Raw genomic sequence first — 57,671 nt, forward strand, 5'->3', positions numbered from 1 at the left:
GGGCGCGACCCGCGCCTGGCCGAGGCCGCCCGTGCGCAGGCCGCGCACCTTTTAGACGCTAACGAGGGCATTGTCACGCTCGGGGCCTCCCAACCCCTCGACTCCGCCACGGCCTCGGCAATTCAGCAAGCACGTGCCGCGGGCGCGCATGTCGTCGAGCTCGGCGCCGATCTTTCCGCGGTATCTCGCCGAGAAAACCTGGGCGCACCGCGGTCGGTGGGACTTGGCGCACCCCGCGCGGTCCTCACCCAGCTGATGACACAGGCACGCGAGGCGTATGCGGCCGTGGCCGACACAACAGTCGATACGAGTACCCGCACCCCGCAAGAAGTCGCGGATTTCGTCGCCCGCGCGTGTAAACTGACCCCTGATTACTGATTCCTTCTCAAGTGAGGTACCCCTGTGGCAACGACAAATGATCTGAAGAACGGCCTCGTCATGGTGATCGACGGCCAGCTCTGGCAGGTTGTCGAATTCCAGCACGTCAAGCCCGGCAAGGGTCCGGCCTTCGTGCGCACCAAGATCAAGAACGTGCTGTCCGGCAAGACCGTCGACAAGACCTTCAACGCTGGCCTGAAAATCGAGACCGCGACCGTCGACCGCCGCGACATGACGTACCTGTACCAGGACGGCACCGACTACGTCTTCATGGACCAGTCGACCTACGAGCAGATCAACGTTCCTGCCGAGACCGTGGGCGATGCCCGCAACTTCATGGTCGAGAACCAGGACGTCATCGTCTCCCAGCACGACGGCACCGTCCTGTTCGTTGAGCTGCCCGCCACCGTCGTCCTGACGATCACGCACACCGAGCCCGGCCTGCAGGGTGACCGTTCCTCCGCCGGTACCAAGCCCGCGACGCTCGAGACCGGCTACGAGATCCAGGTCCCCCTCTTCATGGAGGAAGGCACCCGCGTCAAGGTAGACACCCGCGACGGCTCGTACTCGGGTCGCGTGACCGAGTAATGTCGAAGCAGCATCGCTTCACCTCGCGCACGAAGGCCCGCAAGCGCGCTGCCGACGTGGTGTACGAGGCCGACCAGCGCGGAATGGGGTCAAACCCCGACGTGCTGCGCGACCTGCTGCGCGAGCGCCGTGTTATCACGGCTGCGCAGACTCCGCTCCCGGATTTTTCGATCCAGATCATCGCTGGTGTGGCCGACAATCTGCGCCGCATTGATTCCCTGATTTCGGCGCATGCCCGCGTGCCCGGCTTGGATCGTATTGCTGCTGTCGATCTGGCCGTCATGCGCGTAGCCGTGTGGGAGATGCTGGAGAACGACGAGGTGTCGCCGATCATTGCTATCGATGAGGCGATTTCGATTGTTCGCTCGATTTCGACTGATACGTCGCCCTCGTTCGTGAATGCGGTCCTGGATGCGATTCGCAAGGATCTAGCTTCTCCCGCCTGGTCGCGCAGGCGTGGTGACGACGATGAGGGACCTGTGGTTGTTTCCTCGGAGAGTGACGAGGCCGTGTCAGGACCCGTCGATCACGGTGAATCCGATGGGTCTTTGCCTGTGCAGGAGGCACCCGTCCGAGCGCTTCCTGAAGGTGCAACGCGTCTCGATGGCGGAAGCGTCGAGGACGAGCTTGACGAGCTGCTCGAGGAATACTGAGCCGACGCCTCGACGACACAAGTGCATGGGTGTGGCCGCCACGGTTGTTCGTGGCGGCCACACTTGTATGCGTCGGCGTTGTGATCCCTGGTCGGGCGCCCTCACAGGGAGACGCGCGTGGTGCGCACGTCCCAGTACTCCGGGCCATCGACGAGGACCTCGAAGGTCCATTCGCCGGGCAGCTGCATGATCTGCGCGAGCAGCGGGCGCGGCAGGTGGGGAGCGCGGATGATGAACGCCTCGCCGGCGTTCATCGACCCGGCTGCGCCCAGCACCGCCGCGTGACGGAGCCGGTGGGGGATAGCGGTCGCATCGATCGTGGGCTCGCCGCCGTCTTGTCCTCCGCACCCGCAGCCGCCGCCGTGGACACCGGGAGTGGGCAGTTCTTCAATGGTCATTGCGTGATCGTCCTGTCTGTCGACGTTGGATAGGTGCGCGTGATCGCACGGTATCAATTTTAACGGCTCTAACCCTTTCATTCCCTTCGTAGGTGACGGGCGTACTGTTCGCGCGAGGCGTCGATACCCGGTAGGGGTATGCTTCTATACCCCTACCGGGTATATCCCTCATAGCCTCACGCCCCGGCGTCCACCACGGGGACATGCCCCACACCGCGCACACCCCCGACGCGCCGCCTCATATGCCTTCCCACGTGGCCTTTCACACGTACGCCCCCTTCAACGCATTGTTTGTCCGACGCGTAGTATTGACGTGGAACACATCCTTTAATGACCGTCCTGTGAGGCGGGGAAGGAGCACGCAGTGGGATCACTGCACGCGGACCGCGCATCGCGCGGCAAAGAAGTACTCGGAGCGGGTGACGTTGCCCGCTCTCTCACCCGAATCGCCTACGAGATCGTCGAACGCAACGGCGGCAGCGATAACCTCATCATCGCCGGCATCCCCACACGCGGGGCGACCCTGGCCCGTCGTCTCATCAACAGGCTTCGTGACGTCTCCGCCGGCAATGCCGATCTCGCCATTATCGATACAACGATGTTCCGCGATGATCTGGCCAGTCAGCCTCTGCGCGCCCCCAAGGAAACACTGATTCCAGTCACCGGCATCGACGGAAAGACAGTTGTCCTGGTGGACGACGTTTTGTACACCGGACGGACAATCAAAGCCGCACTCGACGCACTCACCCGGATCGGTCGGCCCGCAGCCGTCCAACTCGCCGTCCTTATTGACCGCGGCCACCGCGAGCTACCGATCCGACCGGACTACGTCGGCAAGAACCTGCCGACCTCGCGGGATGAAAGTGTCACCATCCTGCTCGACGAAATCGATGGACGCGACGGCGTCCTGCTAGGGAAGGGCCTGTAAGCGATGAGCCTGAGCCATCTCATTTCAATCCGTGACTTGACACGCGAGGAGGCGATCCTGATCCTCGACACAGCGGAACGGATGGCCGCCACGCAGCGCCAGAGCGTCAAGAAACTTCCGACACTCCAAGGCAAGACGGTCGTTAACCTCTTCTTCGAAGATTCAACGCGCACGCGCATCTCCTTCGAAACCGCAGCGAAGCGCCTCAGTGCAGACGTCATCAACTTCCAGTCGCGTGGCTCCTCCGTCTCTAAAGGCGAATCCCTCAAAGACACTGCCCTGACACTGCAGGCCATGGGGGCCGACGCCGTCATCGTGCGTCACTCCTCCTCGGGCGCCGCACATCGGCTGGCCCACGCCGGTTGGATGAACCTTCCCGTCCTGAATGCCGGCGACGGCACCCACCAACACCCAACACAGGCTCTGCTCGACGCAATGACGTTGCGAAGGCACTTCGGTGCACCGGACTTGGCTGGCCGCGTCCCCGAACCTGGCACCGGCCTCGACGGCGCCCACGTCGTGATCGTCGGCGACATCCTGCACTCGCGCGTCGCCCGCTCCAACGTCGACCTGCTAACCCTGCTGGGCGCTCGCGTCACACTTGTGGCACCCCCGACGCTGCTGCCGCTCGGAATTGAAACCTGGAACTGCGATACCTGTTACGACTTCGACGAAGCCTTGACCACCGAACCCGACGCCGTCATGATGCTGCGCGTGCAAAGAGAACGCATGTCGAGCGCGGGCGGAGGTTTCTTCCCCTCACCAGGCTCCTACCACGCCGAATACGGCCTCACCCCCGAGCGATTCACCAAGCTGCGCGCCGACGCAGTCGTTATGCATCCTGGCCCGATGAACCGCGGCCTTGAAATCTGCGCCGCGGCAGCCGATTCTCCCCACTCTGTCATCGTCGAACAGGTCGGTAACGGCGTGTGCATTCGCATGGCTGCCCTCTACCTGCTCCTCGCATCGGAAGGACACAACAATGACTAAGCAGACCCGCGACATCCTCATCAAGGGCGCATCCCTGTTGGGCGGGGAGCCGACCGACATTGCGTTGTCCAACGGTGTCATCGTCGCAATTGGCGTCGGTACCGCAGACACGGTGCATGACCCGCGCGTTATCGATGCGGACGGTCTCATTGCTTTGCCCGGCCTCGTCGACATTCACACCCACCTGCGCCAGCCCGGCGGCGAGGACGCAGAGACCGTCTTTACCGGCACACGCGCGGCAGCCGTCGGCGGATATACTGCCGTCCACGCGATGGCGAACACGACCCCCACTCAGGACACGGCCGCCATCGTCGATCAGGTGGCGCGCCTGGGCGAGGAAGCTGACTGGGTGGAGGTGCGTCCCGTCGGCGCCGTCACGAAGGGCCTGGAAGGCAAACACCTCGCGGCCCTCGGATCGATGGCTCGCTCACGCTCGAAAGTGCGCGTCTTTTCCGATGACGGCAAATGCGTCTCAGACCCCGTCCTCATGCGTCGTGCCCTCGAATACGTCAAGGGATTCGGCGGCGTCATCGCCCAACACAGCCAGGATCCTGACCTTACTGAGGGATCCCAGATGAACGAGTCAGCACTATCCGGCGAGCTGGGACTGACTGGATGGCCGGCGGTCGCCGAAGAAGCGATTATCGCTCGCGACATCCTGCTGGCCAAGCATGTCGGCTCGCGTCTACACGTGTGCCACCTCTCCACAGCGGGGTCAGTCGACATCGTGCGCTGGGGCAAGGCTCAAGGCGTCGACATCACCGCCGAGGTGACCCCCCACCACCTGCTGCTCACGGAGCAGCTGGCAGCCACCTACGACCCGCTCTATAAAGTTAACCCGCCGCTGCGCCGCGCAGAGGACGTCGAGGCGGTACGTGAAGGCTTGGCCGACGGCACGATCGACGTCGTGGGGACGGATCATGCCCCACATCCTCTTGAGATGAAGGACTGCGAGTGGCAGGCCGGTGCTTGTGGCATGACGGGACTGGAGACGGCGCTGCCGATCGTCATCGAAACGATGGTGAATACCGGTCGTATGACCTGGGAGGATGTCGCGCGCGTCCTGTCAACGGCACCGGCGCGCATCGGTCGCGTCGAGACGCAAGGCCGGGGCCTGGTTGTAGGTGCCCCCGCCCACGTCACACTCGTTGATCCCGCTGCGCGCATCACTATTGACCCTGCCAAACAGTGGACCCGCTCGACGAACTGCCCGTTCCGCGGCATGGAGCTGCCCGGCCAGGTACGCTTCACGATCTATGGCGGCGTGCCGACGGTCGCCGATTCCACCCCGATCGCCAAGGAGGATCGATGACCACGACCGATATTGCTCTGCTCGTCCTGGAAGACGGCACAGTCTTCAAGGGGCGCGCGTGGGGGGCGCGTGGTCGCACGCTCGGTGAGATCGTCTTCTCGACCGGCATGACGGGTTATCAGGAGACGCTCACCGATCCCTCATATCACCGCCAGATCGTCGTTATGACGGCACCACACATCGGCAACACGGGTGTCAACGACGAGGACCCGGAATCCTCTCGCATCTGGGTAGCGGGCTTTATCGTGCGTGACGCGGCGCGTCGAGCGTCGAATTGGCGTGCCCGCCGCGAACTCGAGGACGAGCTAATCGCCCAGGGTATCGTCGGCCTCGCCGACGTGGACACCCGTGCGATCACGCGCCACATCCGTGAACGTGGTGCGATGCGCGCTGGTATTTTCTCGGGAGATGCGCTACCTGCGGGTGCCCAGTACATGGGGGACGAGGCCCTGGCTTCGCTCGTGCGGATCGTCTCGGAGTCGCCCGTAATGAGCGGGCAGGCCCTGGCCGCCGAAGTATCCACGGATGAGACCTACGTGGTTGAGCCTCTAGGTGACTACGAGGGTAAGGAACCCCTTGCACGCGTTGTGGCGGTCGATCTTGGCATCAAATCGCGTACGCCCTACCACTTGGCGGCGCGCGGAGCTCGGGTCTATGTCGTGCCTTCGACGGTGTCCTTCGCGGACATTGAGGCGTTGCATCCAGATGGCGTGTTCTTCTCGAATGGCCCGGGTGACCCGTCGACCGCTGACCGTGAGATTGGCGTGCTTCGCTGCGTCCTGGATGCTGGTATTCCCTACTTCGGTATCTGTTTTGGTCATCAGCTCTTCGGTCGTGCACTCGGCTACGGCACGTACAAGCTGAACTATGGGCACCGTGGCATCAACCAACCCGTGAAGGACCTGGAGACGGGACGCGTGGAGATCACCGCGCATAACCACGGTTTCGCCGTGGACGCCCCCGTGGGGGAACCGTCGGTGGCTCCCTTTGAGTCGGGTCGTTACGGTCGCGTTGAGGTGTCGCATGTGGGCCTCAACGACGGCGTCGTTGAGGGGCTTCGTGCGCTCGATATTCCCGCTTTCTCCGTCCAATACCACCCCGAGGCAGCCGCCGGCCCACACGATGCGGCGCTGCTGTTCGACCGTTTCATGTCGCTCATGACCGCCGCGAAGGAGACCCACTGATGCCCCGCAGGAATGATCTGTCATCCGTCCTCGTCATCGGGTCTGGTCCCATCGTCATCGGTCAGGCGTGCGAGTTTGATTACTCGGGTACCCAGGCGTGCCGCGTATTGAAGGAGGAGGGGCTGCGCGTCATCCTGGTCAACTCCAACCCGGCGACGATCATGACTGACCCCGGTATCGCGGATGCAACCTATGTCGAACCCATCACGCCCGAGGTCGTGGCTTCGATTATCGAGAAGGAACGCCCCGATGCGCTGCTGCCCACACTGGGCGGCCAGACTGCCCTGAACACAGCGGTCGCCCTGGCTGACATGGGTATCCTGGAACGTTTCAACGTTGAGCTGATCGGCGCCTCAATCGATGCGATCCGTGCTGGCGAGGACCGCGAGGAGTTTAAGGAGATCGTCGAGCGTTCCGGCGCCGAGGTCGCGCGTTCCTTCATCGCCCACACAATCGAGGAATGCCACGCGGCTGCCGCCGAGCTGGGTTATCCTCTCGTTGTGCGTCCCTCCTTCACGATGGGTGGTCTTGGCTCCGGCTTCGCCTACACGCCAGAGGACCTCGAGCGCATCGCCGGCCAGGGATTGGCGGCTTCTATTACGACCGAGGTACTCCTGGAGGAGTCGATCCTCGGTTGGAAGGAATACGAACTCGAACTCATGCGCGACAAAGCGGATAACGTCGTTGTCGTGTGTTCGATCGAGAACGTCGATCCGGTCGGCGTGCACACGGGCGACTCGATCACGGTTGCACCGGCATTGACCCTGACTGACCGCGAGATGCAGCGTCTGCGCGACATCGGCATCGCGGTCATTCGCGCGGTGGGCGTGGACACGGGCGGCTGCAATATTCAGTTTGCAATTCACCCGAAAACAGGCCGTATCATCGTGATCGAAATGAACCCGCGCGTGTCGCGTTCCTCAGCTCTGGCCTCGAAGGCGACGGGCTTCCCGATCGCGAAGATCGCCGCACGCCTGGCTACCGGCTACACGCTCGACGAGATCCCCAACGACATCACGGGTTCGACCCCGGCCTCGTTCGAGCCGACACTCGACTATGTGGTCGTCAAGGTCCCGCGTTTCACCTTCGAGAAGTTCCCGGCCGCTGATCCCACTCTCACAACGTCGATGAAGGCCGTCGGCGAGGCCATGGCGATCGGTCGTTGCTTCACGGAAGCACTGCAAAAGGCACTTCGTTCCATCGACAAGGGCGGTGTTCAGTTCCATTGGGATGGCCCCGCACCTACCCCCGAGGAGACACGTGCGCTTGTCGAGTCCGCTGGCGTTGGAACCGAAGGACGCCTGGTCCAGGTCCAGCAGGCGATTCGTGGCGGCGCCACCCTGGAGGAGCTTTTTGCTTCGACCAAGATCGACCCATGGTTCCTCGACCAGATGTTCCTCCTGGACGAGGTCGCGACGCGCATCCGCGATGCGGAAGCACTGACGGGCGATGTCCTCGCTGAGGCGAAGCGCCACGGTTTCTCTGACCGTCAGATCGCGGCCATGCGAGGCTTGTCCGAAGACACGGTGCGCGAGGTTCGCGGCGCATTTGGTATCCATCCTGTCTATAAAACGGTGGACACCTGCGCCGCAGAGTTCGCTGCCCGCACGCCCTACCACTATTCGACCTACGACCAGGAAAATGAGGTGCGCCCGCGCGAACGCGAGGCTGTCATCATCCTGGGGGCCGGCCCCAACCGTATCGGCCAAGGCATCGAGTTCGACTACTCGTGTGTGCACGCTGCCATGGCACTACGTGAGCACTACGAGACAATCATGGTTAACTGCAACCCTGAGACGGTCTCGACCGACTATGACATCTCCGATCGCCTCTACTTCGAGCCCCTCACGCTCGAGGACGTCCTCGAAATCTACCGCGCAGAGTGCGCGGCGGGTCCTGTGAAGGGCATGGTTGTCCAGCTCGGTGGGCAGACACCGCTGTCGCTGGCAGCAGACCTGGAGCGTGCGGGTGTACCGATCCTGGGTACCAGCCCTCGAGCGATTGACTTGGCTGAGGACCGCGAGGAGTTCGGCAAGGTGCTTGAGGCCGCGCAGTGCCCTGCTCCAGCGCACGACACCGCGAATACAGCCGAGCAGGTGGTCGCTGTGGCCGAGCACGTCGGCTATCCCGTGCTCGTGCGTCCATCCTTCGTGCTTGGCGGACGCGGTATGGCGATCATCAACGATGAGTCGGCTCTGCGCGAGTACCTCGCAAGTCACGACGCGGATCTGTTGTTCTCGCGTGGCCCCCTCCTCATCGACCGATTCTTGGATGCGGCTATCGAGATCGACGTGGATGCCCTATACGACGGCGATGAACTGTTCATGGGTGCGATTATGGAGCACATTGAGGAGGCCGGTATCCACTCAGGCGACTCGTCGTGCGTGCTTCCTCCCATGACGTTGTCCGCTCGTGAACTCGAACGCATCACTGCCTCGACCGCGGCCATTGCGAAGGGCGTCGGCGTGCGAGGCCTCATCAACATCCAGTTTGCGCTCCTGTCCGACACCCTCTATGTCATCGAAGCCAATCCGCGCGCCTCCCGCACCGTTCCCTTCGCCTCGAAGGCAACCGGCGTGCAGCTGGCCAAGGCCGCGGCTCTTATCCAGGTGGGTGCCTCCATTTCTTCGCTGCGAGAGCAGGGTGTTCTCCCCACAACGGACGCGCGCAAAATCCTTGAGGGTGGGTCCATTGCAGTGAAGGCAGCCGTCTTGCCCTTCAGCCGCTTCCGCACGGCCAAAGGTGAGATCGTTGATACGATGCTCGGCCCCGAAATGCGCTCGACAGGCGAGGTCATGGGCATTGACCGCGACTTTCCAACGGCGTTTGCTAAGTCACAGCTGGGCGCATCCACGGACATGCCGACGTCGGGAACGGTCTTCATTTCGATCGCGGACACCGACAAGCGTGCGATCGTGCTGCCCGCCGCCCGCATGGCGGAAATGGGCTTCACGATCCTGGCGACCTCGGGTACTGCCTCAGTGCTGCGCCGCAATGGCATCGAGGCCCAGTCCGTGCGCAAGTCGTCGGAGGGACGCGGCACAGACGGCGAACCCACGGTCGTCGATCTCATCAACGATGGCCTCATCGACATGGTCGTCAACACGCCGCAGCGCTCCGCGCCGCGTAACGACGGCTACCAGATCCGCGCGGCTGCTGCAGCGCAGGATCGCCCTGCTGTGACGACGCTACAGGCCTTCAACGCAATGGTCCAAGCCATCGAGGTCCGTATGCGCGGCTCCTACGCCGTGCGCTCCCTGCAGGAGTGGGACGCGATCCGATCGGAGGAGACACGATGAACACACCGTCCACAACTGCCCCCATTTCTCTAGGATTCGGTGACCGTCTCTACGCTGCCATGCGTGAGTATGGTCCCGTGTGTGTGGGGATTGACCCGCATGCATCTCTCCTGGCTCAGTGGGGTCTTGACGACGATGCGACTGGCGTGCGGGAGTTCTCTCTTCGCGTTGTCGAGGCCCTCGGTGGGCGGGTGGCTGCGTTCAAGCCGCAGGCTGCCTTCTTCGAACGCCACGGCTCCCGTGGCGTCGCTGTCCTAGAAGAAGTGATCGCCGCCTGCCGCGAGGTAGGGACCCTCTGTATCGTCGATGCTAAGCGCGGCGACATCGGCTCGACGATGGCCGGCTACGCCGATGCCTATTTGTCAGATGGCTCCCCGCTCGCCGCCGACGCAGTGACCCTGTCCCCGTACTTGGGTGTGGGTTCTCTGGCTCCTGCTCTTGAACTTGCCAAGGCTACTGGCAGGGGAGTGTTTGTCTTGGCACTCACCTCAAATCCTGAGGGCGCTTCCGTGCAGCACGCGCGGGGGCAGGACGGTCGCTCTGTCGCAGGTCAGATCGTGTCCCAACTGGCGGACTTTAACGCCTCATGTGACAAATTACACCTCGGTCCTGCAGGTGTCGTCATTGGGGCGACAGTGGGCGACGCTGTGCAGCGTCTGGGTATTGACCTGCCTGCCCTCAAGGGCGCATTTTTGGCTCCAGGAGTGGGCGCGCAGGGCGGTGGCCCAGCGCAGGTCAGGGAGGTTTTCGCAGGAGCGGAGGACGCCGTTGTGGCCTCGTCGTCCCGAGCAATCCTGCGCGGCGGACCCAGCGTGCTTGGTCTGCGCGACGCCTACCTTGCAACTGTTGATTCACTACAATAGGCTGTCGATCTAATCGGAAGTCGGCGTTTTGGGATGGCGCATGTGCTTTGAAAGGTGACATAGTTTAAGTACCGAAGATCCCAACGGAGGAGATGATCAGAATGGCACTACCTGATCTCACGCCGGAACAAAGGGCACAGGCCCTTGAGAAGGCAACCCAGGCACGGCGGCGTCGCGCCGAGGTTAAGAACGCACTCAAGGCGCGCTCAATGAACCTGTCTGAGGTTTTGGAACTCGCTGATTCAGACGAGGCCGTAGCGAAGATGAAAGTCGTTTCGCTCTTGGAGTCGTTGCCGCGTGTCGGTACGAACACGGCCGCCGTCCTCATGGACGAGTACAAGATCGCACAGAGTAGGCGAGTACGAGGCCTTGGCCCCGTCCAACGCAAGGCACTGGTTGAACGCTTCGGCTGATACTGGTACACATGGCACAATTGAGTCATGACTCAGGCTCAATTGACAGTCCTTGCTGGCCCAACCGCCGTTGGAAAGGGAACCGTCGTCGCTGCGCTGTGTAAGCGCTATCCGAACCTGAAAGTGTCGGTTTCGGCGACGACTCGCAATCCTCGGCCCGGTGAACTGAACGGCGTCCACTACTACTTCGTCTCACCTGAACAGTTCGACTCCATGATCGAACGGGGAGACATGTTGGAGTGGGCGCTTGTTCACGGGAAAAACAAGTATGGCACTCCTCGTGGCCCTGTCGACGAGGCGCTCGCAGCGGGCGAACCAGTCTTGCTGGAGATCGACCTTTCGGGCGCCCGCCAGGTACGCTCCAACAGGCCTGACGCGCAGTTTATTTTCTTGGCCCCACCCTCCTGGGATGAACTGGAGCGTCGCCTCATCGGGCGCGGCACTGAAGGGCCGGAGGAACAAGAACGTCGCCTCGCGACGGCTCGCATCGAGCTGGAGGCTGCATCCGAGTTCGACCACATTGTGATCAACGACGATGTCGAGCGCGCGGTGGGTGAGCTGGCCGCACTCATTGGCCTAGAGTAGTATCTATCTGAATCTGCCACTGAGAGGAATACACGCATGTCCGGAATTGTTGCCCAGCCCGTGGGTATCACATCCCCGCCCATTGACGATCTGCTGGAGCACGTCGATTCCAAGTACGCGTTGGTTATTTTCGCCGCAAAGCGTGCTCGCCAGATTAACTCCTATAATCTGCAGCTTCAGCAGAACATGATCCAGTTCGTGGGACCTGTCGTCGACGTCCAGCCCGACGAGAAGCCGCTGGCTGTGTCTCTGCGGGAGATCAACGAGGGCCTGCTCTCTCTCGAAGCTAACCCCGAGGCCTGACGTGGCAACGATCGTCGTCGGAGTCACCGGCGGCGTCGCAGCCTTCAAAGCACCGATCGTGGTCCGCGAGTGTCAACGCGCGGGCCACGACGTGTATGTCGCAGCGACGCGCGCCTCGTTAGATTTTGTGGGGCGATCGACCTGGGAGGGCATCACCTCTCGTCCTGTCGCCGTCGACATCGCGGGGGAGGGACGCGCGGAGCACGTCGAGCTTGCGCGCATCGCCGATCTCATTATCATCGTGCCCGCGACCGCGAACACGCTCGCGCGCTTGGCAGGGGGGTTCGCTGACGATATGGTGTCGCTGACCGTGCTTGCCTCAAACGCTCCGGTCGTTGTGGCACCTGCGATGCATTCGAACATGTGGCTGGCCCCTGCCACTCAGGCAAACGTGAAGACGCTGCGTGAGCGCGGCATTCACGTCATCGATCCCGACACCGGCGCCCTCGGATCAGGCGACACAGGAGTCGGGCGTCTGCGCGCGCCCGAGGAGATCGCTCGCCGTGCCCTCGAGGTCCTCAACGCATCGGCGCTCACTGATACGTCTTCGTTGCTCGCAGGCCGCACCATTGTGGTAACCGCCGGAGGCACACGCGAACCTATCGACCCGGTGCGTTTCCTCGGCAACAAATCTTCTGGCCGTCAGGGCCTGGCCATTGCCGTGGCCGGCGTCCGCGCAGGAGCAACCGTGCGCGTCATCGCTGCCAACATCGACGATTCCATCATGGCGCTTGTGCCGCCCTCGATTGGCGTTACGAGGGTGGGCAGCGCACTGGAGATGCGTGAAGCGACAATGTCGATGGTGACAGATGCCGACGCTCTCGTCATGACCGCCGCCGTCGCCGATTTTCGCCCCGAGACCATATCTGCCTCGAAAATTAAGAAAGATCCGACGACATCGGATGCGCCGATCCTGCGCCTCGTGCGTAACCCGGACATCCTCTCCGAGATCGGCCACAGCGATGAGCGACCACCCCTCGTCATCGGTTTTGCGGCTGAGACTGGAACAGACGAAGAGATCCTCGCCTATGGCGCTGACAAGGCTGCGCGCAAGGGGGCAAACTTCATTGCCTTGAACCGTGTAGGTGCCTGCGTCGGTTTTGGTGATGTTCCCAACGATGTTCGTCTTCTGGATGCCAGTGGGACCGTCGTGGGTCGTTACACCGGCTCAAAGGAGGAGGTTGGCGCAGGTCTGGTCGGCCAGATAGCGGCTTTCCTTGATAGCCTTGAACGGTGAGTCAACAGCTTTTCTCTTCTGAGTCCGTCACCGAAGGTCACCCTGACAAGGTTTGCGACCGTATCTCCGACGCGATCCTCGACGCGCTCCTCGAAGCGGATCCTCATTCACGCGTTGCCGTCGAGACGATGGCAGCGACCGGCCTCATCCACGTTGCCGGTGAGGTCACGACCGAGGCCTACGTCGAGATCCCCGAGATCGTGCGCCGTGAGATTCTTTCGATTGGTTACGACTCCTCGCGAGTGGGCTTCGATGGCGCCTCCTGCGGTGTCTCCGTCTCACTTGACGGGCAGAGTCCCGACATCGCCGGGGGTGTCGATGAGGCTCTCGAGGTGCGCGGTACTCAGGGCGGCGATCCTCGCGATCGTCTCGGTGCGGGCGACCAGGGCATTATGTTTGGTTATGCGGCAGTTGACACTCCGGACCTCATGCCTGCCCCGATCTGGCTGGCGCATCGTCTCGCCAAGCGTCTAACCGACGTGCGCAAGCAAGGCATCGTGGAGGGGCTTCGCCCCGACGGCAAAACACAAGTAACCCTCGCGTACGAGGGCGATCGACCCGTCGGAATCGATACGGTTGTCGTATCGACCCAGCATGATGAGAACCTCACCCAGGCTGCCATTGCGGATGCCGTGCGCACGCACGTCATTGACCCCGTTATCGAGGAGTCAGGCCTGAAGCTCGCCACCGGCACCATGGTGGCACTGATCAACCCGTCGGGGCGCTTCGTTTTGGGCGGCCCCGCTGCGGATGCGGGCCTGACGGGACGCAAAATCATCGTTGATACCTACGGCGGCATGGCGCGTCACGGTGGTGGCGCGTTCTCCGGCAAGGACCCGTCCAAGGTTGACCGTTCCGCGACCTATGCCGCCAGGTGGGTCGCTAAGAACGTCGTGGCAGCGGGCGTGGCTCGACGCTGTGAGATTCAGCTGGCCTATGCGATCGGGCGGGCTCACCCGATCGGCCTGTACGTCGATACTTTCGGGACATCGACTGTGCCCGAGGAACGCATCGCCGACGCGATCCGCGAGGTATTTGACCTACGTCCGCTGGGCATGATCGAGGATCTTGACCTGTTGCGTCCGATTTACCGCGACACTGCTGCCTACGGCCATTTCGGTCGCGAGCAGTTCCCCTGGGAGGTAACCAACCGCGTTGACCAGCTGAAAGCCGCACTCGCATGACAACCATTGCACAGCAGGACGATGATTACGTGCCATCTTGGGATACCGAGGAAGCGCGACGCTCGTGGAGGAGACGCACAAGCTTGGAGATGATTGTCTCCGGCTTTATCGGCCTCGTCACGTCGTTCGTGCTATCGATCGAGGCGTGGCAGTTGGCGGCCGATTCTTCTACACGCTTTGGCTGCGATGTCTCTTCTGTCCTGTCCTGTTCTTTCGTCGCTCAGACGTGGCAGGCACGCATCCTGGGTTTCCCGAATGCGTTCCTCGGTATCTTCTTTGAGGCCGTGGTACTGGCGATTTCGGTCGCCATTGCTGCCGGTGTGCGTTTTCCTCGCTGGTACATGGCGTGCACCAATCTGCTGTACACGGTTGCCTTGTTTTTTGCGTTCTGGCTTTTCGGGCAGTCCTATTTTGTTATCCAGGTGCTGTGTCCATGGTGCCTGCTCATAACGCTCACGACGACGCTGGTTTTTGGCGGTATTACGCGTATCAACATTCGTGATGGTGTGATCCCCTTTCCGCATTCTGTGCGCAGGTTTGTCTCCCAGGGACTCGATTGGGCGCTCTGGGGTTTGATCGTCTTCGGCGTGCTCGCGATGGTTGCCGCCAAGTACGGGCTGAAACTTTTGGGCTGAGTGTGGACCGCACATGAGTGTGGGTTATGTTTGACTAGGCTCATGATGTCGATGCAAGGTTTGCTTGACGGATTCGATCCGCCTGCGACGCACAGTGCTGAGATCGCCCGCGTACTCGTTGATGTCGATTTGGCGCACATGGATCGCCTGCTGGACTACGTCATTCCCGACTCACTCCTGGACCAGGCCGTGGTGGGTTGCCTGGTTCGCGTGCGTTTTTCAGGGGCACGTGTTGACGGGTGGATTATTGAGCGAACACGACGGGAGGTTAGCGAAAGCACTGGACGCGTTGAGTCGGTTGTTTCCGGCACGCCCGTTCTGACCGCGTCCCTGTATGAAGCCTCGCGTCGTGTCGCGCAGCGTTTTCTTGCGACGACCTCGCAGGTTCTGTCGGCGGCTGTGCCTTCCCGGCATGCGCGCGCCGAGAAGGAGGCGCTTGCGTGTCCTACGCCTGCGTGGCCAACTATCGTTCGAAAGGACGCTGGGTCGGGTTGGCGAGCATACTCCGCGGGGCATGCGCTGTTGGCGCGTCTTCGTGCGGGGGAATCTCCCCGAGCAGTGGTGACGTCCTTGCACCCGCACTTGCGCGCGTGCCTGGCGGATGCCGTCGGCGCCACCGTGTCGTCGGGCCGCAGCGCCGTCGTTATCAGCGCGACGAGCGAGCAAGCCTCACGTGTGGCGTGTGACCTCGAAGAGGACCTCGGGATTCCAGTGGCACTCAGCGGTGCAGAAGCGAGTCCGGAGCAACGCTACCGCGTTCATGTCGATGCAACTCTCGGTCGTGTTCCCATCGTAGTAGGGACGCGTTCGGCAGTGTGGGTACCGTGTGCGCGTCTGGGACTCATCGTGATTATTGATGACGGTGATGATCGTCAACGTGAACGCCGCTTTCCGCGCTGTGATGCGCTCGACGTTGCTGTGCAGCGCTGCGCGGTCGAGGGAAGTGGACTCCTTGTCCTTTCTGCCGCGCGTTCGGTCAAATCACAGGCGCTTGTGCGCTCAGGTTGGGCGGCGAGTCTCGACCCCAATGCCCAGGCATTGCGTGAGGCTACTCCCCGCGTGCACCTACACGGGGAGACGGAAGCGCATAGTGAGGGAGCCGGTGGGCGTATGCGTATCCCGCAGGCGGCACTGCGGATGATCCGTCAGGGGCTGCGTGAGGGGCCGGTCCTTATTCAGGTTGCAGCCGCAGGATACTGGCCGACGGTCGTGTGTCGCCGATGCGAGCAGCGTGCGCGTTGCCCACGTTGCTCGGGTCCGCTGGCCATGGGCGCTGACTCAGCCCTAGTTTGCGCGTGGTGTGGCCGTGCCCCTGACTCGTGGCGCTGTCCGCACTGCGCGGGTCGGGAGCTACGCGGCGGTCGAGTGGGATCCTCGCGCACTGCAGAGGAAATAGCGCGCAACCTTCCGGGCACCTCCGTCCTTGAGTCCTCCGCAGCGCACCGTATCAGCCGCACGTTGCCGTCGCGTCCGGCAGTAGTCGTCTCGACGGCAGGTGCCGAACCCGCTGTCGAGGGCGGCTATGCCTGTGCAGTGATCCTTGATGCCGCAGCGCTCGCCGGCAGACCGGAGCTGTGGGCTCCCGAGGAGGCTGCCCGTCGCTGGCTCAACGCGCTCTCGCTTGTCCGCCCGGGGCACCCGAGCCTCGTGGTGGGCCGGATTCCAGATGCTCTGGGTCAGATGCTGGTGCGTTGGTCACCGACCGACTATGCGCAACGACTCTTGGACGAACGCGAGGCCCTCGGTTTCTTTCCTGCTTGTACCATGGTTGCCCTTGATGGTCCGCCCGCCCAGGTGCGTCAGGTCGCTGATCAAGTCGTGCGTGAGGGCGGGGCACAGCTCGTTGGTACCGTCGCGGTGCCAGCCTCACACGAGGGGGAGGAACACCAGGTACGGACCCTCGTGCGTACGTCCCTGCCCGACACGGCAGCGATGCTTGCTACCCTGACCGACATTCGACGTTCGCGCAGTGCGCGAAAGGCACCACTGGTCAAAATGAGCGTGAACCCACCGGAACTCTTCTGACGGTCGGACCGACCGGTGCCGTAGACTGACGCTCGTGCGCATTATTTTTGCTGGAACACCCGACGCTGCAGTACCCACCCTTCAAGCACTGCTCGATTCTCCTCACGAGGTAGCCCTAGTCATTACCCGCCCACCTGCCCGGCGCGGGCGCGGCAAGACGGCGTACCCCTCGCCGGTGGCCTCTGTGGCTGCACAGGCAGGCGTCGAACTCATGGAGACAACGTCCCTGAAAGCACCTGAAATCGGTGAGCGTATCGCCGCGGTTCGCGGCGACCTCGGCGTCGTTGTTGCGTATGGCGCCTTGGTGCCACCGAACGTGTTAGAAACGCCTACACACGGATGGTTGAATTTGCATTTTTCTGACTTGCCTCGTTGGCGTGGAGCCGCGCCCGTGCAGTGGGCGATCCGCGAAGGAGATCAGAGCACGGCATCATGTGTCTTTACTCTCGAGGAGGGCCTGGACACGGGCGATGTCTACTCTCGCGTGGAGGTCCCGATCGGTCGCGAGAGCGCGGGGGAACTGCTAACGGCGATGGCCGAGTCCGGAGCATCTCAGGTACTCGACGTGATCGATGCGGTTGCTGATGGCAGCGCCATCGCGATCCCGCAATCCACTGAGGGGGTCACGTATGCCCGACGCCTCGAGCATGGTGACGGTTATGTGTCCTTCACTCATGATGCTCAGCACGAGGATCGCGTTATCCGCTCTGTCACCCCCAACCCGGGTGCCTACACGGTGCTGCCGGGTGGGGTACGTATGAAGCTGGGAAAGGCTATCCCCGTGGAGCGTGATGATCTCGAGCCGGGGCAACTTGACGTCACGAAGAAGCACGTGAGCGTCGGGTGCGAAGGCGGCGCGCTGATTCTCGGGCAGGTGGCTCCCGCCGGCAAATCCTGGATGGACGCCGCCGCATGGGCGAGGGGCGCCCGTCCAGATGCACGGATGCGCCTGGGTGGCGCGGGGGAAGAACAGTTATGAGTGAACGCAAATACGCCGACGGCTATCGCAAGTTGCGCCCGGCGGACGAGCCGCGCCGCATCGCCTACGAAGTGCTCTACGAGGTGTGCGCTCAGGGCGCATTTGCAAACATTATGTTGCCTAAAGCGTTGCGTCGGGTCCGCCGTGAGGGCAACTTTTCCGATCGTGACGCGGCCTTTACGTCCGAGCTTGTGCACGGAACGCTGCGCGCGATCGGTCGCCTCGACTGGGTGATCGCCCGCCACGTCAACCGACCGCTGGTTGACCTCGATCCGCGTGTCCTTGTGTTGGTACGCATGGGCGCTCACCAGCTGCTCGACATGCGCGTACCTGATCATGCTGCTGTGTCCGCGACTGTTGACGTCGCGCGCGAGCACCTGACTGATGGTCCTGTTCGTTTTGTCAACGCCGTCCTGCGCTCGATCACGCGCGAGAGTAGCGACGAGCGCGAGGCCGCCATGGCCGCCATCGCGGACGAGGACGAGGCGCTGGGCGTGCGCTATTCGCACCCCACGTGGATGGTTCGAGCTTTCCGCGAGGCGCTCGCCGCACACGGTTACTCGACTGATGAGCTTGAGGACGTGCTAGCTGCCGACAATGAGGTGCCCACGGTCACTTTGGTGGCCCGTCCGGGTCTCATGAGCATTGATGAGCTTGCCGACGAGGCCGAGGATATCCTCGACACCCGCGTGGCCCTCGGTGCCATCTCCCCGCGCGCCGTACTGCTCGAATCGGGCGATCCGGCGCGTCTTCCCTCCATTCGCGATGGGCGCTCGGGGGCGCAGGATGAAGGGTCCCAGCTTGCCGCTCTGATCGCCGCGCATGCGCCGCTGGATGGGGGAGCGGATGAGCGCTGGTTGGATCTGTGCGCGGGTCCGGGTGGAAAGGCGGCGATGCTTGCGGGGCTGGCGCAGGAGCGCGGGGCTCGCGTGACCGCCAACGAGGTCCATCCCCACCGTGCCCGTCTCATNGTCGATGCTCCGTGCTCGGGCATGGGGTCGCTGCGCAGGCGGCCCGAGTCGCGGTGGAATCGCACTCCCGCGGACGTGGAGGAGCTGACGAAGCTGCAGGCTGAGCTCCTGGACCGCGCCGTCGCACTCACGCGCCCCGGCGGCGTCCTGACCTACATCACGTGCTCGCCGCACGCAGCAGAAACCCGCGACCAGGTCGCGCGTCTGCTCGAGGGCGGCGACGTCGACTTGTGTGACACCGTCGCCCTCGCCGACGAGTGCGCTCCGTTCCCCCTCGGTGTGCCAGACGCAGCGGGCCGCCTATCCGGCGTTGCGGGGCGCACCCTGCAGCTGTGGGATCACCGGTTTGGCACGGATCTCATGTTTGTGGCGTGCCTGCGTAGGCGCTAGCATGTGCGTTATGAATGCCACAATTAGCCCGTCGATCCTGAACTGTGACATCGCCGATCTGCGCGGCGAGCTGTCCAAGATCGCCAGCGCCGATGTTGCGCACGTCGACGTCATGGACAACCATTTCGTGCCGAACCTGTCGTGGGGGCTCCCGGTCGCTGAGGCCGTTGTCAAGTCCGGTATCCTTCCGGTGGACGCGCATCTCATGATTGAGGATCCGGATCGTTGGGCACCGCAGTATGCGGAGGTGGGCTGTCATTCGGTGACTTTCCACGCCGAGGCCGTGGCTGCTCCACTGCGATTGGCTCGGGAGCTGCATCGCCTGGGAGCGCGCGCGGGTCTCGCGCTCAAACCTGCGACGGACATCGCGCCCTTCGTGGATATTCTCAACGAGTTCGACATGATCCTCATCATGACTGTTGAACCGGGTTTCGGAGGCCAGTCCTTCATTGAGCAGATGATCCCCAAGATTGAGCGCACCCGGGCGGCCATTAACGCCGCCGGCCTGGAGGTCTCGATTCAGGTGGACGGCGGGATCTCGCGCGCGACCATCGAGCGCGCGGCCATCGCTGGTGCCGATAATTTTGTTGCAGGCTCGGCGGTGTTTCGCGCGGAGGACGCCCACCGCGAGGTGGAGGCGCTGCGCGAGCTCGCGAACGCCCACACTCACTGAGCGCGACTGTGTGCACGAGCGGGATGGGGCGCTGCCTCGTCCCGTTCGTGCACCGTGAACTCCTCTCGCAGCACCACGCTACGCGTGGCACAATGGCAAGCGAGTACTCCGGGGTCGGTGAAAGTCCGAACCGGCGGTGATAGTCCGCGACCCGCCCTCATCGAACGAGGCGGTTGAGCCGGTGGAATTCCGGTGCCGACGGTGAAAGTCCGGATGGGAGGAGTGCATTGAGGCGCATCCGTGCGTCTGCTGTGCTGCGTGTACCCCCGGTGTCGGAAAGTAAGTCGTGGCATCTCGGAACAAGCCTCGTGGCACTCTCGCCGTGGCAGCACCGATTATCTTCCTGGTCCTCGTGTTGGCAGGGTGGTGGCTTTCGACGACGCTTACCGGTATCGAGGCATGGCGTTTGCCCACCCCTCAGTCTGTCGTCTCGAAGGGGTCGGTTGTTCTCTCGCTCCCGACAACGTGGGAGCGGATTCGGGTCACGGGCGCCGAGGCCATTGCGGGGTGTCTGCTCGGTTCAGTTGTCGCTCTGCCGTCAGCCTATGTGATCTACCGCTCACGTTTGTTGGCCGCAGCGGTCGAACCCTTCCTTGGTGCGACGCAGGCGTTGCCCGCTATCGCTATCGCTCCCATCCTGGTCCTATGGGTCGGATATGGTTTCGTCGCCATCGTCGTCCTGTGTGCCCTCATGGTTTTCTTCCCGATTCTCGTCTCCACAGTCGTTGGTCTGCGCCACATCGACCGCGAGCTGCTCGAAGCCGCAGCCCTAGACGGGGCTACAGGGTGGTCAATGGCATGGCACATGGAGTTACCTCTCGCGGCTCCCGCCATTTTGGGTGGCCTGCGCAACGGATTCGCGCTGTCGGTCACGGGCGCCGTCGTGGGAGAGATGGTGATGGGAGGAACAGGCCTCGGACAGGTACTCACTCAAATGAGAAACAACGTGGACACCGCTGGAATGTTTGTCGTCATCATCATTTTGTGCACGATGGCGACCCTTCTGTACACGCTCGTGTATCGGATCGAGCGGTCTAAGCGTTACGACATCACGCAGTGAAGGAGAACCCCTTGAACACGTCTCACGCTCTTCGCCTCGTTGCACTCGGCGCGTGCGCCTCGCTTGCCTTGGCGGCGTGCGCCCCCGGTGGGTCGGCCACTCAGTCGGGTTCCAAGGACGCCTCGACGGTCACGATCGGTCTGACCTACATTCCCAATATTCAGTTCTCACCCGTGTACGTGGCCGACGCGCAGGGGTTATACAACGATGCCGGTGTCAGTGCGACGATCCGTCACCACGGGTCGCACGAGGGCTTCTTTACCGCACTCTTGGCGGGCGAGGAGGATGTCGTGATCGCTTCCGGTGACGAGGCCGTTGCAGCCGCCGCGCAGGGCTTGGACATCGTTTCGATCGGTCAGTACTACGCGTCCTACCCGGGTACGGTCATCGTGCCCGCGAATTCCGCTATCACAACGCTAGCGGATCTCAAGGGGAAGACTGTCGGCATCCCCGGCGAGCATGGCGCGAACTATTACGCGACGCGCGCTGCAATGCAGGAGGCCGGGCTCGGCGAGTCGGACGTGACGATCTCACCGATCGGCTACACGCAGCAGGCTGCGATTGCGTCAGGTCAGGTTGACGCGGTCGTCGGCTTCACCAACAACGATGCCGTTCAGATGCGTCTGGCCGGTCTGGAGATTCGCGAGATTCCGCTCGATCCTTCCCACACACCGCTTGTGAGTGCTTCGATTATCACGACGCACAAGTGGGCGCGGGCCCACCCCGAGCAGGCGCGCGCCGTCGTCAAGGCGACAACCGACGCGATGAACGCGATTGCGGCCGACCCGCAGATCGCTATCGACGCCACGAAGCCTTGGGATGACTCGCTGGCGAGCGAGGACTCCCTGGCTGCCGCAAACGCGGTGCTCGCGGCGACCGTACCCCTGTGGCTGGGTGCGTCCGGTCATGCGACCGGCATGCAGGACCTGACCACGTGGGCGCAGATGGTTACCTTCCTGAGTTCCCTCGGTGAGCTCGAGGGGTCCGTGGATCCTACGGCGGTGGCGACGAACGAGTACGTCACGGCGAGCGAGACACAGTCCTGACACCTGGCGGTGAGCCGTCCCGAAGGACGCGCACGTTTGGACGTAGGGTAGGCGGGTGAGTACCGCCCCTAGCGCCAACGTGCGCGTCCTTGAGCTTTTTGTCGAGCTCCTCGGTGCCCGACCGGGACGCACGAAGGCTCAGCTGCGCGCACTTCCCGGCTATCGAGGCCTCGCCGATGACGCCTTCGAGACTCAGTTTCAGCGTGATAAGGATGCGCTGCGCGACGCCGGCGTGCTGCTGAGGATCGGGCGGGGGGAGCACTACAGCATCGATCGGGATTCTTTTGCCCCCGACATCGAGGTGGGGGCCACGGACCGCGCGCTGCTCTCGCTTGCGGCGCACGCGTGGGACCGCGGGGACGTTCTGGCCGATTCCGTTGACGCCAAGGCGGCGGCATCCTCGGAGGAGGAGGTGTCCGCGCCCGTGATCCGGCTCGGCTTGACGGGGCTGGAAGCCGCGACTGCTTTCGCGCGCGGGATCCGCGAGCGCCGCGTCGTCAGCTTTGAATATCCGGGGTCGGGGGATTTGACGCAGCGTGCGGTGGAGCCGTGGGCGCTGACCGTGCAGGGGCGGGCGCTGTACCTGTGGGGGTGGGACTTGGATCGGTGCGCACAGCGCACGTTCCGTGTCTCGAGGGTGCGCTCGGGTGTGGATTTTCTGGGGGAGAGCGGTGACGCGTCGGTCGCTCCGCCAGGTCCGCCTCCGCGTGTCTCGTCGTTGGTGTCTCCGCTCGTGTGTGTGCGCTCGGGCAGCGCGGCGCGTTCACTTCTCCTTGGGTACGAGGCCGTGGCTGAGGGGGTCGGTGAGTGTTCTCCACGGGAGGGTTGGGAGTCCATGGCGTTGGAGGATGGCGAGCTGGGCACGTGGATTGCCCGCCTGCTGCCGGTGGCCTCCGACGTCGTCGTGGAAGGTCCTGAGGTGCTTCGAGAGGCGATGTTGGAGCGTTTGCGCGCGGCGGCTTCCTGGGGAGGCGGCGATGCCTGAGAACGTGTCCCTCGCTTTCGTGCGGTTGTCCTCAATGGTCGCGTGGATTGCCGAGCATCCTGGCGTGCACGTGGACGATATCGGCGCGCATTTTGGTCGCACGCGCCGCCAGGTGCGCCGCGATATTGAGTACTTGGCATCGGTCGGTGATTCTCTGCCTGGTCAGTCGTTTGAGGTCGACTGGGGGCTTTTCGAGGAGGAGCAGCGCGTGTCGCTGCGCTCAACGTTGGGCGCGAGTGCGCCCTTGCGTCTGTCCGAGGTTGAGGCTCAGGCTCTTCTAATTGGACTCTCGGCAATCGCGCCGCTTCTGGCACCGGACGTGGTCGTGCACTTGCCTCACGCTGCTCTCGTCGTCTCCGCGCTGGGTGGGCTGGGGGAGACGGGCGGCTCGGGCACGATTGACGCGTCGCCCGCGTCGGCCTCGTCAAGGATCGTGGAGGCGCTGCGTGATGCCCTGGAGCGGCGTGAGCGCGTGTCCTTCGACTATGTGTCGACCCGCGGCCAGGTCTCGCATCGCGTCGTTGACCCGTGGTCGTTGGAGGCCTCGGCGACGGGCTGGCTGCTGCGCGGCTGGTGTGATACGGCCCGCGCTCCGCGCACCTTCGCGGTCGCGTCGATCTCGGATGTGAGGGTGAATGGCCCGCGCCTGCAGGCACCGCGCCGGGTGCGCGACGACGCACCCACCTGGACGCTCGACGTGGACCGCGCTGCCCGCTGGATCGCTGACGAGTACGGTGGCACCATTGTCGCTGAGCTAAGCGAGGGCGGAGCGCGCATCGACGTACCCGTGTGGAACGCCGAGTGGGGCTTGAGCCTCCTCACTGACATCGCAGCCCACGTGCGCGCGGTTTCTCCCGACCGTCGGGCCGAGGCCGGGGCACGTGCCCGCTCCATCATCGACGTGTGGACCCAGGAGGACCAATCGTGAGCCCGAAACGACGCCGACACCGCGCCACCGACAAACGGGTCGAACGCGCTGAGGAACGCACGAGCGTCGGCGAGGGCAGTGCGGCCCAGCGCTACGCTGCCTTTCAAGAGCACGCCCGCGCGGCCTCGTCCCTGCGCGGACGCTGGGTGGCGGGACTGAGCTTTACTCCCGATCCCTTCCAGCTTGACGCGCTCGACGCCGTCGAAGCAGGTTCCTCCGTCCTGGTGGCGGCACCCACGGGCGCAGGTAAGACCATCGTCGGCCAGTTCGGTGCCTACGTGGCCCTGCAGCGCGGCATGCGTGCCTTCTACACGACGCCCATCAAGGCCCTGTCCAACCAGAAGTACCTCGAGTTGTGCGACCTCTACGGGGCGGACAACGTCGGCCTGGCGACCGGCGACACGTCGATTAACTCCAAAGCGCCGGTCGTTGTCATGACGACCGAGGTGTGCCGCAACATGATCTACGCGGGGGCACCCCTGGATGACCTGGGCGTCGTCGTCCTCGACGAGGTGCACTACCTGGCCGACAAGATGCGCGGACCTGTGTGGGAAGAGGTGATCATTCACCTGCCCGCGCACGTGTCGATCATTGCTCTGTCGGCGACCGTGTCGAACGCGGAGGAATTCGGGGCGTGGATCCGCGAGGTGCGCTCGTCCTGCGAGATCATTGTTTCGGAGCAACGCCCGGTGCCCCTCTACCAGCATATGATCGTCGGGGAGGAGATCTTCGACCTGTACGCGCCTACCGGCAAGCGCACACTCAACCCCGAACTGGTGGCCGCTACGAACGATTCGGGAATGCGCGGCGGGCGGGGGTCACGCTCGTGGAATCGGCCCGTGCGTGTACGCCGAGAGTCACGGCCCTCCACGCTCATCTCGCTGGACCGAGCCCACCTGCTGCCCGCGATCACCTTCATCTTCTCGCGCGCGGGCTGCGAGGATGCCGTGCGCCAAGTGCTGCTCACGCGTATCACGCTGACGACGCGCTCGGAGGCTGCCGAGATCGAACGCTACGTCGACGAGGTCATCGCCCTGATCGCCCCCGAGGACGCCGTCGTGCTCGGTGTTGACGCTTGGAAGCGTGGCCTCATGCGCGGCATCGCCGCCCACCACGCCGGCATGTTGCCCCTCATGAAGGAGGCCGTCGAGCACTTGTTCTCTGAGGGCCTCATCAAGATGGTCTACGCGACCGAGACGCTCGCCCTAGGCATTAACATGCCCGCGCGTACCGTCGTCATCGAATCGCTGACGAAGTGGAACGGGTCGGCGCACGTCTCGCTCTCCGCCGGCGAGTTCACGCAGCTGTCAGGACGCGCGGGACGCCGAGGCATCGACACCGAGGGGCACGCGGTCGTCTCCCACCGCGGGGGAGTGGCACCCGAGGAGGTCGCGGCGCTCGCGTCCAAACGTACCTATCCGCTGATCTCTGCGTTCACGCCGACCTACAACATGGTCGTCAACCTGCTGGCCCGCTCAACGCGCACACAGACCCGAAAGGTCTTGGAGTCCTCGTTCGCACAGTTCCAGGCTGACTCGGCCGTTGTGCAGCTGGCCACGCGCCTGACTGAATTGGAAGCGCAGCGCCGCTCAACCGCCGAGAACCTGACCTGTTCGATGGGTGATGTTGGCGAGTACCTCATGTTACGCGATCGCATTACCCAGGCCCAAAAATCGGGTGCTCGAACCCGCAAGCGTGAGACGCGTGATCAGTCACGCAGGGTCCTGGCTGCCGCGCGCGCAGGCGATGTGTTGGCCCTGCGCCGTGGACGTAAGGTTCGCTTGTGCGTCGTCGGCGCGAAGGCCACCACGGCCTCGGGGCGAGTTGAGGTATCCGTCATCGGTGAGGATGCCGCTTGGCGTGCGCTTGCTCCAGAGGATGTGTCAGGTGGGATCGCCGTCGTCGGGCACATGTCGATCCCTGGCGGTTCGGCCCTGCGCCGCACGAAGGAACGTACCCGCATCGCCGGAGAGTTGCGCTCGGGTGCGGCCAAGGGATGCTACCCACTGCCCGCCCAGGCCTCGGTCGAGGCGGATACGATCGGAAAGCTGCGCGCGGCCATGCGCGCCCACCCCGTGCACCGCTGTCCTCACCGCGAGGAGCATGCACGCGCGGGAGCGCAATGGGCACGCATCGGACGCGAGATCGATCTTCTGCGCCGCTCCATCGACTCTCAGACGGGTTCGGTGGCGGCCCACTTTGACCGTGTGTGCGCGGTCCTTGAGCGCCTCGGTTTTCTGGACGGCGACCGGGTGACGGCGTCGGGGGAGAGGCTGCGCCGCATTTTCGGCGAGCGTGACCTGGTGATCGCGATGTCACTCAACGAGGGCGCGTGGAACGACTTGGACGAGGCCGAGCTGGCCTCGATGGTCTCTGCCCTGGTGTACGACTCTCGCAGTGACGACGACGCCAACGAGCTGGCTCCCACCGGTGTCGGCATCCGTCTGCGCACGGCGTGGGAAGAATCCTTGGGGACGCTTGCGCGCGTGCACCGCGTAGAGAAGCAGTGCGGGTGCGACCCGACGCCGTCCTTGGATGCGGGACTCATGTCTGCGACACTCGCGTGGGCGCACGGCTCGACGCTGGCCACCGCGATTGATGGTGCTGGTATTGCACCCGGCGACTTCGTACGGTGGACGCGTCAGGTGATGGATTGCCTGGGGCAGATCGCTTCCGCGGCTCCCACAAACGATCTTGCGCGCACAGCCGAGGCAGCCAAGGAACGGCTCGGTCGCGGTATCGTTGCGTGGTCCACCATCTAACGAACGGGGAAGTCTCGTGGACACTTCAGAGATTTTGCACCGCGTGTCCTTCGCACATGTGTGTGGGGATGCGATGATAGGTGCTGCCGCAGGCCTGGGCCTGTACTCGTCCTTCCCACCCCTGGGGTGGTGGTGGATGACGATCCCAGCCCTCGCTCTGTTTATTTCTCGTATCGACGAGGCTCGTGCACCTCGCGCGCTCGCGGTGACTTTGATCTTCGGGATGAGCATGTGGCTCCCCCTTATCGACTGGGTTCCCATGGCTGTCGGCATGAGGACTGCGTGGTTCGCACTCGCCTTCGTCCAGACACTTTTTTGGTGCGTCTGGGTGGTGTTCACGCGCTGGACGCAGTTGTGGTCATGGGCACGCGGTCCTGTTCTGCAGGCGCTCCTGTACGCGGTGTCGTGGGCGGGTGTAGATGCCGCGCGTTCGCGCTGGCCGTGGTCGGGCTTCCCGTGGGGTTCGGTGGCCCTGCCCCAGGTTGATTCCCCACTCGGACGCCTAGCGCCCTTCGGTGGGACCACGCTGATTACAGCAGCGGTCGTGTTTCTCGCGGTCCTCGTCCGGCGCATGTGTGCTCACCGAGACGCGGCTGTGCGGCGTGAGCACTGGTTCTCACGTCCGGCCCTTGCCCTCCTTGTGCTTGTCGGTATCGCGGCGCCGGGCGCGATACCCCTGTCTAATATGGCTGAGGAAGGCATGCTGCGCGTCGGCGTCGTCCAGGGAGATATAGCGTTGCCAGGTCCGCAGGCATACAGTCACCCGGGAGAAGTAACGATGAACAATGTGCGCGCATCGCGTCAGCTCGCTGCCGATCCTGCGGTTATCGCCGATCCCATCGACATCGCATTGTGGGGCGAGGGTTCGGTTGATCGGGATCCGATCGCCTTCGCGCGCATTGGGGAGCTCGTCGATGAGGCAGCAACAGCCTTGGACGCGCCGATTCTCATCGGTTATACGAATCTGAACGAGCGTGAGCGCGTGAAGAACTGGCTGGCTCTGTGGGAGCCGGGTGCGGGTATCGACGAGCAGGCACGCTATTCCAAGCACGTGCCTGTTCCCTTCGGGGAGTTCATCCCCTTGCGCGAATTCATCGCGTCCTTCGCTACTGAGGTTGCCAGGGCAAGCAAAGATATGGAGGCGGGGGAGGAGCCTCCCCTCATGGCGGTGTCTACTCGCGACGGGCGTGAGGTTCCGCTGGCCGTAGGAATCTGTTTTGAGGGGGCTTATCCCTCCGTCATCGGCCAAGGTGTGGCCCTGGGAGGCCAGATGATCGTCACCCCCTCGAACAACTATCACTTCCGTTCGTCGGGCGAATCCTCCCAACAGGGACAGCTGCTACGTATGCGCGCCATGGAGTATTCGCGCAGCGCTATTCAGTCCTCGACGACGGGTCATTCGTACATCATCCGTCCGGACGGCAGTGTCCTGGCTTCCACGGATACCGAGACTGCAGCGACGATGGTCGCCGATGTTCCTCTGCGTTCTTCTATGACGTTGACTGCGCGCGCAGGTGAGCGCATACCGAACGCTGCTATGGGATTTACGGCAGTCATTGCCGTGATGGGGCTTGTGACCCGCATTCGGAGGGGAGTGACTAAGCGCGCCGCACGTGCGGCCAGTCGTTAAAAAAGGCAGAATGTGACTCATGACTACCAATGCGCCTCTTTCCCCGTCGCCTCAGGGCGACAACACCCTGATCGTGATTCCGACGTATAACGAAATGGAGACGCTTCCACGTATTCTCGACGAAATTTGGGCCTACGTTCCGGCCGCACATATCCTGATTGTTGACGATTCGTCACCGGATGGGACGGGGGAGTGGGTTGATAACCGCCGCGAGGGCGACAAGCGCCTCTTCGTCTTGCATCGCCCGGCGAAGTCCGGGCTGGCAACCGCGTACGTGGACGGCATGGGGTGGGGAATCGCTCACGACTATCCGTTTATCCTCCAGATGGACGCGGACGGATCGCATCGTCCAGTCGATCTGCCCAAACTGCTGGCGCGCATGGGCGGTCCCGACCAGCCTGACCTCGTCATTGGTTCACGCTGGGTGCCTGGCGGTCGCATTAACGGATGGTCGGCCAAGCGCGTCGCCCTGTCGAAGGCGGGCAATTATTATGTCCGTTTGTGTCTAGGGACTCCCGTGCGCGACGCGACCGCGGGGCTGAGGGTTCACCGCTCTGCTTTTCTAGCCCAACACAACGTCTTAGGACGCGTGTCAACGACGGGTTTCGGATTCCAGGTGGAGATGACGGAACTCGAGCGGTCCCTCGGCGCCGTTATCGCCGAGGTGCCCATTACTTTCGACGAGCGGATGGCCGGTGAATCGAAACTTGACTCGTCGATCTTCGTCGAGGAACTCGCGATGGTTACGAAAGGCGGCCTGAGCCGTCTGGCTCAGGCCGCGCATATACCATTTCGCAGGGGTTAGCCCTTGCGGTAGGACCCCTCAGGACGCAGGCGCCCTTCGCGGTAAGCTGTGAGCTGTTCGTTCAGGACAACTTCAAGCTCTTCGATTGATCGACGCTCAAGGAGCATGTCCCAGTGGGTGCGCTGCGGCTTGACAGGCTTGTTATCCTCGTCATCCGCTGTCTCTCCGATCAGTTCTGCGTTCTGGCCACACTTACATTCCCAGGTTGCCGGTGCGGTCGCCTCGCTGGAGAGAGTCACCTCAAACTCGTGGCCATTTGGGCACAGGTATCGGACGACGAAACGGTCAGCGAAGACAACGCCGTCCTCGGATTCGAGGGACTTGGCGCCGATCTGCATGCCACGCAACGCGCGGTCTGCCATAACTGCCTCCTGGACGTAGTGAAGAAACGGATTCATTGTATCGGATGCGTCAAGTGGAAGGGCGCGGGTCCACTTCAACCCGCGATCCGATAATGTACATTATGTCCGATCGGCCAGACCGACGCACCCCTACTCACGCGCTAGAGTTGAAGCCATGCCTACGGACCATCCAACACACCACGCCACGAGGCACCCGATCCGCGAGATGATGGTACTTTCCTTCGCTTGCCTTGCATATTCGCTCCTGTCTTTTCTGGCGCGAGCCAGCGAGTCCGCCGCCTTCGAACATGCAGACCACGTCGTCACGCTGGAACGACGCCTCGGTTTCTTTATCGAACCGTCCATGAACGGCTGGCTCGCGGCTCACCCAACGCTCGCCACGCTTGCATCAATGCAATACGCGACGACATTCCTTCTCCTTACCGGGTTCGCACTGCTTGTCCTGTGGATCAAGGGTCCCACATACTACGCGCGAGCCAGATGGACCCTCGTCGTCATGACACTCGGCGCCCTGCTCACCTACTGGACATACCCCCTTGCTCCCCCACGCCTCGTCCCAGGCCTGGGCATCCAGGACGCGGTTGCACAACATACCTCCGCATACTCGCAACTCTTCGGAACACTCGCAAACCCCTACGGTGCCATGCCGTCAATGCATACGGGATGGTCGATCTGGGTGGCCGTCATGCTCGGCACCTACGTCTGGCGCTCATGGTGGGCGCGTCTCACACTCGCTCTTCACCCAACTTTGACCATCGTGACAATTATCGCAACGGGTAACCATTATGTGGTTGATGCCATCGCCGGGGGCACATATTTCCTACTTGCGTGGACCTTCGTCACAGTAACACACACAGTGTTACTGAGAAACATGCGAAGCACCGGCGAGATGTCCTAGGAGCACCCGCAAATGCGCGATAGGGTTGATGCCATGAGACTAGGAGTAGATTTTGGCACCACGACGACCGCGATCGCTATTGTTGATCGGGGGAACTATCCAATCGTCTCTTTTGTGAACAACCGCGACGATACGGTTGATTTCATCCCCTCCGTACTCGCCCTTGACGGCGACCGCCTCGTGTTCGGCTTCGACGCCGAGGACGCGGCCCGCGAGGGCGCCCCACACCTGCGCTCCTTCAAACGACTTCTCTCGGATCCCTCGGTCACCGATACGTCCACGCTGCGCCTGGGCAACCACAGCATTTCGATCCTTGATGCCCTCACCGGTTTCCTCACCTACGTCGCTCATCAGCTGCGCACGAATTCTTCCGTCGCCTCGGTGCCTTCGTCCGAGCCCCTCGAGGCCCTCGTCGGCATCCCTGCCCACGCGTGGTCCGCTCAGCGCTTCCTAACCCTGGAGGCCTTCCGCCGCGCCGGCTGGACCGTACTCGCTATGGTCAACGAGCCCTCCGCAGCTGGCTTTGAATACACGCACCGTCACGCGGGTACCCTAAACTCTAAGCGCACCGCGATCCTCGTCTACGACCTCGGGGGTGGCACCTTCGACGCCTCCGTCGTTTCGGCTACTGGCACCCTGCACGAGGTAATGGGTTCGCGCGGACTCAACCTCGTCGGCGGCGACGACTTCGACACGATCCTGGCTACCCGTCTCGCTGCCGCTGCGGGCACCGATTCCGGCAAGCTAGGCGACACGGCATGGGAACGCCTCATCGAGGATGCACGTTCCGCGAAGGAAGCCCTCTCCCCCTCCACAAAGTTCATCACGGTCCCCGTTGACGGCGAACCCACGACCATAACCGTCGCCGACTTCTATAAGGACGCCACCGCGCTCGTCGATGCGACGATCGCGGCCATGGAACCCCTGCTTGTCCCCGATGCCTCCAGTGTCGGCCAGCTCGGCGGCGACATTGCAGGACTCTACGTGGTCGGCGGCGGTTCTCAGCTGCCTCTCGTCGCGCGCATCCTTCGCGCGCGCTTCGGTCGCCGCGTCCACCGCTCGCCACACACAGCTGCTTCGACTGCGATCGGCCTGGCGATCGGCGCTGATCCCGAAGCCGCCTACACCGTACGCGAGCAGCTCTCGCGCGGCGTCGGAGTCTTCCGTGAACGCGAGGCTGGTTCCTTCATTTCCTTCGATACCCTCCTCGAGCCGAATACAGAGCTCGCGCCCGGCGAAACTCTTACGATCAAGCGTCGCTACCGCGCGGCCCACAACATCGGGTACTTCCGCTTCGTCGAATACTCTTCACTCGATGACTCTTGGGTGCCTCGTGGCGACCTCCAACCTTACGGCGAGGTCATCTTCCCCTTCGATCGCGCTTTGCGCCGTGACGACATCGACATCGCGTCCGTGCCGGTCGTGCGCACAGACGAGGGGCCGCTCATCGAAGAGTCCTACATTGTCGACGAGAACGGCATGGTGACCGTTGAGATCACGGATCTTGATTCCGCGTACACGGTGACCTGCCCCCTCGGTCGCAAGTAACGCGGTCGGGTTCTTTCCACCGATCAAGGGTAGTGGGTCAGGCAATCACCTGACCCACTACCCTTTTCATATCGGCGACTGGACGCAGCGTGGTCGCCTCGGGCATGTTGCGTGTCTTGCACGAGCATGAATTGTTGTGACATCGTATTCATATTCGCGGTCGCGGGTGATGAGAGGGACCGCAGAAAGAAAAAGGGACAATGCGTGGCACCAGGGCTATTGCACGCGCAGAAGGCAATCTTTTGGGGAACCCCATGGGAATGGTTGCACTGGTCTCGTTGGCTCGCACAGGCGCATCCAACGGCCTTCATGCAATGGCCAGCCAAAACCCATCCGTCGAGCAGGGCGCTAGCCATTCCACTCCTGGGAGCATATAGGGTTCTCCGGCCCTTAGGAGGCCGAGCGCTTGGCGCGGCGCCTCTGGGCGAGTTCGTCCACGAAGGAACGATCCGTTCGCTCGAGAGGCAGCTCCGCGAGGGACCCCTCGACCTCACGCCACACGCGACCCACGGCGATGCCGAAAACTCCCTGACCACCCTGCAGAAGATCGATCACCTCGTCCGTCGATGTGCACTCGTAGACGGAGGCACCATCACTCATAAGAGTAATCGACGCGAGATCGTCCACTCCCCTGTTTTGCAGGGAGCCGACGGCCACCCGAACCTGTTGGAGGGACACACCAGCATCAAGAAGCTTCTTAACAACTTTAAGAACCAGAATGTCGCGGAAGGAGTAGAGACGCTGGGAGCCAGAGCCACGCGCAGCGCGAATCGAAGGCTGCAGCAAACCGGTGCGAGCCCAGTAATCAAGCTGGCGGTAAGTGATCCCCGCGGCGGAGCAGGCGATCGGCCCGCGGTAACCGACCTCGTCCGTCTCGAGACCCTCGAGTGGGTCGCCGAACAGCATGCCCTGCCGTGCCGCGGCGTTGGCTTCTGCGCTCACTGTGGGGCTCCTTGTGGGTCGTATGTGATGAGAACAGGACTACGGTAGAGCACGAAACGGGGGTGGTCAACGACCCTCACGGCGAGTCTAACCTTCAGGTTAAACATGAGAGTTACAAGCCGTCGTCCGACAACGATGACACCGCCACCTCAAGCATGTCTCGATGCAGCTCAGCAAAGAGATCGCCCAGCTCGATTGAGCGTGCCCGCGCCCGTTCGCGATCCGCGCCACGGCCTCGTCCCCTCTGGGACGACACCGTCTGATCAATAATATCTGCGCTTCGCTCCGCGCCCTGGCGCACCGCGCGTAACACACGCACATCGACTCCAGCACACTCCAGGCGCGCAATCGTCGTCACCGCCTGAACACACCGTGCAGGAAAATAACCAGCAAGATCAGGAGTGATAAGCCCCAAGCGCGAATAGCGTTCCAACGTCTCCATATCCACACCGGTCAAATCCGCCAGATCCGATGCTGGAATCGCGCGCCGCCCCCCCACAGAGACCGTCTGTCCCTCGGAAGAAACCATCTGCGCTATGCGGCGACGGGTAGGCGTATGCCCAGCATCGAGCGCATCAAGCTGCGTGCGGATAACACTCAACGGCGTGAACGAGTCGCGCTGTTGCGTCAACACATAGCGCAAGCGTGCCACGTCAGCAGCGGAATACTTGCGGTAGCCCGAACCCGTACGGGCGGGATTCACGAGCCCCTCACTTTCCAAGTAGCGAACCTTGGACAGAGAAATCGCAGGAAACTCGCCCTTCAGCTCCTCGACGACACGCCCAATCGACAACTCTGGACAGTGATCGGCATCGTGCGGCCACGATGTCGCCTCCGCAGAGGGACGCGACACGCGGATACGAGCAACCGACGCCGACACGTCAGTCCTGCTTGGTCGACGGCTGGTAGGTCAGACGATACTTGCCGATCTGAACCTCATCTCCGGCATGAAGCTCAACAGAGTCAACGCGCTCACGGTTGACGTAGGTGCCGTTCAGAGATCCGGAATCACGCACGATATGCCCACCATTGGAAGCAATAAACTGGCAGTGCTTACGCGAGACTGTCACGTCATCCAAAAAGATGTCAGCCTTGGGCGAACGACCCGCGTTGGTCACCTCGGGGTCAAGAAGGAAACGAGCTCCTGTGTTGGGACCACGCTGAACGATCAGCAAAGCCGATCCAGCAGGAAGCGCCTCGACAGCCTCACGATCACGGGCAGACAGTGCAACCGGCGCCTCTTCGACATCATCCGTCAGAGGCGTGAAGCCGAAGATAGACGTTGCAGTAGGGTCAAACGGCTGGTTGTCAGACATAGTGTGCTCCAAAAGGTCACGTAACGGGACTTTCATAAGTGTAAACGTTCACCTTCCCCCAGGCACGGGAACGGTGATTTCTCTCCCCGTCATTTTAAACCGAGACGTCTAGTTGTAGCTCGCGTATTGGGGGGCCTGCGGGGTTGCGAGAGAATCAATCGTCACGAGGTCAGTCACAGTAATCGCCACCGTCGCACCCTTGGCCCGCATCTGCGAAGCAGAGCCAGCCTGAATGTCAAGTGCTGTCGCGATCGTCTGTGGCTCCCCGATGACCGTCCACAAGTAGGGCGAAGCAATAGGCGTCCCGTCCACCGCGATGGCTCCCGCCTGCCCCGTGAACGCCGAACGTGTCGTGAGTCGAACGCCGTTGAGGTCGATGGCCTCAGCCCCCGCGTTGCGCAGTTCACCGAGCGTCATCACAAACTGCGTAGGGCTGAGGTTATTGCCGGGATCGACGACGGAAACGGTGACCCCCGGCCCTTTAACCGCTATTGTTCCCGCTCCAATTTGCGCCTGTGTGGCCGCCTTCGCCGAGGCTTGCTCACGCGCTTCCGCTTCGCTAGCAGCACTTTGCAGATCCGCCAGTTCACCGCTCAGCTCCGTGCGCCGGTTACGCAGGTTCTGTTCTTGCGTGCTCAGCTCATCCAGAACGGTTACCAAATCCTGCTCGGAAAGACCTTCGAGTGGATCGGAACGTTGAGCGCGCACCTGCGTCGCCAGCGCAAAACCCAGGATCATGAAAACTATGAGCATCACGATGTGAAGACCACGCGGCAGCGCGAAGAATGCGCCTCTGGCTCGATCCCAGAGTCGAGACCCACCGTGCGGTTCGTGATGATTGCGCCTCTTGCTCGTGGATTCTTCGGCCTCGGCTGGTTGCACTGACTCCGTCGCGCACTGAGCGGTGGTAGTGGTTTCGTTCGCGGTTTCGTCAGTCATATCAGGCCTTGAGAAGGAGACGGCGGATGGATGCGGTATTAGAGAAGATGCGGATGCCCAGGACTACGACAACCGCGGTCGTCATAGCCGACCCAACTCCCAGCTGTGTTCCGAGGAAGACAAGCAGACACGCAACGACGACGTTCCAAAAGAAGGACGTGACGAAGACGCGGTCCGCGAAACGCCCTTCCAGCCAGGCGCGACCGGCGCCAAAGAGGGCATCGAGTCCAGCGACGACGGCGACCGGCAAGAAAGGGGTGAGCCAGACGGGAACAGTCGGGTCGAGCAAGATTCCCAGCACGATTCCGATGATCAATCCGATGACAGCAATCACGAGGTGCCTCCTTGGTTTGTGTCGACAGCAGGTGTGGCGTATTCGGGGGCGGAGAGTGTGAGCGCCTCCATCGACAACGAGGGTGAGACTTTCGTCGAGACTGTCATGCCGGTCATTGACTGAACTGCAGACAGATAGTCGCCCGTGTTACCGCGCACGAGAGCAATGGATAAGGCGTTGGAGTCTCCAATCGCTGTGACATCGTAGGGCGAGGATACGGGGGTGATATTGACCAGGATGACCGCGCCTGCAGTTCTCACGTAGGTGGACGGTCCGATTCGTTGATCGTTAATCGAGATAGCCTCGGCGCCGGCTGCCCACAGAGCGTTGACGACCATCGCCAGATCTTGGTCGCGCACGGCGCCGCTGCCCTTCCCTGGTCCACTTCGATCCGTCAGCGTCACAGTGATGCCCGGACCAGACACAGCAACAGTTGCGCTCTGTAGGGCGAGAGCGCTGTCCGTCTTTGTAACCGTGCTGGGATTGGCGTATTGCTCGATGGCGCGTCCCAGCGATTGCACGTCATTATTGAGGTCCTCGACCTGCGCCGAGCGTCGACTCGCTTGCTCTTTCAGGTCGGCTTTCACGTCGCCAGCGGGAGCCCTGAGGGACTGCGTAGCAACCACGGAACTGAAGCCGAGGGCGAGCGCAACCACGAACACGCCGACACGCCCGAGGAGGGTTGCGGGCCGCGGGCCGTGCGTGGCGCGGTAATGCACGTAGCCCGCATCGAGGGGGTTTGCCAGCAGCGATGTCAGCAGCGACATTGAGGCCGCGGGGTCTACACCCGAGGTCGATCCGGCATCGGGCATAGACCCCGTTCCATGGGGGTGTTCCGTTGGGGATCTCACTGATCGTGCTCCCAGCGACGCTGAACACGTTCGCGCCGCTGGAAGTCATCGAGGTGTTCGACGACGATGCGGCGCAGCTGGGTCGGCGCATCCTCGTTGGCATCAAGCCACGAATGAAGTGCACCGACGCTGGCCTCAACGCTGCCATCTCGGTCGATGTCGACGCTGAGGTTCAGCACGCCGCTCACATACCGTAAAGACATCCCGATCGTGTGCGACTCCCAGTAGGTACGCATGTGCGCGAGCGCATCATCGATGCCACTATTCCCCTCCCACGAAGAGGACTGCAGCCCCGCGAGGGTAGCGCTGAGGTAGTCGTTGGAAAGCGTGTCGGAGCGAACTGAAGCCCAGGCCTTAGCGCGTGCCGACTCCTCGGGCAGGGAAGCGAGTGCCTCGACACTCATGCGGGCTGCCTCCCCCGAGCCGTCAGCGTCGCGCCAGGAGATGATTGCCTCTTCGTTCGTGAGGCCTCTGGCAGCCAGGGCTCGGCGTGCGCGCCACGCGATGTCGGGGTTATCACTGCTCGCAAGGCCAGCGACGGTGGACGCGAATTCTTCTCCTCCACGGGCCGCAAACTCGGCGATACACGCGCGCATGTAAGAGCGCCACGCATCTTGGTCAGTAGTTTCCCTGGCCAAACGCGCGGTGGTTGCGAGCACCTGGTCGTGAACCTCGGTGCGGTGGCGTCCGGGCAGGAAGGCGGAAAGAGCTTCGGACACAAAGAGGAGGAGACGATCACGGACCGCGGGTTCCGTTTCGGCAGGAACGGCACCAAGGACCGCGACGATGAAGCGGCGAGGATCAAGAAGTCCGTCACGTACCGCGTTCCACAGCGATGCCCAGACGACGGCACGTGTGATGGGGATTTCGATCGTGCCCACATAGGTCAAGGCCACGTCGGTTGACCGCTCGTCGAGGCGGGAGATCGCGTAGGTCAGGTCGTCGTCGTTGACGACGACGAGGTCGACCGAGGCAGCACCCCCCGGGATCGCGAGGACACCCTGCGGATCAATGGGTGTGCTCTCGCCGTCGATGCGCACGTCAAAGGCGTGGGTGCGTTCAAGAGTTCCTCCCGCCGCGCGCCACGTCGACACGGTGACACGATGAGGGCGCAGAACAGCGTCGCATGCCTCGCCGCTCTGGTGGAGGGTGAACTCCGTGATCGCGCCAACAGGATCCGTTACCCACGAGGCCGACAGGGTTGAGGGTCCAGACGTTTCGAGCCACGCATGCTTCCACGAGTCCAGCTCCTGGCGCGAAGCCGCCTGAAGCGCTTCGAGAAGATCAGACAGGGTCGTGGCACCAAAGCGGTGTTTGTCAAAGTAGCGGCGTGCACCCTCATAGAAAGCATTCTCTCCAACCCAGGCGACCAACTGCTTCAATACGGCGGCTCCCTTAGCGTAGGTTATCCCGTCAAAATTGGTCTTAGCTGCGGCGACGTCGGGGATGTCAGCGGCAATGGGGTGCGTCGTTGGCATCTGATCCTGCGTGTATGCCCAGATCTTGCGATTCATAGCAAAGTTGGCCCACTCCCCCGTGTACTTCGTCGACGTCGCGATCGCGCTGGCGCCCTGGTTTTCGGCGAAGGATTCCTTGAGCCACAGGTCGTCCCACCACGCGGGGGTCGCCAGGTCACCGAACCACATGTGGCACATTTCGTGCAGCGTCGTGTTCGCGCGTCGCTGCCGCTCGGAGAACGTCGGGGTGGAACGGGAGATGTAGCTCTCGTTGAAGGTGATACACCCGGGGTTTTCCATCGCACCCAAGTTGTATTCGGGAACGTAGATCTGGTCGTAGGAACCCCACGGGAAGGTCACGCCATAACGCTCATGGAAAAAATCGAGGCCCGCACGCGTCACTTCAAAAACGTCGTCGGAGTCGAGGTAGCGGGCCAACGTGCGGCGGCATGCCAGGCGCAAGGGCAGTTCAACATGTCCACCGTCGCAGGCGCCACCACTCCAGGTGCCCCCGTCGATGACGGCCCAAGGACCCGCGACGAGCGCAGTGATGTAGCTGGACAACGGAGGTGTCGTGGAAAAGTCGTGACGTGCAGCGCCGGCACCGGCCTCCTCGCATGCCACCTCAACGCCATTGGAGAAAACCACCCACGAACTCGGGGCGATGACGTGGAACGTCCAGGCGGGCTTCACGTCGGGCTGGTCGATGCACGGCCACGCCCGATGTGCGTCGTTCGGCTCAAACTGTGTGTAGAGGTAGACCTCTGCGTCTTCAGGGTCAGTGTAGCGGTGGAGGCCCTCGCCGCTGCGCGAGTAGTACGCCAGTGCACGCACCTCGAGAGTGATGGTTTCCCCCACCGGTAGGCCTGCCACCCACACGCGATCCTCGTCGTGCTCGAAAGGGTGCTCCACGCCGTTGAGGAAGACGTCACTGACCTGACCGACAATGTCAATAAACGTGCGTTCTTCGCACGAGGTCAAAGTCAGGATCGAGGTTACGGGATAGGTTGCTTGAGATGAGTCCTGGGCACCGGAAAGATCGACGGTGACATCGATGGCTAAGACGTCAAGGATGCCAGCGCGATGTGCTGCTTCGTTGCGTGTCAAGATCTGCATGTCTCTTATCCTACTGTGTCACAGTCCATGCGCGTGCACCACGGGCGCGCGATGACGATCTACAGTAGTGCCATGACATCAGTGACTGATATTCGCCCGTCCATTGACCCTCTCCCGCTTCAGCGCGCCTTCGACGGCCTCGATGTCGAGGGCTTCTACGGTGCGGACGGGGCCTCCGCAGCGCTTAAGGGCTGTGACCTGGCGGTGACAGGCGTGACAGTGTCTTCCAACGATTGCGAACCCGGTTGGATTTTCGTTGCGATCCCCGGCCTGAAACAGCACGGCATCCGGTTCGCCCACGCCGCCATCGAGGCTGGCGCCAGCGTCATTCTCACCGACGAGGAGGGACGCGTGCAGGCACATGAACGAGGCCTGGGGACCCCCGTCGTTCAGGTCGCCGATCCTCGAGGCGTCGTTCCCGCTCTGTGTGCGAACGTTTACTCGTGCCCGTCCTCGCGTCTAACGACCATGGCCGTGACTGGAACAAACGGCAAGACGACGACCTCGTACCTGATGCGCGCCGCCATCGCCTCGCGTTTCCCCCAGGCCTCCCTGTGCGGCACCGTCGAGACGCACGTCGGACCGATCTCGTTTGAGGCGGTGCGCACGACCGCAGAGGCGCCCGTCATCGCCCGATTCTTGGCAGCCACCGAGCAATACGGCTGCGGCGCCGGGGTCATCGAGCTGTCCGCGCACGCCCTGTCCCTGCACCGGGTGGACGGCATCGTCTTCGACGTCGCTGCCTTCACGAATCTCCAGCACGATCACCTGGACTACTACGGCGACATGGAGCATTATTTCGCGGCTAAAGCGCTCCTCTTTACGCCGTCTCACTCACGCGCGGGCGTCGTGTGCGTGGACGACGAGTGGGGCCGCCGCCTGGCCACACAGGCGAGCGTGCCGGTGACCACCGTGTCCGCCCTGACGAACGAGAGCGCTGATTGGCAGGTCCGCGACATCCACCCCGACAAAGCGATCGGACGCACGGTCTTCACGCTCGTAGACCCCGACGGCGTCGGCCACCGCGTCGCGATGCCGATCCTGGGCGAGGTCAATGTTCAGAACACCGCCGTCGCCATCGTGTCCGCCGTCACGCTGGGAATCGACCTGGCTGACGTGATCGCCTCCATTGAAGGCGCACCGCAGATTCCCGGACGCATGGAGAAGGTGAACCCAGTACCCGGCCCTCAGCCTCTCGTCATCGTCGACTACGCGCACACCCCCGAAGCCCTCGAGTGGACCCTGCGTTCCACCCGCGAGCTAACACCCGGCAAGGTCGTCATCGTCTTCGGAACCGACGGTGACCGTGACGCGACCAAGCGCGAGCAACTCGCTGAGATCGCGGCGCGCGAGGCGGACGTTTTGTGGGTGACGGACGAAAACCCACGCACTGAAGACCCCCAGGCGATCCGCGACTACCTGCTACGCGGCATCGCATCCGTGCGCCCGAACATGGCCGACGTCACCGAGGTAACGACATGCCGACGCGACGCCGTGCGACGCGCCATCCTGGCGGCCGACCCCGGCGACACCGTCATCATCACGGGTAAGGGCGCAGAGTGGTACCAGGAAATCCAGGGAATCCACCACCGCTACAACGACGTGCCAGTCGCCACCGAAGTCCTGGCCTGCGACGTAAGATCGCATGAATAACGCGCATGAACCTGTGAGCTGGCGCGCCACGAGGGTCTCCATCCGGCCCACGCGGCGCGCCACACCGTAGACTGGGCAGGTGAATGACTTCGACACCCAGCACGGCGCACCCACGATCTTCGGGGACGACGCGACCGACGCCTCGACCCAGGACCTGGCCACGGCCTCGTCCGATTCGGCCGCTCTGACCGATGACGAGGCCGCAGCACGCGCCCGCGTCATGCGCGCCAACCTCGATCAGTTCGCACTGGATGAGGAGGATCTTGCGCTCCTGTCAGGCGAGGCCCAGCTCTCCGCCAGCGACGAAGTCACAGCGGGCCTGCCCGTCCTAGCAGTGGTGGGCCGTCCCAACGTCGGTAAGTCCACCCTGGTCAACCGCATTCTCGGACGCCGCGAGGCCGTCGTGCAAGATACGCCTGGCGTCACGCGCGACCGAGTCTCCTACCGCGCAGAATGGGCCGGGCGCGACTTCACGCTCGTGGACACTGGCGGATGGGAGATTGACGTCAAGGGCCTGGACCGCTCGGTCGCCGAGCAAGCAGAAATCGCGGTGGACCTGGCCGATGCCGTCGTCCTCGTCCTGGATGCGACCGTCGGAGTGACCGCATCAGACGAACGCATCGTTGACATGCTGCGCTCAAAAGAGAAACCCATCATCCTAGCCGCCAACAAGGTCGACTCACCCGTACAGGAGGCCGACGCAGCCTACCTGTGGAGTCTTGGACTCGGTGAACCCTACCCGATTTCCGCGCTGCACGGGCGCGGCACAGGCGATCTCCTCGACGTCGTCATGGATGTTTTACCAACCGAGTCTGCCGTGGCCTCCGCGCTCCCGTCGGGCGGCCCGCGGCGCGTGGCTCTCGTCGGGCGACCCAACGTCGGTAAATCATCGCTTCTGAACGCTCTGGCTGGCGCTACGCGCGTCGTCGTGAACGAACTAGCAGGCACAACCCGTGACCCCGTCGACGAGCTGATCGAATTGGACGGACGCTCCTGGTGGTTCGTCGACACGGCCGGCATCCGCCGCAAGATGCACCGCACGACCGGCGCCGACTACTACGCCTCCATCCGCACCCAGGCCGCCATCGAGAAAGCTGAGGTCGCGCTTGTCCTCATCGACGGCTCCACCGCGCTCACCGAGCAGGACGTGCGTGTCGTCCAGCAGGTCATCGACGCGGGCCGCGCTCTCGTCATCGTCACGAACAAGTGGGACCTGGTCGATGAGGAACGCCAGAAGGAGATCAAAAACGAGTTCGAGCACGAACTCGTCCAAGTCCAATGGGCACCGCGCATCAACCTGGCAGCCAAGACCGGCTGGCATACGAACCGCATCGTGCGTGCGCTCGATACCGCGCTCGCGGGCTGGCAGACGCGCATCCCAACGGGCCAACTCAACGCATTCCTCGGCCAACTCGTGGCCGCTCATCCGCACCCACTGCGCGGCGGGAAACAGCCCCGCATCCTGTTCGGCACGCAGGCATCGAGTAAGCCCCCTCGCTTCGTTCTCTTTACCACTGGCTTCCTGGATCCGGGCTACCGACGCTTCATTGAGCGTCGGCTGCGTGAGACCTTCGGTTTTTCGGGCACACCCATCCAGATTTCGGTGCGTGTCCGTGAGAAGCGACGCCGCTAAACAGTCTCGCTGACGCTCCCGCGTGCCTTGCTTCCGTCCACAGGAGTGGCTCGTGCATCATCGTTATCCACAGGTGTCACGGCGATGATTGACCCACATAAGCGTGAGCGCGCAGGATGGGAACATGAATACCTCCTGTGATTGCCCGTTCCCCCCTCCCCTTCCCGTTGGCCTAACGCTGTGCGACGACGGCCTTGTTCGTCCCACGTGGGCATCCCACGATGTCCTCCTGCGCGACTACTACGACACCGAGTGGGGTTACCCCATCCACGACGAAGCGGGCGTGTTCGAACGCCTGGTCCTTGAGGGATTCCAAGCGGGCCTGTCCTGGCGTACCGTGCTGGCGAAGCGCGACGCCTTCCGTGCCGCTTTCGCTGGTTTTTTACCGGATGTGGTTGCTGCTTTCACTGACGCGGACGTTGAGCGCCTTACCCGCACTGAGGGCATCATCCGTAACCGTCGTAAGATCGAGGCAGCGGTGGCGAACGCGCGGGCGACGCTCGCGCTGCGTACCTGCCGCGACGACCCCGACTCCCCCACCGTGCATCATCTCGGTGAACTCGTGTGGTCCTATCGACCAGAAGTAGATCCGCGCCCGACCTGTGCCCATGAGGTTCCTTCCTTCATCCCTGAGTCGCGCGCGCTGGCCGCAGATTTGAAAGCACGAGGCTTCCGATTCGTTGGCCCGACGACGATGCTCGCGCTCATGGCGGCCATCGGCATCGTTAATACGGACATCGTTGGAACACACAAGCGCCCCATTCCCAGCCCGTGACCGGTAATGCGTGTGCGACACGCGTCCTCTTCGTGGACTGTTATCTGGCATGATGGAGCCATGGCTATTTCCAAGAAGCTCCTCAGTCAGGACGAGATCGTCGTTCGGCACATGCACACGCACATCAAAACCTTGCTGCCAGCCATTGTCATCGAGGCCATCTTGTTTATCGCGGCGGTCGTCGGGTCCTTCTATGTGCCGGATAACGCCCGCTACTGGGCTCTGCCGACGATCTGGATCGCTACCTTGGTACTGTCGGTCCCTCTGTTCCTTATCCCTTGGATCAAGTGGGCGACTTCGACGTATACGGTAACGACGAAGCGCATCATTACCCGACGCGGCATTTTTACCCGCACGGGACACGATCTGCCGCTGTCGCGCATCTCCGACATTCAGATGGAGAAGAACTTCGACGACCGCATCTTCGGCTGTGGCACACTGTTCCTTCAAACGTCAGCAGATGATCCGCTCGCGCTTCACGATGTTCCAAAGGTTGAGGTTGTCCAGGTCGAGATCTCAAACCTGCTCTTTCACGACGTCCAGGGAGCGATCGACGCGGATCCGACGAACTGATTACATCGCTGGTCCCGCTCATTCATATGCCGGGTAGAGTGTCGCCTTGTTCGATGTTCACGGTTTCGAAATGACGATCCTCAAACTCCTGATCGGTGTCATCCTGATCGTTCTTCACTTGCGCTTCACCGGCAAGCAACAGACGACCCAGATGACGCCGATCGACTTTATCGGCAACTTTATCCTGGGTGGCATCATCGGTGGTGTCATCTACAATCACGCTATTACCTTCGCGGAATATGTCAGCGTTCTCCTCGTGACTTTCGCGATCGTCTCCGGCCTGAACTACCTGACGTCGAAGTTCATGCCCACGCGCGCCATCGTTATGGGCCGCGCCTACACGATCATCGAGAACGGACGTTTCACGCAGGATGCCTTGGACAGCCCTGATCATCAGTTTGACCCAGTGGAGTTCCTCGCTGAAATGCGAGAAAAGGACATTTTCTCGCTGAGCGAGGGACCGTGCCCAACGGGAGGCCAATGGTTCTCTCACCGTCCGCAAGGTTGGCGAGGGAGGACTTAATTTTCTTCTGGTGTCTAACAGTCAGATTGTGAGCGACGCTATGGAGCTGGCTCACTGTGACGAAGAATGGCTACGAGCGGAACTCACGCGGGCCGGTATCGACTCCCTTGATGATCTGTTCCTTGTCGAACTTGATGCTTTCAACCGTCTTAACATTGTCGCGTCAGATGGCCAGACAACATCGATTCCAGCATCAAATCAAGCGGTCACGGAAGGCACGACCGCGGCCCGGTTCCAGTGCGTACCGGAAGGCCAAGCGACGCCGGAAGATACCCGCGCTAACGATGCGCGCCCTGGTCATCATCAGACTGCGTCGGGAAGTGACGACTGACCACTCTTCGTTACTCGTCCTGCTTCCCCCGGCCTCGTCGCCTTTGACGAGGCCGGGGATGTTTTGTGTCGGTTCCGGCATCTCGACGGTACTTGATCGGGCAACGCCCAGTACCTACGAGGTAGGTCGAAATCATCCCCGTTGACGACCTCGACCTAGGGCATAGTTTACCCCACAGAGAAGCGATAATTGGTGCGCTTCACACCGCATCGAACAGGTGATGACCTGCGCAAATCCACGCATTCTTATGAAGAAACCACACTGCACCAGGCAAAATGCGGTAACAGCTCAGCGCGTCACATTTCGATTACAAAGATTGGCCAACAAATCGAGAAGGGACGGAGGTCCCCCACTGGAGTAACGTCGCGCGACGAGACATCTGTATGGCGAGAAAATCCCAAGTGCGGCGTTACAGTCGTTTCCGCCTATGCCCCATCTGAGCACACTCGTAGGAGGCGAGGAGTCTGGGCACTGCGTTCGCAAGGGCAGAATCTTTCTGGCCGTTCAGCAAACCTCCTCGTGGATGGGATATTCCGTCCGCCTGAACGCAATCATCTCACGTTCCAGACGGTCCGCAGAGAGTTCTAGGACAAAGCACGTCCCGGCTACACAGGTCCATGGCGCGACCAACGCGAAGTCGAACGCGAAACCTCAGCCTGGGTCCACTGGTACAACACAAGCCGCCCTCACCTCGCCCTGGGCGGAATCACACCGCAACAAGCAGAAAACAAATACACAACAACACGAAAGAAAGCGGCCTAAAAATCCCTACACAAAACCCGGGACTTGACACCCCTTGTCATTGCCGGCGACTCCCTACCGGCGTTTATTGGCGCCCGTCGGGCAGTCCTGCACCAGTGAGGGAGCATGACACCAGGGGTAATGGGGGGTTTTACACCATTAGAAGCCTCCCGTCGGCGTGTCGTCGGCGTGTCGCGCCTCTAATGGTGCAATTCCCCCCGTTTGGTGGCGCAGTCATCGGCAAGCAAGTCACGTACGGGTCCCCGTGTAGCGCAATTCCCACAGTTTGCTGTCGGTGAGGGTGCGCCTCGGGGCAGCGTGGCGCCCGCGTCGCAAACCACCTCGGTAACAAACGCCGACAACGGGGTGTCGTGTGCGAGATGGCCTGCGTTGTGAGCACAACGGCGCCTGACCTGGTGTATCCCTCGCACGCGAACCGCTGACAATGCGCGTTAACCCCATGACACGCACGCCAATCTCGGGGTATACACACCCCCACGATGAAACAAGCACCTTCAATGTTGATTTTCCCGCACCAGCAAGCCGAAACGTCACCACAAAACCAACACGTCTTATCCTTTAACCCAGGATCGTTGACTGTCAGGCATGGCTAATGACGGATAAAAACCAACATATAAAACTAAAACGCGAGGACAGCTCCTGTCCTCGCGAGGTATTTTGTCGGGCTGGCGGGATTTGAACCCACGACCCCTTGAGAAGGGTATTCAATTCGTAGGGGCCCCCAGGGTGTTGCGGTTTTTTGGCGGGATAGCAATGTTTTCCTCATCTTCATTCTTCCCGTCAACACCCGATGAAACCCCCTCAATCCCATGAGTCAACATGAGGTTCAACATGAGGTGAGGGCCTGTGAGGCTGCTGCCTTGAGGGCCTCGACCTCGCGTGCGTCGGTGTAGTGGGTTCGGTTGATCTCCCGCGTGTGCCCAAGCAGGCGGATGCGTTGATCCTCGGGCACCACATCAGCCAAGATCGAGTTGATCGTCGTCCTCCACGAGTGCCCGCGCTCCACCCTGAACATTTCAATGCCACACGCCTCGGCGAGTTCCTCATAAACTCCCGCGAGTTTGCGATCCCTATTCCTGGGCAGCCACTCTTTCATCGGATCGGTGGGCGATCCGAACAGGTACGCACCCTCGGGCAATTCCTCGATTCTCTCCACAACCAACCGTGCCACCCGGTCATCGAGAACGGGCACACGGCGAGCCTTGCGGGTTTTCGTAGCCTCGCTGGACAGGACGAACACGACGTTCCCATTGTCGTCCACTTCGACCTCGTTCACGGGCCGTTTGCCGATCTCTGAGGTTCTCATCCCTGTTGCTGCCTGGGTGAGGACAAATTCAAGCAGCGCCCGGCGCTCGACAATCCGATCCTCAAGAGTCCAGCGTCCCCGTTTCGGCTTCTCAACCTGGGTCGGGTCCTGGGTAAGTAGCCAGTCGATCGCCTTGTGATACTCCTCGCGCGTGAGAGCGTGGCCGCCGCGTTGGACGGGTGGCTTGCGCGCACCGGACAGGTCGAGGTCCAGATCGGCTAGCGGGTTGTACTGCAACAGGCCGTCCAGTTTCAGTGGTCGAGCAAGATACTTTGAGGCAACCAACTTCGCATGTTTGACGTTTTTCACCCCGTGCAGCCGACCGATCTCTTCGAGGCAATCCTTCAGTACACGGGGCCTCATCGCTGCTTCGATGGACAGACCCTTGAGTGCGTGTCGGTGTCTGTGGCCTTTCTCCTTGGAACCGCACTCACCAAGCAGCAGTCTGTATGAGAGCCAATAGCGTGCCCGTGTGGCCTCAGCGAGGCGCTCGGATTCGATCGCGGGGCGAGTGACCTTCTCCATGTACTCAGCCACGGGCGAGCGCAGGGACCACGAGGAGGTTCCGGAGGTCCGGAGCAGTTCGGCGGCCTTGGCGCGTGCCCTGGTTCGCACTTCTGCCCTCGTGGGGGCCTGTGTCGTCACGTACTTGGCCCGGCCGTCGTGTAAAACAATTCGCCATTGCAGGCGAAAGCCCCCGTCAATCGGGACGGGGGTCACGCGGTCGATAGAGTGCTCGCCAGGATTAAGCATCACCCGGGCCACTCGCTTCTTCGGTTCGCTCATGCCTCACATCATAACATTGACTATTCCCCTGGTTCAAGTGGGAGTGAGGTGGGGTTGCGGGGATTTGGTGGGGTATGCTAGGATCGGAGCAAGTCCTTCGGGCCGATCCCACTAAGGGTTCGGCACACCTCGATATCTCCGAGGTGAGGGGATGAGCCTGGGGCGGTATGAGATTGGCCGTCTGGGGGTTCTGAGGAGCTTCCCACATCGCTCTCGACGGGATGAGTGGTGCCGAAGTTTGAGCCGTGCCCACCGATGGGTAGCAGTGCCTCCCGTGCGGCACTGAACAGGGGTTTCCGACTCGATAGCGAGCGGTGCCAAATCCCTTTCCTTCGTCCGGAAAGGGATTTTTTATATGTCTACCGCACCTGTTACCACCTCTGCCGCGCTCGACGATGAGCGCGCTCTTGCCCCTGCCGAGGCCGCGGCCTTCCTCGGTATCTCCGCTAAGACCCTTACGAACTGGCGCAGCCTGGGTAAGGGTCCGTCCTATCTCAAGTATGATCTGGGCGGCGAGCTGGATGGCCAAGGCCGTCGCCGTGGCTCTGTTGCCTATCAGGTCAAGGACCTGATCGACTTCATGCAGGCTCATCGGACCGTGACCGGGGGCCAACGATGAACCCCAGCACCCCCTCTAGACCGGATGTAGCAGTTTTGCTCAAGAACTGCTACATCAGCGGCCAACACGATTGTCTCGTTTACCAGGAAAAACGCTTCCGTGTAGCAGATGTTGCAGATCCGCTCAAAAAATCTACTACACGGTTTTGCCTGGTATCTCAGGTGAAACTCGTCGATGTAGCAGATTTTCGTGTAGCAGATTGTTTTCTCCAGCTTAGGGGCGGTTGGTCTGAAAAAGTGTACTTTTCTTGTACGCACTGTACTTTTTGGCTCGTATGCACTCCGGAAACGTTTGGATCTCAACGAATTCCGCGCGCACGCGTACGTACAGATAAGGGGTTCTATCAAGGAAAAGCCGCTGTACTCGTCTGTACTTCTGTACTTTTTTGCCCCTCTGCCAGCGTGGGGAGGGTTATTTCATGACCACGATTGACCTCCTCAACTCCACCGCGCCCGTCCGAGCATTCCACCTCACCACGCATCTGAAGTCTGGCTACTCGGTCGCGCTCCTTGAGCAGGGCCTCGCCCACAAAACCATCAAGGGCTGGGCCTGGATTCTCCACGACCGCGACGAGACAACGGACAATCTGCACTGCGTCTTCTGGTGCGAGCGTGACCCTCGCCTGGAGACGCTTTCGCGCTGGTTCTCGCTACCTTCGACGCAGTTCGACCGCATCAAGCGGGGCAAGGCGGGTATCGCCGCGTGCGTGAAGTACCTCCTGCACGACGACGAGGACTCGCTGGCGGCGGGTAAGGCCCGCTACGCTCCCTCTGACCTCCACGCGGTCCCAGGGTGGGACTGGCAGAAGTTTTTGCGGGAGATGGCCCTTAAGGAGGCGCTGTCTGGCAACTCGCGCCAGAAGTCGCGCGGTCTCGCTCAGCAGGTTGCCTCGGGTGAGATGAGCGTTCGTAAAGCCCTGGGGCGGGGGGCGCGCTCTGAGTCCCAGTTGCGCCGTTTGCGGGCGATGTACCTGGCCCAACAGGACCCGATCTCCACTCGTATCGCTTACTACGTCTACGGCGAGGACTATTACGCGGTCCAGGCTCTGAGTAAGGGCCTTGCTGAGGCGCTGGCCGGAGGACGCAGCAACGTCTTCGAGTTCATCTCAACCTTCGACCTCTACGACGGTGAGTCCGTCGTTCATGTGAGCATCGACGATCCGCTCGACTTGCGTGAGCCCTTTGGGGACGACCGGGAACGTGCGCGAGCTTTTGTGGCACTGTCTCCCATCCGCACATTGATCGAGACCCGGTACGGCCCCTCGCAACTGCTTCACGAGCACGTGGTCATCGCCGGTTGCTACTCGCCGGACTACTTCCAGGACAGGCTTGCGACGCTGATCGCAGGTTGGGAGATCCATGGACAACGGGACGGGTCATTCGTTGAGGCATATTTGCCGATCATCCTCGCGGTGAACGCCGACGAGTTGGCCGTGCAGGTGAACCAGGGCGTGCTCGGCGAGGGGACGTTCACTCAGTACCGCTCACTGGGCACGTTCCGTATGAATCTGAGGAACGTCATTGAACAGTCTCGCGGTCTTTCCGAGGACGAGCGGTTTGCCATCGAGAGCGCAGCAATGAGACAAAACCTTGCGCCTGCACTTGAGGCGAGGCAGGCCATCATCGACGCGACCACCGTCGCCTCATCTGATGGCGAGAGTGCTCGCGCCGAGATCGAGCAACTGCTCGAAGAGGCGGGTCAGCGGATCGCCGACTGACCCCTGATTAGACCCGAGAGCCAAACGGCTCTGCCCTCAGCCGGGATGGGCACCGGCATCCGAGCGACGAACACATCGCACAAGTGAAAGGAGTTCATCATGACGACCAACCTCGAACAGCTCATCAAGGACGAGCAGGCCAAGCATGCTGCAAAGCTGCGGAAGCTGCGTGAGCAGGCTGCGCGCGAGGAGCAGGAGGTGCTTGTCCGTGTCGCTCGCCTTGTCGAGCAACGCGAGCCTGAGCGTTTCACTCAGTATCGCGAGCACGCTGCCTCGCTTATCGAGCAGGAGCGTGTGGCACGGGCGGAGCGGGTTCGAGCCGCTCGCGCTCGTAAGCAGCAGTCGGCTGCTGCTTACGCCGATGAGGGAGGTGAGTCGCAATGACGACGGTCATGCGACCAACTCGCCTCTTGACGGCGAGCACTGTGCAGCGCGTTGCTGTTCCTGCGACTCAGCAGGAGCAGCGGAGTGCGCGTCCCTCGGTTCCCACCGCTGCTGCACAGCAGCCGGTGGGAACCTCCCCCTCGCCCGCAACGAACGAAGTGAGTGAGGACGAGGGCCAGCGGCGCGTTGGAGGACAGAGGAGCTTGCTCCGATCGTCCGACAACGTGCCTGCTGGCACTACATCCTTCTACCCCTCCAAGGACGTGAGTTCCGGGGGTGGAAGGATGATTGAGCCTGCCCCACCGACGCAGGAGGAACCACAGGGGGCAGGCGAGCGCGTCNCGCGCACGCGGCGGTGCCACGACCTGCGCCCGAGCTCGCGAGGGCGGTCGAACAGGTTCGCCGCGTCGGGGTGAATCTGAATCAAGTCATGCGCTCGGGCACTGCAGTTGACGAGGACATTCTGCGTGATGTTCTCGCTGCTGTGCACGAAGTGCGCTCGCTGCTCGGGGACGAGGTGGCCCTATGAGTACCGTCAACGTCCAGCCGACCACCAGCGCGAGAGCAGCAGTCGCCTATGCGCTGCTCGGCACGGGCAAGCGACGCGCACAGCACGAGAAGGACGGCACAACTCGCGCCGCGCTGCTCTCGTGCACGCTCGACTCTCCCGAGGAAATCGTGCGACGTGCGGAGCAGGTGAGTGCTGCGTGCCATCGCCGAAACGAGATGTACACCTACACCCAGAACTTCTCCCCCGAGGAGTTCGACGTGAACAATCCCAAGCACGTGCAGCGTGTGCACGACCTCGGCGTGAAGCTCGCACGCCGGATAAACAGTGCCGATTACCTCGTCGTCACTCACACCGACAGCGCAGGCAGGCATCTGCACAACCACATCTACGTCGTTAATCATGACAACCTCACCGGCAAGGCACTGTCTCGGTGCCGCTCGTGGTCACGAGGGCTCCGCCAGGTCAACGACGAACTCATGCGGGACGAGGGGTGCCAGGTGCTGCCATCGCCGGAGCAGCCGAAGGCTGACTGGGATTTGCGTCGCGGCGCGTTCAAGGACGGCGGCTTTGAACAGATCCTCGGCGACAAGATCACCGAAGCGCTGCTCGATGCACGCAGCGTCAACCGTGAGGCGTTTGAGCAAGTGCTCGCCGAGCACGAGGTTCGGCTGCGCGTCACCGACCGCGACGGATGGACCTACTCCATGAGACGGCAAGACAACGGCAAATGGGGGCGACGAAAGGCATCGTCCCTGTGTGACGACTTCATGAGCAGCAAGGTCGAGGAGGTCTTTGACTTCCATCAACAGAACACAACTACGAAGGAGGAGCAGGATGAGCGCACTGGACAAGCTCAAGGAACAGCGGGCCTCGGAGACATCCGAAGCCTTGATGTCGAGGCTCGAAGACGTCGAGGAACAGACGAGACAGTTGACGAACGCCGTGAACAAGGTGAGTGGGTTCCTCAAGGCGATGGACGAAGCGCAGAGCGCCGAGATCAAGCGCCTGAGCAGGTCAATCTTGCAGCAGCACGAGCAGCCCTCGCAGACGCAGCTCGACGACGAGACAAAGAACAGGCTCAGCGAGATCGAGAAGACGCTGAGCGCAATCGCCGAGCAGCTGAGCGCAAGCGGCGCAGTGAAGCTGAGCGATGGAAGCACCGTGAAGCGGTCCGATCTGGACTCGTACTCGATGATGAAGCAGCTCAACAGCGATCTGACGAAGACGACTTCGGCCTTGGATGAACTCAAGCAGGTCGTCGGCAATGGCAGGACTGTCCGTGTAGACATCGACCGGCTTAGTGCCTACACGGTGGATGTGCTCGACCAGAGGCTCTCACAGGCTGTAGAAGCCCCTATAAAGCGCGTTGAGAGCACCCTCGAAGGGTTCGAGCATCGCGTAGCTTCTCTCGGGACTGAGAGGCTCTCAGAGGTCCACAGGGCGGTCGAGGAGTCGCTCAGCAGGCTCAACGAAGCCCGGCAGGAGATCGAGGCAGTCGAACGCCGAGTGACGTTCGTCGGTATCTCGCGGCTCGCCCTCGCGGTGCTGCCGCTGTTCGCCTCGCTCCTGCTCGTCGGCGGGCTCGTATGGGGCCTCGGCAGCATGGTCGGCATCGGCCCGCTTTTCGGCTGGGCCTGGGGCTCGTTCATGGCAGCCTCGCTGTGGTGGCAGAAGGCGCTGATCGCTGCTGCAACGCTCGGTGGGGCTGCGCTGTTCGTCTGGCTTGTCCTACGGGTGAGCCGATGGGTCTACGAGGAACTCAGGTGAGGAAGGAGGTGAGAACGATGATCCAACCGCAGATCGGAACGGGCATCAAGCTCGGCAAGCCTCGCGTCAAGGTCGATCACTCTCGGTCGATCAACAAGAGCGCTGAGCGGCTCGATGGAACGGTGCGCAACGGCGAGAGCGTCGCTGAGAGTATCAGCGCCGTGTTCTCGGTCTGATCAACAGTCTAAAGTAATTAGGCTAAATCATAGTCAGATCTGAACATTCTGAAAGTTGCCCCTACTAATCTTGCATCGTTGTATCATAGCAGTGCGGGTAACTTTCTGTTACCTGAATATGTTCAGATTCTGAGAGCTAGGAGAAGTCGTGGTCACCGTTGACCTTGACNACGAAGGCTATTTCCGGCTCTTCCGAGTTGAGTGTGGGTGACCGGGTATTGGTCGGGGGTTGTGGGTAGAGGTCGAGGTCCTTGATGATGAGCGGACTTCTACCACCGCGATCTTCAAAGGACCTCGACAATGTCGGGTTATAGGACATTTCGTGTTACTGGGGTTAGTCCCAGGTGTTGTGGTAGGGGGTGGTGTGGTGGAGTTCGTTCCAGCAAATTGCGTCGCCCCAGCCGGGGATGGTGCCGGCGGCTTGGCGGGTTTGACAGGCTTGGTACCAGGCGTTTTCGAGGGCTGCGTCGGTGGGCATGGTGGCCAGGATTGTCGCTGCTGGCTGGGGGGGCAGAGTGGGTGTAGCACCACCCCCTACCAGCAACACGTAGTGTCCTATAACCCAGAAAGAAAGCTCTCCCTGGAAGCCACTGAGGCTTCCAGGGAGAGCAGTCAGAGAGTGCGAAAGACGAATACACCGCCGTCAGGGGCATCCGCGACGGTGTAGTCGAACTTGAGGTCATGAATCCATGCTTCCCAGTTGAAGTAGCGCTGCGCCTCCTCAGGCCATCCGTCAATTAAGCCGATGTCCTCAGCCAGCTGGGTAGCGTAGTCAGCGAACGACTCCCAGCAACCGCAATACCTCTCCTCGAAGTCGGACGCGCTCGGCAAGTTATCGCCGCCTGCGATGTAGCAGCCGGTCTCGACCCAGGCGAGCAGTGCAGGCCACTGCACTGCTCCGACCTCATCGAACAGCTCACCCCACTGCACAGCAGTGGTGGGTGACATCTCGCCGGTTCCGACGGGGAACCCCTCGTGATCGAAGACCCATAGCTCTTCGTGATCTGTGGGGTTCTGGTGCAGGTCATCAGGCGTAACCTCATCGGCATCTTCTGCAGGGAACCACCGTCCATTAAGTACACCCGTGTTGTAGCAGGCAAGGCAGCCGATCCAGACCGACGGACGAACAGTAGTTTGAGCAATCATTCCAACCTCCCGAGTAGGTGGAGGTGAGGCCGGGCAGTCCAGCTCGGGTAAGGACGCTCACAAACGACCTCACCTCCAGCAAACAGCTCGGGGTCGCACTGCGAGCCCCGCTCCTCGGCGTGAGAGTTCTTAGACGCTCAACCACTTGGCGAGCTCGCTGCGCGAGCAACGCCCCTCAGCGCCCCTTCGGGGCGTTAATCGATAACGGACTCGGGATGGTTTTGTAAAGCAAAGAGAGTAGATAAAAGAGTAGAGACACGCCTCAACCTGAGCTGGACGACGGCTACGAGTTCCAATGAATCTCAACATGAGATTTAACATGAGATCGGGGAGGAAACGACGAAGCCCGGAACCTCAATCGTTGAGATTCCGGGCATTTTGTCGGGCTGGCGGGATTTGAACCCACGACCCCTTGACCCCCAGTCAAGTGCGCTACCAAGCTGCGCCACAGCCCGTATTTAGTTTGTCGCCGCAGCGACCTGTAGAACTATAGCGCAACCACAGCGAAGAACGCAACCCGATTGAAGTGTGCCACACCACATATTATTTGAAGAAGGCCGGGGACCCTGCACGCACGCACAGCCTCACGATAAGACAGTGCTACTGGCCATAGCAACATGCTTTGGATTACACTGAAACTCACCCATTCACACCATGCTCCCTTTGGAGGAACCCCAATGACAGTTCGCCGACTTCTTTCGTGCGCCGCTGCTCTCGCATGCGCAACCTTGCCTCTATTCATTCCCGGCATACCCACCGACGCTGCCCCCACACCAACGACCGTTAACACCAGCTACGCCCAGATGTCGTCCACGACCGCATCCGTCATCGAAGCGAGTGCAAACTCCTCATCCCAGTCAGTCCTCGCTCCCGCACGCCGCCGCTTCCGTATTCGGGTCGGAAGTGGCTCGAGCAACAGTAGTGTGCCGAAACCGGTGATCGCAATCATAGTGGTTGTCGGCGCCGCCTTTGCCGCCTACACCGTCTATAAGAAGATTCAAGCCATCAAGGCCGCCAATATGTTGGCATCCAACGGCGATGCCAGAGGCACACAATACGGAACCGGTCTGCCCACTCCAGGCACCAATCCCCAACAGCAATACGGCAACACAGTGCCGATGCCCAACAACGGGCAGGGCAATGGAACCCCGCAGGGATGGCAGGGCAACACCCCGCAGGGCGGCGCGCCCTACGGCCCCACCTCAACTGGGCACTGAGGGAACGACGGGCGCACGCGCCTGTTGAAAAAACGCGGCCATAACAGAGCGTCAAGGTAAGGACCCGCGCTGCTAACGCGAAGCAGAGGTGCCCCCAGCGTGATGTCACGCTGGGGGCACCTCTATGAGCCGGAGCCTACACCTCTCTCGATGCCAGGTCATCATCCACAAAGGCAAGAACCGCCTCACACACGCCAGCAATGTCCAGGCCGGTCGAATCCACCGTCTCCACTCCGGGAGCCGCCGTCATAAATTCGGACACAGTAGAGTCCGCCTTGTCGCGGCCTTCAACCTGAGCGCGCACGATCTCCATGTGTTCCTCGGTCGCGTCACCGTACAGCTCCAGCGTCCGTCGACGCAGGCGCGCCTCCTGGTCAGCCAACAGCAAGATACGAACATCCGCATCCGGGCAGACGACGGTGGTAATGTCACGTCCCTCGGCAATCATGCCAGAACCCTGCGCACGCGCCTCCATCATGCGACGACGCTGCTCAGCTGCCATCCACGCGCGCACGGCCAAATTCGTCGAAATATGCTTGATCGCGAGGGCAATACGAGGCTCACGAATCTGCTCGGTCACCTCTGTGTCACCCACCCACACGTGCGGGTCCGAGGGGTCGGACTCCAGGCGCAACACCATCTCGTGCGCCGCAGCCGCAATCGCGTCGTGGTCCTCCACGTCGATCCCCCGGTCCAACACGTACCATGTGAGGGCGCGATACATGGCACCCGTGTCGAGATAGCCGATGCCCAGACGCGATGCCAGCTCCTTGGAGACCGTGGACTTACCCGAACCGGCCGGCCCATCAATCGCAATGGTGATGCCAACGCGTGAGATCGCGTCCTGGCGCATTGAGTCGTTCATCCGTCGATTCTCCTCATCGAAGTCGTACTAATGGGAAATAAGCCGCCAACCCCGCTCGTGCAGGTCAGCGGCGCAGCGGTCAGCGACCGCCGGATCAATCATGATGCGAGCGACACCGGCTTGCGCGCCCGCAGAGTGCTCAAGCACGAGATCTTCGATATTAATCGAGTCCTCGCCCAGCTCAGTGAAGAGACGACCGAGCGCACCAGGCTCATCGGGGATAAGCACTTCAACTTCCTGGTAGCGCGACGGAGCCCCGCCGTGCTTACCGGGGATGCGAGCAACCCCCTGGTTACCGGCGGTCATCACACGGTTGATCGCCCCCACGCTGCCACCTCGCAACGGCCCCAGCTCGGCGGCCGCCTCCAAATGAAGCAGCAAATCATCCAGATCACCGCGAAGGTCGCGCAGGATCATCGCGACGGGACCAGCGTTGCCCGCCAAGATCGCCGTCCACAGACGCGGGTCGGACGCTGCGATACGAGCGGTGTCTCGCAGGCCCTGCCCCGCAAGACCCAGCGCCTGGGCGGGAGCATCAACGAGACGCGCTGCCAGCATCGACGACACCAACTGCGGGACGTGAGAAACAAGAGCCACCGCATGATCGTGCGTACCCGCGTTCATCTCCAAAGGCACCGCGCCAACATCCGTGGCGAGAGCACGAGCGACCAGCACCGCCCGCGGCCACGTGAATTCGTGGGCCACAATGACCCACGGCCTCCCATAAAACAGATCTGCATCCGCCGCGCCGGCACCGGAACGCTCCCGACCAGCCATCGGGTGCGAACCCACGTAGCGCTGAGCCTCATCCTCAATGCCTCGCTCTTCGAGAGTTGCCAGAACGTCCGCGACAACCGCATCCTTGACTGACGCAACATCCGTGACGATCGCATCCGGGAACCTCACCAACGAATCCACGATGACACGGTCGGCCACATCTGGGGGCGTAGCTACCACAACGAGACGCGGCGCCTCATAGCCGCACGCATCCGTCCCCGCATCCCCATAGGCCACCCCGGCCTCGTCGATGACATCACCGAAGGGAACCCCCGCGCCTACGTCGGATGCTAAGCGCAGGGAGGTAGGCGAGGAATCCTCCAAGTAAACAGTCACTCCCCCGGCGCGCAACGCCAAGCCAAGGGATGCGCCCAACAGGCCGGACCCGATCACCAAAACAGGTCCGACCGTGGAAACAACTCGCGGCACAGAACCTACGCCCGAACCGGTCACAGGCCGACAGCCCCATACAGTGCGATCAGCGCATTACCCTTCACGCGGCGCGTCGTGCCCTGCTTCAAATGATCAAGAGAAATCGGGCCAAAGCCTGTACGTACGAGTTCGCGCACCGGATAGCCGACAGCCTCCATCATGCGCCGCACCAGCCGGTTACGGCCCTCATGCACGACGATCTCAACGGTTGTGATGTCGCCGTAAGTATCGACGACGCGGAAAGAATCGACCTTAATCGGACCATCCTCCAAGTCAATACCATTCATCAGTGCGCGCTTCACACCAGGCTTGACGTCGCCATGTAGGCGCGCGACGTAAGTCTTGTGAATCTCGTAAGACGGGTGCGTCAGTCGGTTCGCTAGCTCACCATCGTTGGTTAGCAGCAGCAAGCCCGACGTGTCGATGTCGAGACGACCCACGTGATAAAGGCGCTCAGGGTAGTCGGCGACCAGGTCCGCGATAGTCGGACGCCCCTCCGGGTCGCTCATAGTAGACACCGTACCAATCGGCTTATTGACAGCAAGCACGACGTGCTTTGCTTCGTCCAGAATCAGCCGCTCACCGTCGACGTGAATCACCTGGGTCGCAGGATCAACGCGAACACCCTGGGTGCGCACAACCTGTCCGTCAACGCTCACACGGCCATCCGCGATCATCTGCTCGGACGCACGCCGAGACGCAACACCAGCCCGGGCGAGCACCTTCTGCAGGCGCACACCACCGGCCGTGT

The 57,671-nt window shown here is 62.1% G+C and carries 55 protein-coding genes, 1 tRNA gene, 2 pseudogenes and 1 riboswitch (1 of these 59 running past the window's edge); of the genes and pseudogenes, 42 read left to right on the top strand and 16 right to left on the bottom strand.

Annotated features, from left to right (window positions below; genetic code table 11):
• From BQ7477_RS06650 to nusB, 3 genes are all read left to right on the top strand, one after another.
• A partial coding sequence (locus tag BQ7477_RS06650; protein ID WP_073983277.1) for a nucleoside/nucleotide kinase family protein occupies positions 1-378 on the top strand: 378 nt, incomplete at its 5' end.
• Between the two features lie 24 nt (positions 379-402).
• Positions 403-966, top strand: a complete 564-nt coding sequence (efp, locus tag BQ7477_RS06655) for an elongation factor P (RefSeq protein WP_009055954.1) — start codon at positions 403-405, stop codon at positions 964-966.
• Positions 966-1,619 (top strand): transcription antitermination factor NusB, encoded by a 654-nt coding sequence (nusB, locus tag BQ7477_RS06660; RefSeq protein ID WP_073983278.1) that lies wholly within the window; start codon positions 966-968, stop codon positions 1,617-1,619. The genes efp and nusB overlap by 1 nt, the downstream gene beginning before the upstream one ends.
• A 101-nt stretch (positions 1,620-1,720) precedes the next feature.
• On the opposite strand, the gene BQ7477_RS06665 is transcribed toward nusB, so the two are convergent.
• Positions 1,721-2,017, bottom strand: coding sequence for a DUF2249 domain-containing protein (locus tag BQ7477_RS06665; protein WP_073983279.1), 297 nt, complete (start codon positions 2,015-2,017; stop codon positions 1,721-1,723).
• Positions 2,018-2,381: 364 nt separating this feature from the next.
• Here BQ7477_RS06665 and pyrR point away from each other — a divergent pair, with 364 nt between their 5' ends.
• The 23 genes from pyrR to BQ7477_RS06780 all read left to right on the top strand — a co-directional run bounded on the left by pyrR (position 2,382) and on the right by BQ7477_RS06780 (position 29,204).
• Positions 2,382-2,945, top strand: coding sequence for a bifunctional pyr operon transcriptional regulator/uracil phosphoribosyltransferase PyrR (pyrR, locus tag BQ7477_RS06670; protein ID WP_073983280.1), 564 nt, complete (start codon positions 2,382-2,384; stop codon positions 2,943-2,945).
• Positions 2,946-2,948: 3 nt separating this feature from the next.
• Positions 2,949-3,935 carry an aspartate carbamoyltransferase catalytic subunit gene (locus BQ7477_RS06675; RefSeq protein WP_073983281.1) on the top strand — a complete coding sequence of 329 codons (987 nt, stop codon included), beginning with the start codon at positions 2,949-2,951 and terminating at the stop codon, positions 3,933-3,935.
• Positions 3,928-5,247, top strand: a complete 1,320-nt coding sequence (locus BQ7477_RS06680) for a dihydroorotase (protein WP_073983282.1) — start codon at positions 3,928-3,930, stop codon at positions 5,245-5,247. Before BQ7477_RS06675 ends, BQ7477_RS06680 begins: the two co-directional genes overlap by 8 nt.
• The gene (carA, locus tag BQ7477_RS06685; protein WP_073983283.1) at positions 5,244-6,431 is read left to right on the top strand and encodes a glutamine-hydrolyzing carbamoyl-phosphate synthase small subunit; all 1,188 of its coding nucleotides are present in this window, start codon (positions 5,244-5,246) and stop codon (positions 6,429-6,431) included. Before BQ7477_RS06680 ends, carA begins: the two co-directional genes overlap by 4 nt.
• A complete protein-coding gene (gene carB, locus BQ7477_RS06690) occupies positions 6,431-9,730 on the top strand; it encodes a carbamoyl-phosphate synthase large subunit (protein ID WP_073983284.1) in 3,300 nt (1,099 codons plus the stop codon). The genes carA and carB overlap by 1 nt, the downstream gene beginning before the upstream one ends.
• Complete coding sequence (gene pyrF / locus BQ7477_RS06695; RefSeq protein WP_073983285.1) at positions 9,727-10,593, top strand: orotidine-5'-phosphate decarboxylase; 867 nt, start codon at positions 9,727-9,729, stop codon at positions 10,591-10,593. Before carB ends, pyrF begins: the two co-directional genes overlap by 4 nt.
• A gap of 101 nt (positions 10,594-10,694) precedes the next feature.
• Entirely contained in the window at positions 10,695-11,006 is a 312-nt protein-coding gene (gene mihF / locus BQ7477_RS06700; RefSeq protein ID WP_007589281.1) for an integration host factor, actinobacterial type, read from the top strand.
• A 27-nt stretch (positions 11,007-11,033) separates the two neighbouring features.
• Positions 11,034-11,591 carry a guanylate kinase gene (gmk, locus tag BQ7477_RS06705; RefSeq protein WP_073983286.1) on the top strand — a complete coding sequence of 186 codons (558 nt, stop codon included), beginning with the start codon at positions 11,034-11,036 and terminating at the stop codon, positions 11,589-11,591.
• 36 nt (positions 11,592-11,627) lie between these two features.
• Positions 11,628-11,894, top strand: a complete 267-nt coding sequence (gene rpoZ, locus BQ7477_RS06710; RefSeq protein WP_003792400.1) for a DNA-directed RNA polymerase subunit omega — start codon at positions 11,628-11,630, stop codon at positions 11,892-11,894.
• A 1-nt stretch (position 11,895) separates the two neighbouring features.
• Positions 11,896-13,131: a bifunctional phosphopantothenoylcysteine decarboxylase/phosphopantothenate--cysteine ligase CoaBC gene (gene coaBC / locus BQ7477_RS06715; RefSeq protein ID WP_073983287.1), complete on the top strand. Its 1,236-nt coding sequence runs from the start codon at positions 11,896-11,898 to the stop codon at positions 13,129-13,131.
• Complete coding sequence (gene metK / locus BQ7477_RS06720) at positions 13,128-14,315, top strand: methionine adenosyltransferase (RefSeq protein ID WP_073983288.1); 1,188 nt, start codon at positions 13,128-13,130, stop codon at positions 14,313-14,315. Before coaBC ends, metK begins: the two co-directional genes overlap by 4 nt.
• On the top strand, positions 14,312-14,950 hold the full coding sequence (locus tag BQ7477_RS06725) for a vitamin K epoxide reductase family protein (RefSeq protein ID WP_073983289.1): 639 nt from the start codon (positions 14,312-14,314) through the stop codon (positions 14,948-14,950). Before metK ends, BQ7477_RS06725 begins: the two co-directional genes overlap by 4 nt.
• A 42-nt stretch (positions 14,951-14,992) precedes the next feature.
• Positions 14,993-16,975, top strand: coding sequence for a primosomal protein N' family DNA-binding protein (locus BQ7477_RS06730; RefSeq protein WP_073983290.1), 1,983 nt, complete (start codon positions 14,993-14,995; stop codon positions 16,973-16,975).
• A gap of 34 nt (positions 16,976-17,009) precedes the next feature.
• The gene (locus BQ7477_RS06735) at positions 17,010-17,954 is read left to right on the top strand and encodes a methionyl-tRNA formyltransferase (RefSeq protein ID WP_073983291.1); all 945 of its coding nucleotides are present in this window, start codon (positions 17,010-17,012) and stop codon (positions 17,952-17,954) included.
• The gene (locus BQ7477_RS06740; RefSeq protein ID WP_073983292.1) at positions 17,951-19,315 is read left to right on the top strand and encodes a transcription antitermination factor NusB; all 1,365 of its coding nucleotides are present in this window, start codon (positions 17,951-17,953) and stop codon (positions 19,313-19,315) included. Before BQ7477_RS06735 ends, BQ7477_RS06740 begins: the two co-directional genes overlap by 4 nt.
• A gap of 10 nt (positions 19,316-19,325) precedes the next feature.
• Positions 19,326-19,988, top strand: coding sequence for a ribulose-phosphate 3-epimerase (gene rpe / locus BQ7477_RS06745; protein ID WP_073983556.1), 663 nt, complete (start codon positions 19,326-19,328; stop codon positions 19,986-19,988).
• A 100-nt stretch (positions 19,989-20,088) separates the two neighbouring features.
• A riboswitch (FMN riboswitch) is annotated at positions 20,089-20,217 on the top strand.
• 57 nt (positions 20,218-20,274) lie between these two features.
• On the top strand, positions 20,275-21,048 hold the full coding sequence (locus BQ7477_RS06750; RefSeq protein WP_073983293.1) for an ABC transporter permease: 774 nt from the start codon (positions 20,275-20,277) through the stop codon (positions 21,046-21,048).
• A gap of 11 nt (positions 21,049-21,059) precedes the next feature.
• Positions 21,060-22,094, top strand: coding sequence for an ABC transporter substrate-binding protein (locus BQ7477_RS06755; RefSeq protein ID WP_234968716.1), 1,035 nt, complete (start codon positions 21,060-21,062; stop codon positions 22,092-22,094).
• Between the two features lie 55 nt (positions 22,095-22,149).
• Positions 22,150-23,079 carry a helix-turn-helix transcriptional regulator gene (locus BQ7477_RS06760; protein ID WP_073983295.1) on the top strand — a complete coding sequence of 310 codons (930 nt, stop codon included), beginning with the start codon at positions 22,150-22,152 and terminating at the stop codon, positions 23,077-23,079.
• Positions 23,072-24,007 carry a helix-turn-helix transcriptional regulator gene (locus BQ7477_RS06765; protein ID WP_073983296.1) on the top strand — a complete coding sequence of 312 codons (936 nt, stop codon included), beginning with the start codon at positions 23,072-23,074 and terminating at the stop codon, positions 24,005-24,007. Before BQ7477_RS06760 ends, BQ7477_RS06765 begins: the two co-directional genes overlap by 8 nt.
• Positions 24,004-26,769, top strand: coding sequence for a DEAD/DEAH box helicase (locus tag BQ7477_RS06770; RefSeq protein WP_073983297.1), 2,766 nt, complete (start codon positions 24,004-24,006; stop codon positions 26,767-26,769). Before BQ7477_RS06765 ends, BQ7477_RS06770 begins: the two co-directional genes overlap by 4 nt.
• Positions 26,770-26,842: 73 nt before the next feature.
• Positions 26,843-28,399, top strand: a complete 1,557-nt coding sequence (lnt, locus tag BQ7477_RS06775) for an apolipoprotein N-acyltransferase (protein WP_073983557.1) — start codon at positions 26,843-26,845, stop codon at positions 28,397-28,399.
• Between the two features lie 19 nt (positions 28,400-28,418).
• Entirely contained in the window at positions 28,419-29,204 is a 786-nt protein-coding gene (locus BQ7477_RS06780) for a polyprenol monophosphomannose synthase (protein WP_073983298.1), read from the top strand.
• Here BQ7477_RS06780 and BQ7477_RS06785 read toward each other — a convergent pair.
• The gene (locus BQ7477_RS06785) at positions 29,201-29,566 is read right to left on the bottom strand and encodes an RNA polymerase-binding protein RbpA (RefSeq protein WP_073983299.1); all 366 of its coding nucleotides are present in this window, start codon (positions 29,564-29,566) and stop codon (positions 29,201-29,203) included. The two genes, BQ7477_RS06780 and BQ7477_RS06785, sit on opposite strands and share 4 nt — an antisense overlap.
• Before the next feature lie 154 nt (positions 29,567-29,720).
• On the opposite strand from BQ7477_RS06785, the gene BQ7477_RS06790 reads away from it, so the two are divergent.
• Both BQ7477_RS06790 and BQ7477_RS06795 read left to right on the top strand, forming a co-directional pair.
• A complete protein-coding gene (locus BQ7477_RS06790; protein WP_073983300.1) occupies positions 29,721-30,464 on the top strand; it encodes a phosphatase PAP2 family protein in 744 nt (247 codons plus the stop codon).
• Between the two features lie 33 nt (positions 30,465-30,497).
• Positions 30,498-32,012, top strand: coding sequence for an Hsp70 family protein (locus tag BQ7477_RS06795; RefSeq protein ID WP_073983558.1), 1,515 nt, complete (start codon positions 30,498-30,500; stop codon positions 32,010-32,012).
• 390 nt (positions 32,013-32,402) lie between these two features.
• Here the strand turns inward: BQ7477_RS06795 and BQ7477_RS06800 are convergent, their stop codons facing one another.
• The 7 genes from BQ7477_RS06800 to pepN form a co-directional block, all read right to left on the bottom strand.
• The gene (locus tag BQ7477_RS06800; protein WP_200783484.1) at positions 32,403-32,954 is read right to left on the bottom strand and encodes a MerR family transcriptional regulator; all 552 of its coding nucleotides are present in this window, start codon (positions 32,952-32,954) and stop codon (positions 32,403-32,405) included.
• 112 nt (positions 32,955-33,066) lie between these two features.
• The gene (ftsR, locus tag BQ7477_RS06805) at positions 33,067-33,834 is read right to left on the bottom strand and encodes a transcriptional regulator FtsR (RefSeq protein WP_073983301.1); all 768 of its coding nucleotides are present in this window, start codon (positions 33,832-33,834) and stop codon (positions 33,067-33,069) included.
• A 1-nt stretch (position 33,835) separates the two neighbouring features.
• Positions 33,836-34,270, bottom strand: coding sequence for an FHA domain-containing protein (locus tag BQ7477_RS06810; protein WP_073983302.1), 435 nt, complete (start codon positions 34,268-34,270; stop codon positions 33,836-33,838).
• Between the two features lie 108 nt (positions 34,271-34,378).
• On the bottom strand, positions 34,379-35,209 hold the full coding sequence (locus BQ7477_RS06815; RefSeq protein ID WP_084795702.1) for a DUF881 domain-containing protein: 831 nt from the start codon (positions 35,207-35,209) through the stop codon (positions 34,379-34,381).
• A gap of 1 nt (position 35,210) precedes the next feature.
• On the bottom strand, positions 35,211-35,543 hold the full coding sequence (locus BQ7477_RS06820) for a small basic family protein (protein WP_073983303.1): 333 nt from the start codon (positions 35,541-35,543) through the stop codon (positions 35,211-35,213).
• On the bottom strand, positions 35,540-36,355 hold the full coding sequence (locus BQ7477_RS06825; protein ID WP_073983304.1) for a DUF881 domain-containing protein: 816 nt from the start codon (positions 36,353-36,355) through the stop codon (positions 35,540-35,542). The genes BQ7477_RS06820 and BQ7477_RS06825 overlap by 4 nt, the downstream gene beginning before the upstream one ends.
• Positions 36,356-36,390: 35 nt before the next feature.
• Entirely contained in the window at positions 36,391-38,967 is a 2,577-nt protein-coding gene (pepN, locus tag BQ7477_RS06830) for an aminopeptidase N (protein ID WP_073983305.1), read from the bottom strand.
• A gap of 72 nt (positions 38,968-39,039) precedes the next feature.
• Between pepN and BQ7477_RS06835 the strand changes: the two genes are divergently transcribed.
• From BQ7477_RS06835 to BQ7477_RS13030, 7 genes and pseudogenes are all read left to right on the top strand, one after another.
• On the top strand, positions 39,040-40,620 hold the full coding sequence (locus tag BQ7477_RS06835) for a UDP-N-acetylmuramoyl-L-alanyl-D-glutamate--2,6-diaminopimelate ligase (protein WP_073983561.1): 1,581 nt from the start codon (positions 39,040-39,042) through the stop codon (positions 40,618-40,620).
• Positions 40,621-40,774: 154 nt separating this feature from the next.
• Positions 40,775-42,253 (top strand): ribosome biogenesis GTPase Der, encoded by a 1,479-nt coding sequence (gene der / locus BQ7477_RS06840; RefSeq protein ID WP_129582531.1) that lies wholly within the window; start codon positions 40,775-40,777, stop codon positions 42,251-42,253.
• A gap of 124 nt (positions 42,254-42,377) precedes the next feature.
• Positions 42,378-43,028, top strand: a complete 651-nt coding sequence (locus BQ7477_RS06845) for a DNA-3-methyladenine glycosylase I (protein ID WP_073983307.1) — start codon at positions 42,378-42,380, stop codon at positions 43,026-43,028.
• Positions 43,029-43,088: 60 nt separating this feature from the next.
• A complete protein-coding gene (locus tag BQ7477_RS06850) occupies positions 43,089-43,601 on the top strand; it encodes a PH domain-containing protein (protein ID WP_073983308.1) in 513 nt (170 codons plus the stop codon).
• A 70-nt stretch (positions 43,602-43,671) separates the two neighbouring features.
• Entirely contained in the window at positions 43,672-44,124 is a 453-nt protein-coding gene (locus BQ7477_RS12410; protein ID WP_234968717.1) for a DUF421 domain-containing protein, read from the top strand.
• Positions 44,123-44,455: pseudogene (locus BQ7477_RS12415) on the top strand (YetF domain-containing protein); the annotation flags it as partial. The gene BQ7477_RS12410 and the pseudogene BQ7477_RS12415, both read left to right, overlap by 2 nt.
• Positions 44,456-45,082: 627 nt before the next feature.
• Positions 45,083-45,217 (top strand): annotated as a pseudogene (locus tag BQ7477_RS13030) (integrase core domain-containing protein); the annotation flags it as partial.
• Positions 45,218-46,043: 826 nt separating this feature from the next.
• Here BQ7477_RS13030 and BQ7477_RS06865 read toward each other — a convergent pair.
• Positions 46,044-47,309, bottom strand: a complete 1,266-nt coding sequence (locus BQ7477_RS06865; RefSeq protein ID WP_073983309.1) for a tyrosine-type recombinase/integrase — start codon at positions 47,307-47,309, stop codon at positions 46,044-46,046.
• A gap of 355 nt (positions 47,310-47,664) precedes the next feature.
• Here BQ7477_RS06865 and BQ7477_RS06870 point away from each other — a divergent pair, with 355 nt between their 5' ends.
• The 6 genes from BQ7477_RS06870 to BQ7477_RS11865 all read left to right on the top strand — a co-directional run bounded on the left by BQ7477_RS06870 (position 47,665) and on the right by BQ7477_RS11865 (position 52,483).
• Positions 47,665-47,928: a helix-turn-helix domain-containing protein gene (locus BQ7477_RS06870; protein WP_073983310.1), complete on the top strand. Its 264-nt coding sequence runs from the start codon at positions 47,665-47,667 to the stop codon at positions 47,926-47,928.
• A gap of 418 nt (positions 47,929-48,346) precedes the next feature.
• Positions 48,347-49,645 (top strand): Rep family protein, encoded by a 1,299-nt coding sequence (locus tag BQ7477_RS06875; protein WP_073983311.1) that lies wholly within the window; start codon positions 48,347-48,349, stop codon positions 49,643-49,645.
• Positions 49,646-49,744: 99 nt separating this feature from the next.
• Positions 49,745-50,029, top strand: coding sequence for a hypothetical protein (locus tag BQ7477_RS06880; RefSeq protein WP_073983312.1), 285 nt, complete (start codon positions 49,745-49,747; stop codon positions 50,027-50,029).
• Positions 50,030-50,554: 525 nt separating this feature from the next.
• Positions 50,555-51,784: a relaxase/mobilization nuclease domain-containing protein gene (locus tag BQ7477_RS11080; RefSeq protein WP_084795704.1), complete on the top strand. Its 1,230-nt coding sequence runs from the start codon at positions 50,555-50,557 to the stop codon at positions 51,782-51,784.
• A complete protein-coding gene (locus BQ7477_RS11085) occupies positions 51,732-52,307 on the top strand; it encodes a hypothetical protein (protein WP_084795706.1) in 576 nt (191 codons plus the stop codon). The genes BQ7477_RS11080 and BQ7477_RS11085 overlap by 53 nt, the downstream gene beginning before the upstream one ends.
• Before the next feature lie 17 nt (positions 52,308-52,324).
• On the top strand, positions 52,325-52,483 hold the full coding sequence (locus tag BQ7477_RS11865; RefSeq protein WP_159430587.1) for a hypothetical protein: 159 nt from the start codon (positions 52,325-52,327) through the stop codon (positions 52,481-52,483).
• 334 nt (positions 52,484-52,817) lie between these two features.
• On the opposite strand, the gene BQ7477_RS11870 is transcribed toward BQ7477_RS11865, so the two are convergent.
• The 3 genes from BQ7477_RS11870 to BQ7477_RS06905 all read right to left on the bottom strand — a co-directional run bounded on the left by BQ7477_RS11870 (position 52,818) and on the right by BQ7477_RS06905 (position 54,084).
• The gene (locus BQ7477_RS11870; RefSeq protein WP_159430574.1) at positions 52,818-52,961 is read right to left on the bottom strand and encodes a hypothetical protein; all 144 of its coding nucleotides are present in this window, start codon (positions 52,959-52,961) and stop codon (positions 52,818-52,820) included.
• 134 nt (positions 52,962-53,095) lie between these two features.
• Positions 53,096-53,629 (bottom strand): antirestriction protein ArdA, encoded by a 534-nt coding sequence (locus tag BQ7477_RS06900; protein ID WP_073983314.1) that lies wholly within the window; start codon positions 53,627-53,629, stop codon positions 53,096-53,098.
• Positions 53,630-54,010: 381 nt separating this feature from the next.
• Positions 54,011-54,084 (bottom strand) — tRNA-Pro (locus tag BQ7477_RS06905).
• Positions 54,085-54,306: 222 nt separating this feature from the next.
• On the opposite strand from BQ7477_RS06905, the gene BQ7477_RS06910 reads away from it, so the two are divergent.
• Positions 54,307-54,846 carry a hypothetical protein gene (locus BQ7477_RS06910; RefSeq protein WP_073983315.1) on the top strand — a complete coding sequence of 180 codons (540 nt, stop codon included), beginning with the start codon at positions 54,307-54,309 and terminating at the stop codon, positions 54,844-54,846.
• A gap of 136 nt (positions 54,847-54,982) precedes the next feature.
• Here the strand turns inward: BQ7477_RS06910 and cmk are convergent, their stop codons facing one another.
• The 3 genes in view from cmk to BQ7477_RS06925 are tightly spaced (at most 27 nt apart) and all read right to left on the bottom strand, a layout consistent with a single transcriptional unit that may run on beyond the window.
• On the bottom strand, positions 54,983-55,711 hold the full coding sequence (cmk, locus tag BQ7477_RS06915; protein WP_073983316.1) for a (d)CMP kinase: 729 nt from the start codon (positions 55,709-55,711) through the stop codon (positions 54,983-54,985).
• A 27-nt stretch (positions 55,712-55,738) separates the two neighbouring features.
• Positions 55,739-56,917, bottom strand: a complete 1,179-nt coding sequence (locus BQ7477_RS06920; RefSeq protein WP_390884581.1) for a prephenate dehydrogenase — start codon at positions 56,915-56,917, stop codon at positions 55,739-55,741.
• Positions 56,918-56,937: 20 nt separating this feature from the next.
• Positions 56,938-57,671 carry the 3' portion of a pseudouridine synthase gene (locus tag BQ7477_RS06925; RefSeq protein WP_073983318.1) on the bottom strand. It continues 16 nt past the right edge of the window, so 734 of the gene's 750 nt are visible here — the last part of the coding sequence; its start codon lies beyond the right edge, outside the window; the stop codon is at positions 56,938-56,940.

It is taken from the genome of Actinomyces bouchesdurhonensis, from assembly GCF_900128465.1.
Lineage (GTDB): Bacteria > Actinomycetota > Actinomycetes > Actinomycetales > Actinomycetaceae > Pauljensenia > Pauljensenia bouchesdurhonensis.

Coding starts and splice junctions, on each gene's coding strand:
- BQ7477_RS06900 (WP_073983314.1), bottom strand. CDS start 53,629: ATGATTGCTCAAACTACTGTTCGTCCGTCGGTCTGGATCGGCTGCCTT.
- pyrF (WP_073983285.1), top strand. CDS start 9,727: ATGAACACACCGTCCACAACTGCCCCCATTTCTCTAGGATTCGGTGAC.
- rpe (WP_073983556.1), top strand. CDS start 19,326: ATGAATGCCACAATTAGCCCGTCGATCCTGAACTGTGACATCGCCGAT.
- BQ7477_RS06680 (WP_073983282.1), top strand. CDS start 3,928: ATGACTAAGCAGACCCGCGACATCCTCATCAAGGGCGCATCCCTGTTG.
- BQ7477_RS06815 (WP_084795702.1), bottom strand. CDS start 35,209: ATGACTGACGAAACCGCGAACGAAACCACTACCACCGCTCAGTGCGCG.
- lnt (WP_073983557.1), top strand. CDS start 26,843: ATGATAGGTGCTGCCGCAGGCCTGGGCCTGTACTCGTCCTTCCCACCC.
- BQ7477_RS06795 (WP_073983558.1), top strand. CDS start 30,498: ATGAGACTAGGAGTAGATTTTGGCACCACGACGACCGCGATCGCTATT.
- BQ7477_RS06780 (WP_073983298.1), top strand. CDS start 28,419: ATGACTACCAATGCGCCTCTTTCCCCGTCGCCTCAGGGCGACAACACC.
- BQ7477_RS11085 (WP_084795706.1), top strand. CDS start 51,732: ATGATGAAGCAGCTCAACAGCGATCTGACGAAGACGACTTCGGCCTTG.
- BQ7477_RS11870 (WP_159430574.1), bottom strand. CDS start 52,961: ATGCCCACCGACGCAGCCCTCGAAAACGCCTGGTACCAAGCCTGTCAA.
- BQ7477_RS06730 (WP_073983290.1), top strand. CDS start 14,993: ATGATGTCGATGCAAGGTTTGCTTGACGGATTCGATCCGCCTGCGACG.
- BQ7477_RS06910 (WP_073983315.1), top strand. CDS start 54,307: ATGACAGTTCGCCGACTTCTTTCGTGCGCCGCTGCTCTCGCATGCGCA.
- pepN (WP_073983305.1), bottom strand. CDS start 38,967: ATGCAGATCTTGACACGCAACGAAGCAGCACATCGCGCTGGCATCCTT.
- BQ7477_RS12410 (WP_234968717.1), top strand. CDS start 43,672: ATGACGATCCTCAAACTCCTGATCGGTGTCATCCTGATCGTTCTTCAC.
- BQ7477_RS11865 (WP_159430587.1), top strand. CDS start 52,325: ATGATCCAACCGCAGATCGGAACGGGCATCAAGCTCGGCAAGCCTCGC.
- BQ7477_RS06825 (WP_073983304.1), bottom strand. CDS start 36,355: ATGCCCGATGCCGGATCGACCTCGGGTGTAGACCCCGCGGCCTCAATG.
- BQ7477_RS06785 (WP_073983299.1), bottom strand. CDS start 29,566: ATGGCAGACCGCGCGTTGCGTGGCATGCAGATCGGCGCCAAGTCCCTC.
- BQ7477_RS06675 (WP_073983281.1), top strand. CDS start 2,949: ATGAGCCTGAGCCATCTCATTTCAATCCGTGACTTGACACGCGAGGAG.
- BQ7477_RS11080 (WP_084795704.1), top strand. CDS start 50,555: ATGAGTACCGTCAACGTCCAGCCGACCACCAGCGCGAGAGCAGCAGTC.
- rpoZ (WP_003792400.1), top strand. CDS start 11,628: ATGTCCGGAATTGTTGCCCAGCCCGTGGGTATCACATCCCCGCCCATT.
- BQ7477_RS06875 (WP_073983311.1), top strand. CDS start 48,347: ATGACCACGATTGACCTCCTCAACTCCACCGCGCCCGTCCGAGCATTC.
- BQ7477_RS06835 (WP_073983561.1), top strand. CDS start 39,040: ATGACATCAGTGACTGATATTCGCCCGTCCATTGACCCTCTCCCGCTT.
- BQ7477_RS06870 (WP_073983310.1), top strand. CDS start 47,665: ATGTCTACCGCACCTGTTACCACCTCTGCCGCGCTCGACGATGAGCGC.
- BQ7477_RS06880 (WP_073983312.1), top strand. CDS start 49,745: ATGACGACCAACCTCGAACAGCTCATCAAGGACGAGCAGGCCAAGCAT.
- gmk (WP_073983286.1), top strand. CDS start 11,034: ATGACTCAGGCTCAATTGACAGTCCTTGCTGGCCCAACCGCCGTTGGA.
- cmk (WP_073983316.1), bottom strand. CDS start 55,711: ATGAACGACTCAATGCGCCAGGACGCGATCTCACGCGTTGGCATCACC.
- carA (WP_073983283.1), top strand. CDS start 5,244: ATGACCACGACCGATATTGCTCTGCTCGTCCTGGAAGACGGCACAGTC.
- BQ7477_RS06845 (WP_073983307.1), top strand. CDS start 42,378: ATGAATACCTCCTGTGATTGCCCGTTCCCCCCTCCCCTTCCCGTTGGC.
- BQ7477_RS06810 (WP_073983302.1), bottom strand. CDS start 34,270: ATGTCTGACAACCAGCCGTTTGACCCTACTGCAACGTCTATCTTCGGC.
- BQ7477_RS06765 (WP_073983296.1), top strand. CDS start 23,072: ATGCCTGAGAACGTGTCCCTCGCTTTCGTGCGGTTGTCCTCAATGGTC.
- mihF (WP_007589281.1), top strand. CDS start 10,695: ATGGCACTACCTGATCTCACGCCGGAACAAAGGGCACAGGCCCTTGAG.
- carB (WP_073983284.1), top strand. CDS start 6,431: ATGCCCCGCAGGAATGATCTGTCATCCGTCCTCGTCATCGGGTCTGGT.
- nusB (WP_073983278.1), top strand. CDS start 966: ATGTCGAAGCAGCATCGCTTCACCTCGCGCACGAAGGCCCGCAAGCGC.
- BQ7477_RS06850 (WP_073983308.1), top strand. CDS start 43,089: ATGGCTATTTCCAAGAAGCTCCTCAGTCAGGACGAGATCGTCGTTCGG.
- BQ7477_RS06665 (WP_073983279.1), bottom strand. CDS start 2,017: ATGACCATTGAAGAACTGCCCACTCCCGGTGTCCACGGCGGCGGCTGC.
- BQ7477_RS06865 (WP_073983309.1), bottom strand. CDS start 47,309: ATGAGCGAACCGAAGAAGCGAGTGGCCCGGGTGATGCTTAATCCTGGC.
- BQ7477_RS06725 (WP_073983289.1), top strand. CDS start 14,312: ATGACAACCATTGCACAGCAGGACGATGATTACGTGCCATCTTGGGAT.
- BQ7477_RS06790 (WP_073983300.1), top strand. CDS start 29,721: ATGCCTACGGACCATCCAACACACCACGCCACGAGGCACCCGATCCGC.